This window comes from Mycobacterium sp. ABE4_509, assembly GCF_056160785.1.
In genome coordinates, this window is record NZ_JBSWXU010000022.1 from 1 (window position 1) to 54,596 (window position 54,596).

General features: G+C 69.3%; 52 protein-coding genes and 1 pseudogene. 26 read left to right on the plus strand and 27 right to left on the minus strand.

Annotation, left to right across the window (positions count from 1 at the left end):
- From ACXAID_RS07315 to ACXAID_RS07335, 5 genes are all read right to left on the minus strand, one after another.
- Positions 1-567 (minus strand): DNA-3-methyladenine glycosylase family protein (locus ACXAID_RS07315; protein WP_475021533.1); only part of this gene is annotated, 567 nt, incomplete at its 3' end.
- Between the two features lie 9 nt (positions 568-576).
- A complete protein-coding gene (locus ACXAID_RS07320; protein ID WP_475021534.1) occupies positions 577-954 on the minus strand; it encodes a DUF427 domain-containing protein in 378 nt (125 codons plus the stop codon).
- A 27-nt stretch (positions 955-981) separates the two neighbouring features.
- Complete coding sequence (locus tag ACXAID_RS07325; RefSeq protein ID WP_475021535.1) at positions 982-2,373, minus strand: NAD(P)/FAD-dependent oxidoreductase; 1,392 nt, start codon at positions 2,371-2,373, stop codon at positions 982-984.
- Between the two features lie 9 nt (positions 2,374-2,382).
- Positions 2,383-3,429 (minus strand): NAD-dependent epimerase/dehydratase family protein, encoded by a 1,047-nt coding sequence (locus tag ACXAID_RS07330; protein WP_475021536.1) that lies wholly within the window; start codon positions 3,427-3,429, stop codon positions 2,383-2,385.
- A complete protein-coding gene (locus ACXAID_RS07335) occupies positions 3,399-3,905 on the minus strand; it encodes a nuclear transport factor 2 family protein (protein ID WP_475021537.1) in 507 nt (168 codons plus the stop codon). The genes ACXAID_RS07330 and ACXAID_RS07335 overlap by 31 nt, the downstream gene beginning before the upstream one ends.
- Positions 3,906-4,000: 95 nt before the next feature.
- Here ACXAID_RS07335 and msrB point away from each other — a divergent pair, with 95 nt between their 5' ends.
- A complete protein-coding gene (gene msrB / locus ACXAID_RS07340) occupies positions 4,001-4,465 on the plus strand; it encodes a peptide-methionine (R)-S-oxide reductase MsrB (protein WP_475021538.1) in 465 nt (154 codons plus the stop codon).
- Complete coding sequence (msrA, locus tag ACXAID_RS07345; RefSeq protein WP_475021539.1) at positions 4,462-4,971, plus strand: peptide-methionine (S)-S-oxide reductase MsrA; 510 nt, start codon at positions 4,462-4,464, stop codon at positions 4,969-4,971. Before msrB ends, msrA begins: the two co-directional genes overlap by 4 nt.
- 12 nt (positions 4,972-4,983) lie before the next feature.
- Here the strand turns inward: msrA and ACXAID_RS07350 are convergent, their stop codons facing one another.
- Positions 4,984-6,324, minus strand: coding sequence for a cytochrome P450 (locus tag ACXAID_RS07350; protein ID WP_475021540.1), 1,341 nt, complete (start codon positions 6,322-6,324; stop codon positions 4,984-4,986).
- A 98-nt stretch (positions 6,325-6,422) separates the two neighbouring features.
- On the opposite strand from ACXAID_RS07350, the gene ACXAID_RS07355 reads away from it, so the two are divergent.
- Positions 6,423-7,004 carry a TetR/AcrR family transcriptional regulator gene (locus ACXAID_RS07355; protein WP_475021541.1) on the plus strand — a complete coding sequence of 194 codons (582 nt, stop codon included), beginning with the start codon at positions 6,423-6,425 and terminating at the stop codon, positions 7,002-7,004.
- Between the two features lie 2 nt (positions 7,005-7,006).
- On the opposite strand, the gene ACXAID_RS07360 is transcribed toward ACXAID_RS07355, so the two are convergent.
- Positions 7,007-7,576, minus strand: coding sequence for a TetR/AcrR family transcriptional regulator (locus tag ACXAID_RS07360; RefSeq protein ID WP_475021542.1), 570 nt, complete (start codon positions 7,574-7,576; stop codon positions 7,007-7,009).
- Positions 7,577-7,629: 53 nt separating this feature from the next.
- On the opposite strand from ACXAID_RS07360, the gene ACXAID_RS07365 reads away from it, so the two are divergent.
- Complete coding sequence (locus ACXAID_RS07365; RefSeq protein WP_475021543.1) at positions 7,630-8,295, plus strand: class I SAM-dependent methyltransferase; 666 nt, start codon at positions 7,630-7,632, stop codon at positions 8,293-8,295.
- Here the strand turns inward: ACXAID_RS07365 and ACXAID_RS07370 are convergent.
- From ACXAID_RS07370 to ACXAID_RS07385, 4 genes are all read right to left on the minus strand, one after another.
- The gene (locus ACXAID_RS07370; protein WP_475021544.1) at positions 8,292-9,356 is read right to left on the minus strand and encodes a prenyltransferase; all 1,065 of its coding nucleotides are present in this window, start codon (positions 9,354-9,356) and stop codon (positions 8,292-8,294) included. The genes ACXAID_RS07365 and ACXAID_RS07370 overlap by 4 nt on opposite strands.
- Entirely contained in the window at positions 9,356-10,072 is a 717-nt protein-coding gene (locus tag ACXAID_RS07375; protein ID WP_475021545.1) for a class I SAM-dependent methyltransferase, read from the minus strand. Before ACXAID_RS07375 ends, ACXAID_RS07370 begins: the two co-directional genes overlap by 1 nt.
- Positions 10,066-11,301, minus strand: coding sequence for a glycosyltransferase family 4 protein (locus ACXAID_RS07380; protein ID WP_475021546.1), 1,236 nt, complete (start codon positions 11,299-11,301; stop codon positions 10,066-10,068). The genes ACXAID_RS07375 and ACXAID_RS07380 overlap by 7 nt, the downstream gene beginning before the upstream one ends.
- 216 nt (positions 11,302-11,517) lie before the next feature.
- A complete protein-coding gene (locus ACXAID_RS07385) occupies positions 11,518-11,973 on the minus strand; it encodes a PPOX class F420-dependent oxidoreductase (protein ID WP_475021547.1) in 456 nt (151 codons plus the stop codon).
- Positions 11,974-12,037: 64 nt separating this feature from the next.
- Here ACXAID_RS07385 and ACXAID_RS07390 point away from each other — a divergent pair, with 64 nt between their 5' ends.
- From ACXAID_RS07390 to fabG, 7 genes and pseudogenes are all read left to right on the plus strand, one after another.
- On the plus strand, positions 12,038-13,033 hold the full coding sequence (locus tag ACXAID_RS07390; protein ID WP_475021548.1) for an MFS transporter: 996 nt from the start codon (positions 12,038-12,040) through the stop codon (positions 13,031-13,033).
- A gap of 164 nt (positions 13,034-13,197) precedes the next feature.
- A pseudogene (locus ACXAID_RS07395) lies at positions 13,198-13,497 on the plus strand (FMN-binding negative transcriptional regulator); the annotation flags it as partial.
- A 54-nt stretch (positions 13,498-13,551) separates the two neighbouring features.
- Positions 13,552-14,940 (plus strand): acyl-CoA dehydrogenase family protein, encoded by a 1,389-nt coding sequence (locus tag ACXAID_RS07400; protein WP_475021549.1) that lies wholly within the window; start codon positions 13,552-13,554, stop codon positions 14,938-14,940.
- Between the two features lie 76 nt (positions 14,941-15,016).
- Complete coding sequence (locus ACXAID_RS07405) at positions 15,017-15,694, plus strand: PAS and ANTAR domain-containing protein (protein ID WP_475021550.1); 678 nt, start codon at positions 15,017-15,019, stop codon at positions 15,692-15,694.
- Positions 15,691-16,257: an isochorismatase family protein gene (locus ACXAID_RS07410; protein ID WP_475021551.1), complete on the plus strand. Its 567-nt coding sequence runs from the start codon at positions 15,691-15,693 to the stop codon at positions 16,255-16,257. The genes ACXAID_RS07405 and ACXAID_RS07410 overlap by 4 nt, the downstream gene beginning before the upstream one ends.
- Before the next feature lie 150 nt (positions 16,258-16,407).
- Complete coding sequence (glgX, locus tag ACXAID_RS07415; protein ID WP_475021582.1) at positions 16,408-18,516, plus strand: glycogen debranching protein GlgX; 2,109 nt, start codon at positions 16,408-16,410, stop codon at positions 18,514-18,516.
- A gap of 276 nt (positions 18,517-18,792) precedes the next feature.
- A complete protein-coding gene (fabG, locus tag ACXAID_RS07420) occupies positions 18,793-19,575 on the plus strand; it encodes a 3-oxoacyl-ACP reductase FabG (RefSeq protein ID WP_475021552.1) in 783 nt (260 codons plus the stop codon).
- Position 19,576: 1 nt separating this feature from the next.
- On the opposite strand, the gene ACXAID_RS07425 is transcribed toward fabG, so the two are convergent.
- Positions 19,577-20,929: a maltokinase N-terminal cap-like domain-containing protein gene (locus tag ACXAID_RS07425; protein ID WP_475021553.1), complete on the minus strand. Its 1,353-nt coding sequence runs from the start codon at positions 20,927-20,929 to the stop codon at positions 19,577-19,579.
- Complete coding sequence (gene treS, locus ACXAID_RS07430; RefSeq protein WP_475021554.1) at positions 20,926-22,728, minus strand: maltose alpha-D-glucosyltransferase; 1,803 nt, start codon at positions 22,726-22,728, stop codon at positions 20,926-20,928. The genes ACXAID_RS07425 and treS overlap by 4 nt, the downstream gene beginning before the upstream one ends.
- Before the next feature lie 219 nt (positions 22,729-22,947).
- Between treS and ACXAID_RS07435 the strand changes: the two genes are divergently transcribed.
- The 3 genes from ACXAID_RS07435 to ACXAID_RS07445 are packed head-to-tail and all read left to right on the plus strand — an operon-like array spanning position 22,948 to position 24,797.
- Positions 22,948-23,754 carry a HugZ family pyridoxamine 5'-phosphate oxidase gene (locus ACXAID_RS07435; RefSeq protein ID WP_475021555.1) on the plus strand — a complete coding sequence of 269 codons (807 nt, stop codon included), beginning with the start codon at positions 22,948-22,950 and terminating at the stop codon, positions 23,752-23,754.
- Positions 23,755-23,770: 16 nt separating this feature from the next.
- A complete protein-coding gene (locus ACXAID_RS07440) occupies positions 23,771-24,358 on the plus strand; it encodes an orotate phosphoribosyltransferase (RefSeq protein ID WP_475021556.1) in 588 nt (195 codons plus the stop codon).
- A gap of 7 nt (positions 24,359-24,365) precedes the next feature.
- Positions 24,366-24,797, plus strand: coding sequence for a TIGR03668 family PPOX class F420-dependent oxidoreductase (locus ACXAID_RS07445; RefSeq protein ID WP_475021557.1), 432 nt, complete (start codon positions 24,366-24,368; stop codon positions 24,795-24,797).
- Here the strand turns inward: ACXAID_RS07445 and ACXAID_RS07450 are convergent.
- On the minus strand, positions 24,790-25,683 hold the full coding sequence (locus ACXAID_RS07450) for a DMT family transporter (RefSeq protein ID WP_475021558.1): 894 nt from the start codon (positions 25,681-25,683) through the stop codon (positions 24,790-24,792). The genes ACXAID_RS07445 and ACXAID_RS07450 overlap by 8 nt on opposite strands.
- A 105-nt stretch (positions 25,684-25,788) precedes the next feature.
- Between ACXAID_RS07450 and ACXAID_RS07455 the strand changes: the two genes are divergently transcribed.
- Positions 25,789-26,124, plus strand: coding sequence for an aminopeptidase (locus ACXAID_RS07455; RefSeq protein WP_475021559.1), 336 nt, complete (start codon positions 25,789-25,791; stop codon positions 26,122-26,124).
- A 17-nt stretch (positions 26,125-26,141) separates the two neighbouring features.
- Here the strand turns inward: ACXAID_RS07455 and ACXAID_RS07460 are convergent, their stop codons facing one another.
- Together ACXAID_RS07460 and ACXAID_RS07465 are read right to left on the minus strand one after the other, a co-directional pair.
- Positions 26,142-26,417: a hypothetical protein gene (locus tag ACXAID_RS07460; protein ID WP_475021560.1), complete on the minus strand. Its 276-nt coding sequence runs from the start codon at positions 26,415-26,417 to the stop codon at positions 26,142-26,144.
- Between the two features lie 47 nt (positions 26,418-26,464).
- Positions 26,465-27,739, minus strand: a complete 1,275-nt coding sequence (locus ACXAID_RS07465) for an MFS transporter (RefSeq protein WP_475021561.1) — start codon at positions 27,737-27,739, stop codon at positions 26,465-26,467.
- 186 nt (positions 27,740-27,925) lie between these two features.
- Between ACXAID_RS07465 and ACXAID_RS07470 the strand changes: the two genes are divergently transcribed.
- Positions 27,926-29,851 (plus strand): potassium transporter Kup, encoded by a 1,926-nt coding sequence (locus tag ACXAID_RS07470; protein WP_475021562.1) that lies wholly within the window; start codon positions 27,926-27,928, stop codon positions 29,849-29,851.
- On the opposite strand, the gene ACXAID_RS07475 is transcribed toward ACXAID_RS07470, so the two are convergent.
- Genes ACXAID_RS07475 through ACXAID_RS07495 form a run of 5 tightly spaced genes read right to left on the minus strand, consistent with a single transcriptional unit; the run spans position 29,826 to position 34,891 of the window.
- Positions 29,826-32,207 (minus strand): glycoside hydrolase family 65 protein, encoded by a 2,382-nt coding sequence (locus ACXAID_RS07475; protein WP_475021583.1) that lies wholly within the window; start codon positions 32,205-32,207, stop codon positions 29,826-29,828. The genes ACXAID_RS07470 and ACXAID_RS07475 overlap by 26 nt on opposite strands.
- Complete coding sequence (locus ACXAID_RS07480) at positions 32,207-32,917, minus strand: beta-phosphoglucomutase family hydrolase (RefSeq protein WP_475021563.1); 711 nt, start codon at positions 32,915-32,917, stop codon at positions 32,207-32,209. The genes ACXAID_RS07475 and ACXAID_RS07480 overlap by 1 nt, the downstream gene beginning before the upstream one ends.
- A 35-nt stretch (positions 32,918-32,952) precedes the next feature.
- Positions 32,953-33,810, minus strand: a complete 858-nt coding sequence (locus ACXAID_RS07485) for a rhomboid family intramembrane serine protease (protein ID WP_475021584.1) — start codon at positions 33,808-33,810, stop codon at positions 32,953-32,955.
- Positions 33,811-33,826: 16 nt separating this feature from the next.
- Entirely contained in the window at positions 33,827-34,234 is a 408-nt protein-coding gene (locus tag ACXAID_RS07490; protein ID WP_475021564.1) for a VOC family protein, read from the minus strand.
- Between the two features lie 9 nt (positions 34,235-34,243).
- Positions 34,244-34,891 carry a nitroreductase family protein gene (locus ACXAID_RS07495; protein WP_475021565.1) on the minus strand — a complete coding sequence of 216 codons (648 nt, stop codon included), beginning with the start codon at positions 34,889-34,891 and terminating at the stop codon, positions 34,244-34,246.
- Between the two features lie 222 nt (positions 34,892-35,113).
- Here ACXAID_RS07495 and ACXAID_RS07500 point away from each other — a divergent pair, with 222 nt between their 5' ends.
- From ACXAID_RS07500 to lipE, 3 genes are read left to right on the plus strand one after another with little or no spacing between them, the layout of a single operon-like run.
- Positions 35,114-35,518: a heme-binding protein gene (locus tag ACXAID_RS07500; protein ID WP_475021566.1), complete on the plus strand. Its 405-nt coding sequence runs from the start codon at positions 35,114-35,116 to the stop codon at positions 35,516-35,518.
- 56 nt (positions 35,519-35,574) lie between these two features.
- A complete protein-coding gene (locus ACXAID_RS07505; RefSeq protein ID WP_475021567.1) occupies positions 35,575-36,072 on the plus strand; it encodes a hypothetical protein in 498 nt (165 codons plus the stop codon).
- Positions 36,073-36,089: 17 nt separating this feature from the next.
- Complete coding sequence (gene lipE, locus ACXAID_RS07510; protein WP_475021568.1) at positions 36,090-37,301, plus strand: lipase LipE; 1,212 nt, start codon at positions 36,090-36,092, stop codon at positions 37,299-37,301.
- Here lipE and ACXAID_RS07515 read toward each other — a convergent pair.
- From ACXAID_RS07515 to ACXAID_RS07525, 3 genes are read right to left on the minus strand one after another with little or no spacing between them, the layout of a single operon-like run.
- A complete protein-coding gene (locus ACXAID_RS07515; protein ID WP_475021569.1) occupies positions 37,276-38,406 on the minus strand; it encodes an FAD-dependent oxidoreductase in 1,131 nt (376 codons plus the stop codon). The genes lipE and ACXAID_RS07515 overlap by 26 nt on opposite strands.
- Complete coding sequence (locus tag ACXAID_RS07520; RefSeq protein WP_475021570.1) at positions 38,403-39,281, minus strand: DUF1295 domain-containing protein; 879 nt, start codon at positions 39,279-39,281, stop codon at positions 38,403-38,405. The genes ACXAID_RS07515 and ACXAID_RS07520 overlap by 4 nt, the downstream gene beginning before the upstream one ends.
- A complete protein-coding gene (locus ACXAID_RS07525; protein ID WP_475021571.1) occupies positions 39,278-40,039 on the minus strand; it encodes a glutaminyl-peptide cyclotransferase in 762 nt (253 codons plus the stop codon). Before ACXAID_RS07525 ends, ACXAID_RS07520 begins: the two co-directional genes overlap by 4 nt.
- A gap of 30 nt (positions 40,040-40,069) precedes the next feature.
- On the opposite strand from ACXAID_RS07525, the gene ACXAID_RS07530 reads away from it, so the two are divergent.
- On the plus strand, positions 40,070-41,230 hold the full coding sequence (locus tag ACXAID_RS07530) for a zinc-binding dehydrogenase (protein ID WP_475021572.1): 1,161 nt from the start codon (positions 40,070-40,072) through the stop codon (positions 41,228-41,230).
- Between the two features lie 497 nt (positions 41,231-41,727).
- Positions 41,728-43,401, plus strand: coding sequence for a hypothetical protein (locus tag ACXAID_RS07535; protein ID WP_475021573.1), 1,674 nt, complete (start codon positions 41,728-41,730; stop codon positions 43,399-43,401).
- A 74-nt stretch (positions 43,402-43,475) separates the two neighbouring features.
- Here ACXAID_RS07535 and hrpA read toward each other — a convergent pair whose 3' ends face one another.
- Positions 43,476-47,414 (minus strand): ATP-dependent RNA helicase HrpA, encoded by a 3,939-nt coding sequence (hrpA, locus tag ACXAID_RS07540; protein WP_475021574.1) that lies wholly within the window; start codon positions 47,412-47,414, stop codon positions 43,476-43,478.
- Positions 47,415-47,533: 119 nt separating this feature from the next.
- Between hrpA and ACXAID_RS07545 the strand changes: the two genes are divergently transcribed.
- Both ACXAID_RS07545 and ACXAID_RS07550 read left to right on the plus strand, forming a co-directional pair.
- Positions 47,534-48,169 carry an MspA family porin gene (locus ACXAID_RS07545; RefSeq protein WP_475021575.1) on the plus strand — a complete coding sequence of 212 codons (636 nt, stop codon included), beginning with the start codon at positions 47,534-47,536 and terminating at the stop codon, positions 48,167-48,169.
- Between the two features lie 5 nt (positions 48,170-48,174).
- A complete protein-coding gene (locus tag ACXAID_RS07550) occupies positions 48,175-48,735 on the plus strand; it encodes a hypothetical protein (protein ID WP_475021576.1) in 561 nt (186 codons plus the stop codon).
- Between the two features lie 4 nt (positions 48,736-48,739).
- On the opposite strand, the gene ACXAID_RS07555 is transcribed toward ACXAID_RS07550, so the two are convergent.
- The gene (locus ACXAID_RS07555) at positions 48,740-49,630 is read right to left on the minus strand and encodes a mycobacterial-type methylenetetrahydrofolate reductase (RefSeq protein ID WP_475021577.1); all 891 of its coding nucleotides are present in this window, start codon (positions 49,628-49,630) and stop codon (positions 48,740-48,742) included.
- 162 nt (positions 49,631-49,792) lie between these two features.
- Between ACXAID_RS07555 and ACXAID_RS07560 the strand changes: the two genes are divergently transcribed.
- The 3 genes from ACXAID_RS07560 to ACXAID_RS07570 are packed head-to-tail and all read left to right on the plus strand — an operon-like array spanning position 49,793 to position 53,857.
- Complete coding sequence (locus ACXAID_RS07560; RefSeq protein ID WP_475021578.1) at positions 49,793-50,953, plus strand: hypothetical protein; 1,161 nt, start codon at positions 49,793-49,795, stop codon at positions 50,951-50,953.
- 10 nt (positions 50,954-50,963) lie between these two features.
- Positions 50,964-52,418, plus strand: a complete 1,455-nt coding sequence (locus ACXAID_RS07565) for a protein adenylyltransferase SelO (protein ID WP_475021579.1) — start codon at positions 50,964-50,966, stop codon at positions 52,416-52,418.
- A 23-nt stretch (positions 52,419-52,441) separates the two neighbouring features.
- The gene (locus ACXAID_RS07570; protein ID WP_475021580.1) at positions 52,442-53,857 is read left to right on the plus strand and encodes a WS/DGAT/MGAT family O-acyltransferase; all 1,416 of its coding nucleotides are present in this window, start codon (positions 52,442-52,444) and stop codon (positions 53,855-53,857) included.
- Between the two features lie 6 nt (positions 53,858-53,863).
- Here the strand turns inward: ACXAID_RS07570 and ACXAID_RS07575 are convergent.
- On the minus strand, positions 53,864-54,596 hold a 733-nt coding region (locus ACXAID_RS07575; protein ID WP_475021581.1), incomplete at its 5' end, for an HNH endonuclease signature motif containing protein.

Genomic DNA, 54,596 nt, shown 5'->3' on the forward strand with positions numbered 1-54,596 from the left:
GCCCACCACGGTGCGGGCCCGTCCCGGATCGACGTTGGCCCGGTGAAATCCCCAGGACGGAATCCGGCGCCAGACCTCCGGCGACGGGGGGACACGCAGGTGCGCGGGCGCGGGGCCGGGCGCGGGCTGCCCGTAGACGCTCACCAGCCGGCGCCAGGCCCGTCGTGCGTCCTTGCCCGACACGCGCTGCTCGAGCACGGCGGGAATCAGCGCCTCGACGACCCGGCCGGTGCGGCCCAGCCGCAGGTGCGGCACGCGCCGCAGCGCGGCCGCGATGGTGGGTTCGCTCGGCGCGAACCCCGACGGGTCGTCGTCGGCTCCCAGCAGGCCCGGCAACCCGTCGACGAACTCGGCGGCGCCGGGGCCCCAGGCCTCGCATTCCACCGTGTCGGGTGCGGCGTGCCGGATGCGCGCGGTGACCGGACCGGTCGTCGTCAGGCTGGTGCGCCAGATCGTTCCGTCGACCTCGTCGTGGTGGCAGGGGTCGCCGCGGCCCCGGCGCAGCGGCGCCAGCGTCAGGCCCGGGCTCGCCGGCCCGGCGAAGGCCACGCTGGCCGATCTACGCACCGGGTCAGCCTAAGCGCCGACACTGACATCGGCCTTGTCCGGATAGAACGCGACGTGGCCGGCGATCTGCGCGACCGCGGCGAAGGGCCGTTCGTAGGTCCAGAGCGCGTCGGTGACGACCGCGCCGTCCCCGGTGGCCACGTTGTAGTAGCTCGCGTCCCCCTTGAACGGACAGTAGGTGGTGGTGTCGCTGCAGGTCAGCTGCTCGGTGGCGACATCGGCGAGCGGGAGGTACTGCACGGCGGGGTAGCTGCCTTCGCGCAGCGTCAGCGCGGCGTCGCTCTCGGCGACGATCTCACCGCCGACGCGGACCACGACGTGTGCGCCGGTCGGTTCGACGGTGATCGGGTGGGTCTCGGTCGGGGTCAGCTCGGGTCGGTCGCTCATGGGTCCATTCAACGCCTGGACAGCCCGTCAGTGCGGTCGTCCGGCGATCCTGTCGGCGACGACGGCGATCGGTGAGGTGCCGGCCCGGCCCCTCTCCTCGTGCCAGTCGGCGGCCTTGTAGGCCAGGTACATGCCGCGCACCCCGATCCAGCGCAGCGGTTCGGGTTCCCAGCCGCGCGACCGGTGCCCCACCCAGGGCAGTCCGGTCAGCTCGGAGGACCGGCCCAGCGCGAGATCGGTCAGCGTGCGGGCGGCCAGGTTGGTCGCGGTGACGCCGTGCCCGACGTACCCACCGGCAGCGCCCAGCCCCGTCGACGGGTCGAAGCCGACGGTGGCCTCCCAGTCCCGCGGCACCGCCAGCACCCCGCACCAGCCGTGCGCGATCGGCACGTCGGCGACCTGGGGCAGGATCGCGTGCAGGGTCCTGCGCAAGTGGGTGACGGTGCGTTCGGGCACCTGTCCGTCGCGGTCGATGGCCGAGCCGAACCGGTACGGCACGCTGCGCCCGCCGATGGCGATCCGGTTGTCGACGGTGCGCTGGGCGTAGAAGAAGCCGTGTGCGGTGTCCCCCAGGGTTTCGCGGCGCTGCCAGCCGATCTGATCCCAGATCCGATCGGGGACGGGTTCGGTGGCGATCATCGAGCTGTTCATCGGCAGCCAGCGCCGCTTCAACCCGGGCAGCGCCGCGGTGAATCCCTCGGTGGCGCGCAGCACGATCGGCGCTCTGACCGTGCCCCACGGCGTCGTCGCGGTTCCCGCGGCGATGGCGGTCACCGGCGAACGCTCGTAGATCTCGACGCCGAGCCGTTCGACGGTGTCGGCCAGGCCCCGGGCCAGCCGCGCCGGCTGGATCCGCGCGCAGTGCGGGTTGTGGTAGGCCGCAAGCACCCCGTCGAGATGGATACGTTGCGCCGCTTGATCTTCGGTGAGCTCGACGATGCCGTTCACCTGCCAGCGGCGTTCGGCCGCGGCGGCGGCGGCGAGCCGGGCCGCCTGCGCCCGGTTGCGCGCGATCTCCAGCGTTCCGCCCTTGACGATGCCCGCGTCGATGCCTTCGGTCGCCGCCACCGCGATCACCTCGTCGACGGCGTCGTTGAGGGCACGCTGCCAGGCCAGGACGCTCTCGCGGCCGTACCGGCGGGCCATTCGTTCGCGGTCACCCGGCACCAGGCCGGAGAGCCATCCGCCGTTGCGTCCGGACGCCCCGAACCCGGCGAACCGGGCTTCGAGCACCGCGATGCGCAGCGAGGGATCCGCCCGCTTGAGGTAGTAGGCGGTCCACAGGCCGGTGTAGCCCGCACCGACGATGCAGACGTCGGCGTCGCGGCTGCCGGGCAGCGGCGCACGCGGCACCGGGGGTCCGTCGAACCAGTGCGAGACGTGGCCGTTCGACGGACCCGGGGTCAGGCGGTTGGGCACCGACGCAGCCTAGTGGGCGGCCCGCAGACCGACCCAGAACTCGGCGGCTTCGGCGATGGACTCCTCGACCGGCCTGGGTTGCCAACCCAGTTCGCTGCGGGCCTTCGCACAGTCCAGCCGGGCTTCGGCGCGCATCAGCCGCAGCGAGCCCAGCGACAGCCGCTCGTCGGTGCCTGTCAGCCGGGCCTTGGCGCTGCCCAGCGCGGCCATCGCGTATGCCACCGGCAGCGGGAGCGTCCTTGCCGGGGGCGGCACCCCGGCGGCCTGCGCGGCGATGCGCACCACCTCGGCGTTGGAGATCATCTTCTCCGAGATCAGGTATCGCTGGCCGACCCGCCCCAGGTCCGCGGCCAGCAGCATCGCCTCGGCCGCATCGTCGATCCCGACCGCCTCCAACTCGATGCCGCCCATGACGAACGGCAGCTTGCCGAACGCGGCGCCGGTGATGATGGCCCCGTGCGGGGTGCGGCCCCAGTCCCCGCCGCCGTAGGTGGTCGACACGCACATGGCCACCGCGGGCAGGCCGTGGTCGCGCACGTAGTCCATCACGAGGTTCTCGGCCAGTACCCGGGACCGGACGTAGGGGGTCAGCCCGGACAGGTCGGCGATCACGTCGTCCTCGGTGGCGACCCGGCCGCGCCGGCGCCCGACGGTGACGTAGCTGGAGGTGAACACGAACTTCTGCAGCCCGGCCGCCACCGCGGGCTCGACCGCGACGTCGAGGACGTTGCGGGTGCCCTCGACGTTGGTGCGGAACAGCGGGGCCGGGTCCCGCAGCCAGCCCCGGGTGTCGACGACGCAGTAGTAGACGGTTTCGCAGCCGGTCATCGCCTCGCGAAGCACCGCGTCGTCGAAGATGTCGCCGACGTAGCGGGTGACATCCAGGTCGTCGATGCCGGTGGTGCGGGCGCCGTCGCGCACCATCACCCGCACCGGGGCGCCGGTGTCGACCAGCCGGCGGGTGACGTGGCTGCCGAGGTAGCCGTTGGCCCCGATCACCAACACCGGGGCGGGCGAGGATCCGGTCACCGGTCGGCGCCCATCTGGGTCAGCCACGCGGCCGCCTCGTCGGGCAGTGCGCCCAGTTCCCTGGCCTTGCGGCACCACTTCACCGTGGCCTTGACGAACCGCAGCGGGTTGTAGATGTCTTCCTGGCGGCACCACCTGCCGTCCCCGGCGTAGGTGACGATCGAGATGTTGGTGGCACTGATGATCGTTCCGTCGCCGGGGTCGCGCATCGGGTTGTCCAGTTCGCAGATCACCCGCCCGGTGGCTTCGTCGAACACCGCCCACAGCGACGGAAACGACGTCATGTAGCTGCCGGGAAAGGTTTCCATGGTCTTCCAGATCCACGGCCGCACCTGTTCACGGCCGCGCATCGTGCCCGCGGCGTGCTCGATGTAGAGAACGTCGTCGGTGTACTGGTCCACCCACGGATCCCAGTCGCGGGTCCGGGCCGCGGCGTCGACCGTCTGCTCGAACCCGGCGAACGCCTCGACCAGTTCCCCGCGGGAGAAAGTGTTGCCCGTCACAACAGGAAAATAGAACACGTTCTACCCGGTCTTGTCGAGAGCGCCCGCCCACGAGCCGGATTAAAACCGCTGACCAGGCGGTTATACGCAACGCTATGACACGCCACTACAACAGGAACCCGGCGGCGGTGGACGCGCTGTCGCCCGAGCAGTACCACGTGACCCAGCGCAACGGCACCGAACGGCCCTTCACCGGCGAATACTGGGACAACCACGAGCCCGGCATCTACGTCGACGTGGTCTCCGGCGAACCGTTGTTCGCCTCCGTCGACAAGTTCGATAGCGGTTCGGGCTGGCCGAGCTTCACCCGGCCCGTCGACGCGCAGAACGTCTTCGAGAAGCGCGATTTCTCGCACCTGATGCTGCGCACCGAGGTCCGTTCGACGCACGGCGACAGCCACCTCGGGCACGTCTTCGCCGACGGACCGCGCGATCGGGGCGGGCTGCGCTACTGCATCAACTCCGCGGCCCTGCGGTTCGTCCACCTCGACGATCTCGAGGCGCAAGGATATGGGCAGTACCGTGAATTGTTCGAAGCAACCGAAAAGGAGCAAGCGTGAGCGACGACAAGCGAGCCGTGCTGGCCGGTGGCTGCTTCTGGGGCATGCAGGACCTCATCCGCAAGCAGCCGGGTGTGGTGTCGACCCGGGTCGGCTACACCGGCGGCCAGAACGACCACCCGACCTACCGCAACCATCCGGGTCATGCCGAGGCGGTCGAGATCGTCTACGACCCGGCGCAGACCGACTACCGGGCGCTGCTGGAGTTCTTCTTCCAGATCCACGACCCGACGACGAAGAACCGGCAGGGCAACGACGTCGGCACCAGCTACCGCTCGGAGATCTTCTACGTCGACGACGACCAGCGTCAGGTCGCGCTGGACACCATCGCCGATGTCGACGCGTCCGGGCTCTGGCCCGGAAAGGTCGTCACCGAGGTGAGTCCGGCTCCTGATTTCTGGGAGGCCGAGCCCGAGCATCAGGACTACCTGGTGCACTACCCGGGCGGGTACACCTGCCACTTCCCGCGGCCGGGCTGGAAGCTGCCCAAGCGCACCGAGGTCTGAGGCCGGCGGCCGCTAGCGTCGGGACAAGACCACGCGGCCGCCCCCCTTGGGGGTGAAGGCGACGCCACGGGCATGGACCTTCTCCGGCGGCGCCGTGCTGGTCTGCAGCGTGAAGTTCCGCAACACGGTCCGCAGCACGATGTCCATCTCGACGTTGGCGAACGCCGCACCGACGCAGCGCCGGGTGCCGCCGCCGAACGGGATGTGGGCGAACGTCGACGGCCGGCGGCCGACGAAACGCTGCGGGTCGAACCGGTCCGGGTCGGGGAAGTCCTGCGCCCGGCGGTGCATCTCGGCGATCGCGACGACGATCGAATAGTCCTGGGGGATCACGTATTCGCCGAGTTCGAAGGTCGGCGCGTAGACCCGCCGGCCGGCGAAGTCGATCACCGTCCGGACCCGTTGTGTCTCCAGGATGACCGCCTGGCGGTACTCGTTGTCCTCGGTGTCGGCCTCGGCGGCCAGGCGGGCGAGCACGTCGGGATGGCGGGTGATGCGCTCGAAGACCCAACCCAGTGTGGCGGCGGTGGTTTCGTGGCCGGCGGCCAGCAGTGTCAGCAGCTCGTCGCCGATGTCCTGGCGCGACATCGACGAGCCGTCTTCGTAGGTGCTTCGCAACAGCATCGCCAGGACGTCGTCGCGGGTGTCGAAGTCCGGGTCGGCCCAAACCGCGTCGATCAGCCGGCCGATCACCTCGTCGTACTGGCGCCGGTAGCCGGCCAGCCGTCCCCACGGGCTGAACCTGCCGTAGGTCCGGCTCGGGGTCGGCACCTGTGCGAGCCGCGAGCCGAGCGTCACCCAGGGCGGGATGATGCGCCGCAACTCGTCGAGGTGTGAGCCGTCTGCGCCGAACACCGCCCGCAGGATCGCGTTGAGCGTGATGCGCATCATCGGCTCCAGCACCTCGAACGGCTCACCGTCGGGCCAGCTCGCCGCCTCACGCAGGGTCTCCTCTTCGAAGATGGCCTCGTAGTTGCGGATGCTCTTGCCGTGGAACGGCGGGGTGAGCAGCCGGCGCCGGCGCCGGTGGTCGGCGCCGTCGAGCGCGAACACCGAACCGGAACCGAGTACCCGCGACAGGTTGGGCTGGATGTTGCCGACGTCGGCGATGTCGGCGGTGAACAGCTGTTTGGCCAGTGCCGGATCGGCGACGATGACGGTGTGGCCGAAGATCGGCAGATGCAGTGTGAACGCGTCGCCGTAGCGGCGGACCAGTTGTGCGACGGTCCATTTGCGCGCCGCCGAGAAGCCCAGACCCTGCAGGACCCGCGGGATTCGCGAGACCGGGGGCAGTGCCGGCTGCAGCACCGGCCGGGGTGCCCGCCCGGTGTCGGCGATCATTGTTTCGGTCATTGGCATCCCCACTCCGAGAGTTGGTACTTCGGTGTACCAGCGTCTTGTGGGGTACGGTACCGGTCAGTACCAGGGCAGCGCAAGGGTGGGAGGGCATCATGGCTGCGGCGCCCGCACCCGCGGTGGCCGACCGGCTTCTCGACGGCCTGGCCGCCTCCATCCGCGAGCGGGGCTACCGCGAGACCACCGTCGCCGACATCGTGCGCCAGGCCCGCACCTCCAAACGCACCTTCTACGAACAGTTCCCCGGCAAGGAGCAGTGCCTGATCGAGCTGCTGCGCCGCAACAACGCCGACCTGATCGTCGGCATCCTGACCGCCGTCGACGCCGAGGCGGACTGGCGGATACAGATCCGCCAGGCCGTCGACGCCTACGTCGGGCACATCCAGGCGCGCCCGGCGATCACGCTCAGCTGGATCCGGGAGGCACCCGCGCTCGGCGCGGCCGCCCAGCCGCTGCACCGCCAGGCGATGCAGCGGCTGACCGACATGCTGGTCACCCTCACCGGCAACCCCGGGTTCCGCCGGGCCGGCCTGAGCCCGACCACCGAGCCGATGGCGCTGATCCTGCTCGGCGGGCTGCGGGAATTGACGGCGCTGTTCGTCGAGGCCGGCGGCGATGTGCGCGACATCGCCGACCCCGCGGCGGCCGCTGCCACCGCGCTGCTCGGCCCCCGCTGAGGTCAGCCGAGGATCAGCCGCGCCGAGCGCTCCAGCCGCCGCGCGATCTCGGCATAGGAGACGTAACCCATTCCCGCGCGCACCAGCGCCCCCGAATAGAGCATCTCGAGCGAGTCGATCACGTCCGGGTCGGTGTCGGGCCCCAACGCACCGGCCAGCCGGTCCCGGATGTCCTGGCCGATCCGCAACCGCAGCACCTCGACGTCGGGATCCTTTCCCAGCAGCGCCGTCGTCACGGCCCCGGCGAAATCCGGTTCGTCGGCGACCAGCAGCGAGATGTGGCCGAGCACCGCCACCACCCTGGCAGGCGGGTCCGCGGTGTCGTGGACAGTGTGTGGTGAGTTCGCCAGCCGCCGCCAGAACACCTCGGCGACCAGGTGCTCCTTGGAGGAGAAGTACGTGTAGGCCGTGGCCGCACCCACGCCGGCCTCCGCGGCGACCCGGCGCACCGTCAGGGCCGCGAAACCGTCCCTGCCGAGCAACTCCACCGCGGCGCGGCCCAGCCGCTCAACCGTGTCGGCCTGTCTGGCCGTCAGACGGCGCCGAGTCGACTCCAGGGCCGGATCGGACACATGTCCGGACGCTACTACAACGACCTGGGGCCAGCAACGGTAGGTTGGGCTCGATGACTGATACCGACACCGCCCTGCCACCGGCGGCCGCCGCGCTGTTCGACCTCGCCGAGCGGGTCACCGGATTCATGCCCGCCGACGAGGGCCGCGCGCTCTACGACACCGCGGTGCGCTACCTGGGCGACGGCGTGGCCGTCGAGATCGGCACCTACTGCGGGAAGTCGACGGTGATGCTCGGTGCCGCCGCCCAGCAAACCGGCGGACTGGTCTACACGATCGACCACCATCACGGCTCCGAAGAACACCAGGCCGGCTGGGAGTACCACGACACCTCCATGGTCGACCCGGTCACCGGCTTGTTCGACACCCTGCCGACCCTGCGCCACACCTTGGACGCCGCCGGCTTGGACGACCACGTGGTCGCCGTGGTGGGGCGCTCCCCTGTCGTGGCGCGCGGATGGCGAACACCGTTGCGGCTCTTGTTCATCGACGGCGGCCACACCGAAGAGGCCGCCAGCCGGGACTTCGACGGCTGGGCACGCTGGGTGGACCTGGGCGGGGCCCTGGTGATCCACGACGTCTTCCCGGACCCGGCCGACGGGGGGCAGGCGCCCTACCACGTCTACCGGCGCGCCCTGGATACCGGAGAGTTCCGCGAGGTCGCGGTCACCGGATCGATGCGGGTGCTCGAGCGCACCCTCCGTGCCGGCAACAGCTAACGCTCGCTGGTCGCGCACTCGCAGTCGTAGTCACCCTCGAGCCCGCGCGGCAGATCAGCCCCGCGGAAGATCCCGGCGCCCGGCGTCGCCGAGGACAGCGCGTCGGCGGCCAGGATGACGGCGGCACCGGTCCAGGTGGTCCGCTCCACCGGCCAGCGCTTGCCGTCGGCGTACACCAGGCCCGTCCAGTACGAACCGTCCTCCTCGCGGAGGTGGTGCATGGCCGCGAACTGGGTATGGGCCCGGGCCCGATCACCGATCGCCTCCAGCGCCATCACCAGCTCGCAGGTTTCGGCGCCGGTCACCCACGGTCGATCGTCGACACAACGGATCCCCAGGTCGGGCACCACGAAGTCGTCCCAGCGCTCGTCGATGCGGGCCCGCGCCCGCGGACCGCGCAGCGCCCCGCACAGCACCGGGTAGTACCACTCCATCGACCAGCGATCCTTGGCCACGAACGCCTCCGGATGGTCGGCGATCGCGTGGCCAAGCCGGCCCGCCGCGACCTCCCATTCGGGTTGCGGATCGTCGACGTAGTCGGCCAGCGCCAGCGCACACCGGATGCTGTGGTGGATGCTCGCGCATCCGGTCAGCAACGCATCCTCGGTGATACCGGACGGGCTTGCTCCCCAGGCGATCTCACCGGTGGCCAGTTGCAGACCGAGGACGAAGTCGATCGCCTTGGCCACCACCGGCCACATCGTCTCGGCGAACCGCCGGTCCCCGGTCACCAGCACGTGATGCCACACACCGGTGGCGATATAGGCACAGAAGTTGCTGTCGCTGTTGGGATCCTCGATGACACCGTTGCGCAACTGGATCGGCCAGGTGCCGTCCTGGCGCTGGTTGCGCAGCGACCAGTCGAATGCAGCCCGGGCGGGCTCGAGCAGCCCGGCGACCGTGAGCGCCATCGCGTTCTCGATGTGATCCCAGGGGTCGGTGTGCCCGCCCACCGACCACGGGATGGCGCCCGACGACTCCTGGGTCGCCGCGATCGACTCCGCAGTCCGGCAACACTGCTCAGGCGTGAAAACGCCTGCAACACCTGGGATATCCGGCATCAGCCGACCGGCTTCCGGAAGTACAGCGCCACGCTCTTGCCGATCACCGGGTTGAGTACCGACTCGGCGGTGCGGGTGAGCCACGGCTGGCTCATCATGTCCCACACCAGCAGCTTGTGGTAGCCCGCAACCGCCGGATGATCTGATTTCTCTGTTCCGACAGCACATTTGAGCCACCAGAACGGCGAGTGCAACGCATGCGCATGATGGGTGTGGTTCAGGGTGAGACCGTGCGCCACGACCTTGTCGCGCAGCTCGTCGGCGCGGTAGATCCGGATGTGGCCGCCCTCGTTGGCGTGGTATTCGTCCGAGAGTGCCCAGCAGATCCGCTCCGGCAACCACCGTGGAACGGTGATCGCCAGCGCACCACCGGGTTTGAGCACACGCACCAGTTCCGAGATGGCACGGTCGTCGTTGGGGACGTGTTCGAGTATCTCGGAGGCGATCACGCAGTCGAAGGTGCCGTCTTCGTAAGGCAGGTCCAGCGCGTCGCCCTTGACCGTCTCCCCCTTGGCCGACGCCGGCACCTCCCCTTCGGCCTTCATCGCCTGCATGATCTCGTCGACGTCGTTGAGGTCGGCGGCGTTCTGGTCGAAACCGACGACATCGGCACCCCGGCGGAATGCCTCGAACGTGTGTCGCCCTGCGCCGCACCCGACGTCGATCACCTTGGAGCCTGGGCCCACCGGAAGGCGGTCGAACTCGACGGTCAGCATGCGCCGACCTGTTCGCAGGCCCGCTGGTACACCGCGACGGTCTGCGCGGCCACCGACTCCCAGCTGAACACCTCCAGCGCCCGCCGGCGCCCGTTGGCACCGAGCCTGCGCAGTTCCAGCGGTGAATCGAGCAGCTCGCCGAGGACAGCGGTCAGCTCGTCCACATCGGCCGGTGTCACCAACCTCGCGCATTCGCCGTCGGGGCCGACCACCTCTGGCAGCGCCCCGGTCCGGCTGGCCACCACCGGGGTACCGCTGGCCATGGCCTCCACAGCGGGCAGCGAGAACCCTTCGTAGAGCGAAGGGATGCAGGCGACCTCAGCCGAGGCGAGCAGACTGGCCAGCTCGGCGTCGGTCAACCCGCTCGAACTGTGCACGATGTCGGAGATACCCAGTTCGGCGATGAGCTTCTCGGTCGGACCGTTGGGCTCCAGTTTGGCGACGAGCTGCAGTTCCAGGTCGCGCTCCACACGCAGCCGGGCCACCGCGTGCAGCAGATGGCTCACGCCCTTCAACGGCACATCGGCGCTGGCGATCGCGATGATGCGGTTGCGGACCCGCTGCGCCGACGGCTGGAACAACTCGGTGTCCACACCCAGCGGCACCACCTGCAGCTGCTCGGGATCGACCGCGAAATCCTCGGCGATGTCGGCGGCCGAGGCCGACGACACCGTCAGCAGCTCCGGAATCCGGCGGGCGACCTCCTTCTGCATCTCGGCGAAGCCGTACCAGCGCCGGACCAGCGGTTTGCGCCACCAGCGAGCGGCGGCGACGTCGAGGACCCGGTCCCTGGTGATCGGGTGGTGCACCGTGGCCACCACCGGTAGACCCGATTCGGCGATGGTGAGCAGCCCGGTGCCCAGGCACTGGTTGTCGTGCACGACGTCGAAGTCGTCGCGCCGGTCGGCCAGCAGCCGCGCGACACGCATGCTGAACGTCCGCGGCTCCGGGAAGCCTGCCGTCCACGTGGTCAGCAGCTCCCGGACGTCGATGCTGGTCTTGATCTCGGTGGGAAGCGGGATCCGGAACGGGTCGGGCTCGCGGTAGAGGTCGAGGCTGGGCACCTTGGTCAGCCGCACCCGGGGGTCGAGACCGTCGGGGTAGGGCTGGCCGGAGAACAGTTCCACGTCGTGGCCGAGTTCGACCAGGCCGCGGCTGAGGTGCCGCACATAGACGCCCTGGCCACCGCAATGGGTCTTACTCCGATAGGACAGCAAGGCGATACGCATGGTCAGCTCACATATCCCATGACGGGCACCGGCGCGCCGATCCAGGTTGGAATGCCGCACTGGGCTGGCCGAATCGAGTGGTGCAAGGAATCCGAACCCTCCCTGGACATGTGTCCAGACTATAGTTTGACGTGCTAGCTGACGCAACGCGTCTGCTAGCTCTGACTACCACAACCTGCGTCGAACGTCCTGTTCACCCCTGGTTACACCCCGTCTTCACCTGGGCGGGAAACCGCCGGTGGCGACCGGGCCCCAGCGCTGCGGAGTGACTCTGATCAGGCACTTACCCTGGTCTGCCATCGCCTTGCGGTAGTCGTCCCAATCCGGATGCTCGCCGGCCACCGACCGGAAGTACTCGACCAGCGGTTCGAGAGCCTCGGGCAGGTCGATGACCTCGGCTGGTCCGTCGACCTGGACATAGGGGCCGTTGAACTCATCGGACAGCACGACGACGCTGGCGTGCGGCCGCCGCCGGATGTTGGCCGACTTCGCCCGCTGCGGATAGGAGGCGATCACCAGCCGTCCGCCGCCGTCCACACCGCCGGTGACCGGTGAGCTCTGCAGCGATCCGTCCGCGCGGAAGGTGGTCAGCACCATCCGGTGGCGGGGACCGATGAAGTCGAGCAACTCGGGCAGGGCGACGACGTCGGCGGTAGCGAATTTCCTGGCCATCGATCCAGGGTATCCAGCACGACCGTGCCGTTACAGTTGGGCGCGTCTGCGACAAGGAGTGGACATGGCGGAGTTCGACGCACTCGGCGAGTGGCGGCGCTACGGCAAGGTTCCGGTCGCCGCCGGCCTGGGCTACTCGATGGGCGTCATCCACGTGTACTCGCTCGGCGCGTTCATGGAACCGCTGCAGAACACCTTCGGCTGGAGCCGCGCCGAAACCTCGGTGGGCCTGACCATCGTCGGCATGGCCGCCGCGGCCGCGGCGCTGCCGATCGGTCTGATGGTCGACCGCCTCGGCCCCCGCCGGGTGGGGCTGACCGGCGTCATCCTGATGGCCGCGGCGTTCGCCCTGCTGGGCACCGCCACGGGAACGCTGAGCAACTGGATCCTGCTTTGGGCCGTGCTGTCGTTCGCCTCGTTCTGGGTGCAGACCACCGTCTGGACCTCGGCGGTGGCCAGCCGCTTCGAGACCTCGCGCGGGCTCGCGTTCGCGGTCACCCTGTCGGGCGGGTCGCTGGCCGCGGCGATCTTCCCGCCGCTGGCGACCGCGCTGATCGGTGCATGGGGCTGGCGGGGTGCGTTCGTCGGTCTCGCGGTGCTGTGGGGCGGACTCGTCGCCGTCGCGGTGGCACTGTTCTTCCGCGGCGCCCAGGACGACGACAAGGTCAGCACCGACACCGAGAAACCGGCGCCGGCTGCACCGCAGCCGGACGCTGCGGCTCCCGCCGAGCTACCGGGAGTCACCCTCGGTGAGGGCCTGCGCTCGGTCACCTTCTACCAATTGCTGGTGGCCGCCGGGTTGTTCGCCTTCACCACCCTGGGTGTCGTCGTGCACCTGGTGCCGATCCTGCGCGACGCCGGCACCGAACCGCTGGCCGCGGCAGGCGCCGCGTCACTGGTGGGGGTGTTCTCGATCGTCGGCAGGCTGGGCATCGGGGTGCTGCTGGACCGCTTCCCCAGCCGGGTGGGCTGGTCGCCGCGCTGTCCCTGGGGACCGCGTTCGGTCCGCTGGCAGCCGGGGCGACCTCCGACCACTTCGGCGGCTACGACCGCTTCCTGATCCTGACGATGATCCTGATGGGTGTGAGCAGCCTGGCGCTGGCAACGATGAAGGCGCCCCCGGATTTCAGCGTCCGCACCCCGGCCCCGCCTCCGGTCCAGCGCACCGACGCCGGCGAGTCGTCCCCGGGCTGAGCTCGCGATGTACCTCCCGCCCAGCCTGTACGCCACCAAGGCCGAGACCGGCCGTGGCAGATCACCGACGCCCCGGCGCCGTTCATCGAGGGCCAGCTGCGCGGGATCGTCGGGGTGGAACTGGTGATCACCGCGGTGCACGGGAAAGCCAAGATGTCGCAGAACCAGCCCGAGCGAAACCGCGCCGGCGTCGTCAGCGGCCTCGGTTCCTCGGCCGATCCGAACGATCAGGCGGTGGCCGAGCGGGTCGCGGCGCTGGGCAGCGAAACTCGTGCGCCGCGCTCCTTCCGCGGTGGAATCACCGACGGCCCTCGGTACCCGCCACCCTAGGCACAACGAGGTGGGGCGGGGCCGCATGTCCAGACCGTCGAGGGTGGGTCACCGATGAGCTTCGACGTCACGCCGACCGCCGCGCAGCACGATCTGTCCCGGCGTACCCATGAGTTCGCCGAACAGGTGATCCGGCCGGTGGCCGCGGACTACGACGAACGCCAGGAGTTCCCCTGGCCGGTGCTCGAAGAGGCCGCTGCCCAGGGCTTCTACAGTCCGCTGTTCTACCGGGACCTCATCGGCGACCCGACGGGCCTGTCGCTGCCGGTGTTCATGGAGGAGCTGTTCTGGGGTTGCGCGGGCATCGGTCTGGCGGTGGTGATGCCGGCGCTGGCGCTCTCGGCCATCGGGCAGGCCGCCACGCCGGAACAGATGCTGCAGTGGGCTCCCGAGTGTTTCGGCACCCCCGGTGATCTGAAGTTGGCCGCGCTGGCCATCTCTGAGCCCGAAGGCGGCAGCGACGTCCGCAACCTGCGCACCCGGGCGCGCCGCGACGGCTCCGGGTCCGACGCCGACTGGATCATCGACGGGCACAAGATGTGGATCGGCAACGGCGGCATCGCCGATGTCCATGTCGTCAACGCCGTCGTCGACGAAGAGCTCGGCCACCGGGGCCAGGCGTTGTTCATCGTCCCCGGCGGCACACCGGGGCTGGAGATGGTGCGCAAGCTCGACAAACTGGGCTGCCGGGCATCGCACACCGCCGAACTTGAGTTCAACGGGGTGCGGGTGCCCGCCGATCACCTGCTCGGCGGGCCGGACAAGCTCGAGCGCCGACTGGCCCGGGTCCGGGAGAGCGGCGGTGCCCGGTCCGGCTCGGCCACCCTGGGCACCTTCGAACAGACCCGGCCGATGGTCGCCGCCCAGGCGCTCGGAATCGCCAGGGCGGCTTTGGAGTACGTCACCGAGTACGCCAACCGCCGGGAAGCCTTCGGCGCACCCATCATCGACAACCAGGGGATCGCATTCCCGCTGGCCGACCTGGCCACCGGCCTGGACGCCGCGCGACTGCTCACCTGGCGGGCCTCGTGGATGGCCGCGACCGGGGTGCCCTTCGAGCGCGGCGAGGGCTCGATGTCCAAACTCGCCGCCAGTGAGCTGGCAGTGCGGGCCACCGAACGCGCCATCCAGACCATGGGTGGCTGGGGCTACATCAAGGATCATCCGGTCAAGAAGTGGTACCGGGATGCCAAGCTTTACACCATCTTCGAGGGCACCAGCGAGATCCAGCGGATCGTCGTGGCCAACGCGCTGGGCGCCGCGGACGGCAAACCGCCGCTGCACGTCGACCTGGAACCCACCGGCGGGCCGCTGAACCGCGTTTTCGGCCGCGGAACCCCGGTGCGCACCCAGATGGCCGAAACCGCCCTGGGGATGAAGGACCGGATCCCGGCACCGGTCATGCAGCTGGCCATGAAAGTGCTGCGCCCACCGGGTAGGTGACCGGGCCCGGCGCCGCGCACCCGTTCAGACGGGGTTTCGCAGGTCAGCGATCCGGTGCTCAGGCTAATCTGCTGCTGTGACCGGCGAATACTCCGTGGAACAGGCCTTGGCCGGTGGCACACCCGAGCGGGTCGGCTGGTTCCGGTTCCATTTCGCCGACGAACGCTGGGAGTGGTCCGACGAGGTGCAGCTGTTGCACGGGTACCAGCCGGGCACCGTCGCCCCCACCACCGAGCTGGTGCTGTCCCACAAGCACCCCGACGACTACCGGCAGGTCGCGGCGACGCTCGAGGAGATGCGCCGCGAGCACCGCCCGTTCTCCACCCGGCACCGCATCATCGACACCCTCGGCGAGGTGCACGAGGTCGTGGTGATCGGTGACCAGCTCAAAGACGACGCCGGACGGCTGATCGGCACCCACGGGTTCTATGTCGACGTCACCCCCAACGAGGCCGTGACCAAGGCCATGGTCAGCGCCGCGCTGACCGAGATCACCGAGAACCGGGCGGCGATCGAGCAGGCCAAGGGCATGCTGATGCTGGTCTACCGGGTCGACGCCGACACCGCGTTCGAGCTGCTGCGGTGGCGCTCGCAGGAGAACAACATCAAGTTGCGGGTGCTCGCCGAACAGCTGCTGTCCGACTTCGGTGCGCTGGACTACGAGGAGACCCTGCCTCCACGGGCGGCGTTCGATCACCTGCTTTTGACAGCACACCAGCGGGTGGCCCGCCGCGGCGATACCGTGGAAATGTGACCGCCCCGAAAACCGCGCTGATCATCGTCGACGTACAGAACGACTTCTGTGAGGGCGGCTCGCTGGCGGTTGCCGGGGGCTCGGCGGTGGCCCGCGGCATCAACGAGCTGCTGGCCGGCCACCCCGGATACGACCACGTGGTGGCCAGCCAGGACTTCCACATCGACCCGGGCGGTCACTTCTCGGAGCACCCCGACTTCGTGAACACCTGGCCGCCACACTGCGTCGCGGCCACCGGCGGGGCCGACTTCCACCCCGAGCTCGACACCGCGGCGATCGAAGCGGTGTTCAAGAAGGGCCACCACACCGCCGCCTACAGCGGGTTCGAGGGAACGACCGACGACGGCACCGGTCTGGCGGACTGGTTGCGGGCGCGCGGCGTGCAGTCGGTGGACGTGGTCGGCATCGCGACCGATCACTGCGTCAGGGCGACGGCGGCCGACGCCGTGGCGGCCGGTTTCACCACCCGGGTGTTCCTCGGCCTGACCGCCGGGGTTTCGCCCCCGACGACCGCCGACGCGGTGAAATCGCTGCAGGCCGCCGGGGTGGAGATCGCCTCCTGACCTTGTGACCCACCCAACGGTTGCGCCACCCATCGCGGTGGGCATCCCATATCGTCGCCACACGCCGGCTCGACCATCTGTCGCTTCGGCACCACCGCGCAAGTCAGGAGAAGTCCCTTGACCGAGATCGCCAGCTCACCGGGCAATGTGATGGCTCTGGAGTTGTGGCCCGGCAAGGCCTATCCCCTCGGCGCCACCTACGACGGCTCCGGCACGAACTTCGCGCTGTTCAGTGAGGCCGCCGAGACGGTCGAACTGTGTCTGTTCGACGCCGAGGGCGTGGAGACCCGGATCACGCTGCCCGAGGTGGACGGCTTCGTCTGGCACGGCTTCATCCCGAACATCGAGCCGGGCCAGCGCTACGGCTACCGCGTGCACGGCCCCTACGACCCCGGTGCCGGGGTGCGCTGCAACCCGAACAAGCTGCTGCTCGATCCCTACGCCAAGGCCATCGACGGCACCTTCGACTGGAATCAGTCGCTGTTCAGCTACAACTTCGGCGATCCGGACAGCCGCAACGACGACGACTCGGCGGCCAGCATGCCCAAGTGTGTGGTGATCAACCCCTACTTCGACTGGGGAGTGGACCGCCCGCCCGGACACGAGTACGCCGATTCGGTCATCTACGAGGCCCACATCAAGGGCCTGACCCAGACCCATCCCGACATTCCCGACCAGATCCGCGGCACCTACGCCGCCGTCGCCCACCCCGCCATCCTCGATCACCTCACCGCGCTGGGGGTGACGGCGATCGAGCTGATGCCGGTGCACCACTTCGCCAACGACTCGACGCTGATCGAGAAGGGCCTGTCCAACTACTGGGGTTACAACACGATCGGGTTCCTGGCGCCCGACTCCAAGTACAGCTCCAACCCCAATCCCGGGGGGCAGGTGCAGGAGTTCAAGGCGATGGTGCGGGCACTGCACGAGGCCGGTATCGAGGTCATCCTCGACGTCGTCTACAACCACACCGCCGAGGGCAACCATCTGGGCCCGACACTGTCGATGCGCGGGATCGACAACGCCGCCTACTACCGCCTGGTCGACGACGACAAGCGGTACTACATGGACTACACCGGTACCGGCAACAGCCTCAACGTCGGCCACCCGCACGCGCTGCAGCTGATCATGGATTCGCTGCGGTACTGGGTGACCGAGATGCACGTGGACGGTTTCCGGTTCGACCTGGCGTCCACGCTGGCCCGCGAGTTCTACGACGTGGACCGGCTGGCGACCTTCTTCGAACTCGTCCAGCAGGATCCGACGGTCAGCCAGGTCAAGCTGATCGCCGAACCCTGGGATGTCGGGCCCGGCGGTTATCAGGTCGGCAACTTCCCGCCGCAGTGGACCGAATGGAACGGCAAGTACCGCGACACCGTCCGAGACTACTGGCGCGGCGAACCGGCGACGCTCGACGAGTTCGCCTTCCGGTTGACCGGATCGGCGGATCTCTACGAGAACACCGCCCGGCGCCCGGTCGCCTCGATCAACTTCATCACCGCCCATGACGGGTTCACGTTGCGGGATCTCGTCTCGTACAACGAGAAACACAACGAGGCCAACGGCGAGGACAACAACGACGGCGAGAGCCACAACAGATCCTGGAACTGCGGCGCCGAGGGCCCCAGCGACGACGCCGAGATCAACGCGCTGCGCAGCCGCCAGCAGCGCAACTTCCTGGCCACGCTGTTGTTGTCCCAGGGTGTGCCGATGATCTCGCACGGCGACGAGCTGGGCCGCACCCAGCAGGGCAACAACAACGTGTACTGCCAGGACAACGAGTTGTCCTGGATCGACTGGTCGGCCGCCGACACCGAGCTGATGGAGTTCGCGCGCTCGGTGTCGCAGCTGCGCACCGCGCATCCGGTGTTCCGCCGGCGGCGCTTCTTCACCGGCCAGCCGATCGCCGCCGGCGGGCTGCCCGACATCCTGTGGCTGAACCCCGACGGCACAACGATGTCCGGTGAGGACTGGGGCAGCGGGTTCGCCAAGTCGATCGCGGTGTATCTCAACGGCGAAGCCATCCCCTACATGGACGTCCGCGGCAACCGGGTCACCGACACGTCGTTCCTGATGTGTTTCAACGCCCACCACGAACCGATCGTGTTCACGTTGCCCAAGAAGAAGTTCGCGCCGGCCTGGCAGGTGGTGGTCGACACCACCGCACCGGCCGGCGAGGAGGCCAGGCAGAAGTCCCCCGCCACGAAGCTGAAAGTCGGTGCCCGCGGCCTGATCATCCTCGAGGCGGTACCGAAGTAACCGCTAGGACACCTCGCACTCAGCTGTGCGTCGGTGAAAGACCTTGCGCGACACTACGCTTAGCCGCCGATTGCACGGTTCAGCACTGTCGCTGTGTTAGCTTGAAAACGCTGTTGCAGCCGTGGCCGCCGAGTCGGCATCGGGTGTTCCCGATCGCCGCCGGCCGGGCGGGCCGGGCGTAAGAGCCGAAGAGCGGCGGTGACTGCCCGGCGGCCACGGTTGCCAGCCCGCGGCGACCGGCATGCAGCCCCGGCGCCGATGCCCGACACTGGATCCATGTTCTCAGTTGCGGATCGGGCTGTCCTCGTCACCGGCGGAACCAAGGGAATCGGACTGGGCATCGCCTCGGTGTTCGCCTCGGCCGACGCGCACGTGGCCGTCGCCGCCCGCTCGGCCGCCGACCTCGACTCCGCGGTGACAGCTCTCGACGAACTGGGAGCCGGGAAGGTCCTCGGAGTGCGGGCCGATGTGTCCGACCCGGATTCCTGTGCGGCCATGGCCGCGTCGGTGGTGGAGGCGTTCGGCGGGCTCGACGTGTTGTGCGCGAACGCCGGAATCTTCCCCGAGGCGCCGCTGCAGACGATGACACCGGCGCAGCTGTCGGCGGTGCTCGACGTCAACGTGAAGGGCAACGTCTACAGCGTCCAGGCCTGTCTGGACGCGCTGATCGCCTCGGGGCGGGGCCGTATCGTGCTCACCTCCTCGATCACGGGCCCGATCACCGGTTTTCCCGGCTGGACCCACTACGGTGCCTCGAAGGCCGCGCAGCTGGGTTTCATGCGGACCGCCGCGATCGAGTTGGCGCCGCACAAGATCACCGTCAACGCGGTGCTGCCGGGCAACATCCTCACCGAGGGCCTGCAGGAGATGGGCGAGGAGTACCTGGCCGGCATGGCCAAGGCCATCCCGGCCGGCACCCTGGGCACCCCCGCCGACATCGGCCATGTCGCGGCGTTCCTGGCCAGCACCGAGGCCGGGTACATCACCGGCCAGTCGATCGCCGTCGACGGCGGCCAGGTGCTGCCCGAATCACCGGACGCGGTCACCCCGTCCTGGTGAGTCAGCCCAGGATGCGGTCGATCGACCGGAGCGGGATCGGCAGCCAGGACGGGCGGAACCGCGCTTCGTAGGCGGCCTCGTACACCGCCTTGTCCAGCTCGTAGGCCGCCAGCACCTGCGCCGAGTCGCGCGGATCGGCACCGGCCACCGAGCCGTACCCCTCGCAGAACGAGGTGCGGTTGCGTTCCACCCATTCCCTCGCCCGTGCCGCGACCTGGCGGTCCCGGTCGTGGTCGGCCGACAGATCCACCAGCCGCTGGTAGGCGGCGTATTCGTAGGAGCGCAACACCCCGGCGACATCACGCAGCGGCGAATCCGGGCGGCGCCGTTCGTCGAGTGGCTGCCCCGGCTCGCCTTCGAAGTCGATGAGCAGCCAGCGCTCCGGTGTGCGCAGCACCTGCCCCAGATGCAGATCGCCGTGCACCCGCTGGACGGTGAGCGGCTCGCCGGCCAGCTTGCGGTAGCGCTCTTCGATCAGCGGCGCGTGGGCGGCCAACTCGGGCACCGTGGCGGCCGCCGACTCCAGCCGCTCGAGCACCGTGTCGACCGGGAATTCGACCGCGGAGGTGCCGAGTTCGCCGGCCAGCGTGGCGTGTACCGAAGCCACCGCCTCACCGAGCCGGAACGATTCGCCGGCGAAATCGCCGCCGACCTCGTCGGCGTAGAGGTCGCCCTCGGCGAACAGGTCGCGGGTGCTGGCGGTGGCCATGTCCCAGCCCTCGGCGCTGTTGGCGGCGAACTCGGTGACCATCCCCAGCGCGCAAGGGTCGGATCCGCCGGGATCCCAAGCGGTTTCGTAGGAACCCAGCAGCCGGGCGATGTGCGGGTTGCCGGCCCGCGCGAGGACCCGGTTCAGTTCGATGTCGGGGTTGATGCCGGGGGTCAGCCGGCGGAACGCCTTCAGCACGGCCCGGTCTTCGAAGATCACGCTGGTGTTGCTCTGCTCGGCGGCGGACACCCGCGGCGCGGCGTTGCGCGGCAGGTCGGCGTCGGGTTCGCGGACGAAGCGCAGATCACCGATGGTGGCCGAGGAGTCGATCAGGGACAGCAGCTGGTGGGCCGTCTCGGGGTCGTACAGCGCGTCGTAGGCGGTGCGCTCCCCGTCCGGGCCCTCCTGGGTGCCGATCGTGGCGATGTCGCTGTACTCGTCGATGGGCGCCGACCCCCACCGGACCAGCACCTGGTAGCGCTCGGGGGAGCCGTCGGCGTAGGCCACATCCAGCAGCACCAACTCGACCCCGTCGGACAGGGCGGTGACCGCCGAGGGTTGCGCCGACACCAGCTCGCGGCTGCGGCCGGCATACCAGCGCCGGTGCACGATCCAGTCGGCGAACGGCAGGCTTGCCACGGTCATGACTGCTCACCCGCCTCGGTGGGGTCCGGTCGGAGCGAGAACCAGTAGAACCCGTGGCCCGGCAGCGTGAGCAGGTAGGGCAGGTGCCCGATGCGGGGGAACTCCACGTGTCCGGTCATCTCCACCGGGGTGTGGCCGGCCCAGGCCTGCAGGTTCAGTTCGATCGGCTGCGGGAACCGGGACAGGTTGTTCACACACAGCACGACGTCGCTGTACCCGTCGGGCCGGTCGGTGTCCGCGAGTTCGCGCACGTAGGTCAGCACCGACGGATTGCTGCCGCCCAGTTCCCGGAAGCTGCCGACGGCGAACGCGTCGTGGCGCCGGCGCACCGACAGCATGGTGCGTGTCCAGTTCAGCAGCGACGTCGAGGTGTCTCGCTGGGCCTCGATGTTGACGGACTGATAGCCGTAGATCGCGTCCTGGTTGGGCGGCAGGTAGAGCCGGCCCGGCGTGGCGGTGGAGAACCCGGCGTTGCGATCCGGGGTCCACTGCATCGGGGTGCGCACCGCGTCGCGGTCGCCGAGCCAGATGATGTCCCCCATACCGATCTCGTCACCGTAGTACAGCACCGGCGATCCCGGCAGCGACAACAGCAGCGCGGTGAACAACTCCATCTGGTTGCGGTCGTTGTCGAGCAGCGGCGCCAGCCGCCGGCGGATCCCGACGTTGGCCTTCATCCGCGGATCCTTGGCGTACTCGGCGTACATGTAGTCGCGCTCTTCGTCGGTGACCATCTCCAACGTGAGCTCATCGTGGTTGCGCAGGAAGATGCCCCACTGCGCCATCTCCGGGATGTCGGGTGTCTGGGCCAGGATCTCCGAGATCGGGAACCGGGACTCGCGGCGCACCGCCATGAAGATGCGCGGCATCAGCGGGAAATGGAACGCCATGTGGCATTCGTCGCCGCCGGTCTCGGGGTCGCCGAAGTACTCCACGACGTCGGCCGGCCACTGGTTGGCTTCGGCGAGCAGCACCCGGCCGGGGAACTCGTCGTCGATGACCTTGCGGCAGTGTTTGAGGAAGGCGTGCGTCTCGGGCAGGTTCTCGCAGTTGGTGCCCTCACGTTCGAACAGGTAGGGCACCGCGTCGAGGCGGAAGCCGTCGATACCGAGGTCCAGCCAGAACCTCAGCACGTCGATCATCGCTTCCTGCACCGCGGGGTTGTCGTAGTTCAGATCGGGCTGATGCGAGAAGAACCGGTGCCAGTAGAACTGCCGGCGCACCGGGTCGAAGGTCCAGTTGGACTCCTCGGTGTCGACGAAGATGATCCGGGCGTCGCTGTAGGGCTCGCTGGTGTCGCTCCAGACGAAGAAGTCGCCGTACGGCCCGTCCGGGTCGCGGCGCGACTCCTGGAACCACGGGTGCTGATCGGAGGTGTGGTTCATCACCAGGTCGGTAATGACCCGGATGCCGCGGCGATGTGCCGCGTCCAACAGTTCGACGAAATCCTCCACGGTGCCGAACTCGGGCAGCACCTTGTAGAAGTCGCGGATGTCGTAGCCGCCGTCGCGCAGCGGGGAATCGTAGAACGGCGGCAGCCACAGGCAGTCGACGCCCAACCACTTCATGTAGTCCATGCGTTCGGTCAACCCGCGAAGGTCACCGATTCCGTCTGAGTTGGAGTCGTAGAACGCCCGGACCAGTACTTCGTAGAAGACCGCCTTCTTGAACCAGACACGATCCTCGGGAAGCGCGCGTGCGTGGCCGAAATCCTCAGCTGTCGGATGTTCCACCACCCCGTCTTCGACGTGGCTGCCCTCCGCCGGGCCTGATGAGCGGGTGCGAGTGCTGTCGTCCATAGGTGTCTTCAAACCTACCCAGGTCTGTCGGAAATGAATCCCCGAGCGGAGCGAGAAATCGGATCCAGTGCGGAGCGAGAATCGGAGCCCCGAGCGGAGCGAGAATCGAAACCCGAGCGGGGCGGCCCGCGACACTGCGGGACTCGGGAGGGGAGTCGGGAGGGACCACTCGACGGTAGCCGATCACACCGCCGCCGGCCGCGCGCTATCGTGCGCACCGTGACCTCCGCCCCGCGTGATCACGGTGACCCGGGTGATGCCCCCACCGTGCCGCCACCCCTGACCGAGCCCGTCAACACCGCCCGGCCCAGCGCCGCCGAGGAGGCGCGCACCATCGCGGCGTCGACCAACACCGGCACGCTGGCCTCGCTGACCGCCGACGGGGACCCCTGGGCGTCGTTCGTGACCTATGGGCTGCTCGACGGCGCACCGGTGTTGTGTGTGTCCAACCTCGCCGAGCACGGCCGCAACCTCGCCGGTGACCCCCGCGCGAGCATCGCGATCGTCGCCCCGGGCACCGGGTCCGATCCGCTGGCCAGTGGCCGGGTGACGCTTGCCGGGCACGTCGAGCGGCCGGACGGGCCCGAACGCGGCGCCGCCCGGGAGGCGCACCTGGGCGCCGTCGCGGCGGCGAAGTACTACATCGACTACACCGACTTCAGCCTGTGGGTGTTGCGGGTGGACCGGGTCCGCTGGGTGGGCGGGTACGGGCGGATGGACTCGACCACCGGGCGGGACTACGCCGCCGCGGCGCCGGACCCGGTGACACCCCACTCGGCGGGCGCGGTGGCCCACCTCAACGCCGACCACGCCGGGAGCCTGGTGGCGATGGCGCAGGCGCTGGGCGGATACCCCGACACCCTCGCGGCGACCTGTACCGGCGCCGACCGGTATGGCCTGGATCTGCGGCTGGACACCCCGCGGGGCCTGGCCTACACGCGGATCGGGTACCCGACAGCGATCAATGCGATCGACGAATTACGTTCGGCCACCGTTGAGTTGGCGCAACGGGCGCGTCGCGGCTGAACTAGGATCTCTCGACATGGCCGAGCACACCGCACCGTCCGGACGCCCACCGACCTGGCAGGCGGCATTCGACCTGATCCGGACCCGCGGCCACGAATACCGCGCCGAACCGTTCCGACTGGCCAGCGGCCAGCTCAGCCACGACTACATCGACGGTAAGTACGCCGTCGACACCGGCGAGCGGCTCAGCGTCGTCAGCCGCGCGGTCGCCGATCTGGCGGAGGCCAACGGCATCTCCTACGACGCGGTCGGGGGGCTGACGATGGGCGCCGACCCGCTGGCGCACGGTGTGGCGATGGTGACCGGCAAGGCGTGGTTCTCGGTGCGCAAGGAGCAGAAGACCCGCGGCCGCGAGCAGTGGGTCGAAGGAACCCGGCTGCAGCCGGGGACCCGGGTGCTGCTGGTCGACGACGTGATCAGCACCGGCGGGTCGACCGAGCTCGCACTGGAGCGCATCGCCCCACTCGAGGTCGTCGTGACGGGGGTGATCCCGATGGTCGACCGCGGCGACATCGCGGCGGCGCGGTTCGCCAAGCGAAACGTGCCCTTCCATGCGCTCGTGACCTACCGCGACCTCGGGATCGAGCCTGTCAAGGACGTGTGACCAGCACATGCCGGACTTCGATGCCGTCGAGATGTTCTCGTCGTCGCCGGTCGCGGTGTTGGGAACCGCCGGGGCCGACGGGGCGCCGCACCTGGTGCCGGTGGTCTTCGCGCTGCCCGCAGACCGCACCGACGTGCTCTACACGGCCGTCGACGCGAAGCCGAAGTCGACCCATCGGCTCCGCCGGCTGGCCAACATCGAGGCCAACCCGGCGGTGAGCCTGCTGGTGGAGCACTACGACGACGACTGGACCCGACTGTGGTGGGTGCGTGCCGACGGGACGGCGTCGATCCATCTGCGCGGCGAAGCGCTCGCCACCGGCCGCGCACTGCTGCGGCGGAAATACCCCCAGTACGGCCGGGTCCGACTCGACGGTCCGGTGGTGGAGGTGTCGCTGCGCCGCTGGTCGTCCTGGCATGGGGCCGGCAAGACTAGGTGACGGATTTGGTGAGGCCGGCCTCGAGTTCCTCCTCGTAGGCCCCCTCGTCGCGGCCCAGCGCGATGGTGCCGGCCAGCATCGCCGCGGTGGCCACCGCGATCGCGACGGCGTCCCAACCGCTGACGTCGAGATGCTCGCCGAGCACCACGGCGCCGAGCAGAACCGCCACCATCGGCTCGAGCACCAGCATCGTCGGCACCGATGTCTGCAGGGAACCGGCGTGGAATGCCGACTGCTGCAGCAGGGTGGACACCACCCCCAGCAGTGCCAGCAGATAGAGCACCGGCGTCGTCAGGACCGCCAGCACCCCCTGGTGGGTCAGCACATGCATGACGAGCTTGGTCAGCACGGCGACGACACCGAACAGCACCCCGACCGCGACGGCCAACAGCACCGCCCGTCGCCACCCGACGCTGCGGACAGCGACGATCACGCACGCCGACACCGCCACGGTGCACACCACGGCCACCACCGCGGAGGTGGACAGCGACGCGGCGTAGTCACCCGGGCTGGCCTTGGCCAGCACCACGAAGACGGCCAGCGCGGTGGTCAGCAGCACCGCCCAACCCCACTCGGCGCGGGTCACCCGGCGATGCGCCAGCCGCGCGCTCAGCGGCAGCGCGAACAGCAGCGCCGACACCAGGATCGGCTGCACCAACAGCAGCGAACCGGTGGCCAGCGCCAGCGCCTGGAACACGTAGCCGGCGACGGCGGCCGCGGTGCCCGCCCACCACAACGGGCGCCGGATCAGGGTCTGGAACATCACCGGGCTGACCCCGTGCTCGGCGGGCACGTCGATGGTGGCGCGTTGACGCACCACGATGCCGACCGCGAGGAACACCGCGGCCAGGAGCGCCAGAAGCACGGTCAGACCTTGCCCGATCACCCGACAAGGACAGCACACTCCGCCCGGCGCCGCCCAGTCCGGTCGCGTGTCGGAATTGCGACGATTCGGGTTTCGCCTGGACGGGGACCGGGCACTAGAGGCGGCATGAACGTGCGACGGTTGTTGATGGTGGTTTCGGTTGCGGTGCTGGCGGTCGGCGTCATCGCGTTACTCGTACCGGTGTCGGTCACCGGTCCCGAATCGAGCATCGGCTGCGGCAACGCCATCGCCGCCGACCTGTCGCAGGCCCGCGATGTCGACGACAGCAACCCGGCCAACCTGCCGGTGATCAATGAGCTCGTCCCGCACACCGACTACGTGGCCGAGTGCGAGTCGGCATTGTCGTCGCGGCGGATGTGGGCGATCCCGGTGGCTGTCGTGGGCCTGGTGCTGCTCGCCGGCTCGTTCCTGGTGGGCGGCCGGGTCTCGTCGTCGCGCTAGCCGGCTGGGCGGGACGACTAGCCGGCCTCCCGGCCGCCGTCGACCACCCGCAGGGTCACCGGCTCCGGCTCGGGGGCGATCCTGTCGGTGACCGAGGCGACCACCGAATCCACCCGGTCCACGGCCCGGTCACACATCCCGTGCACCCGGTGACCAGCGGTGTCGACATCGTCAGCCGCACTGCGCAGGTGTGCCCGCAGGTCTGTTCGCAGACGTTCTCCGGCCCGCCGCACCCGGCGACGGAGCCGATCGTCGATCTCGACGGTGACGTAGGGCAAAACCCGCAGCTTCATCTGGCCGTCTCCCCTTCGTGGACTGCTGGGCCCAGCCTAGCCCCGACCTATCCCACCCGGGCCAGCGATCGGCCGGCGGTCTCCCGCAGCGTCAGCACCGTCGCCAGCGACATCACCGCCGCGATCACCAGGTAGTAGGCGGGTGCGATGGAGTTGCCGGTGGTCGCGGTCAGCCAGGTGACGATGTAGGGCGTGGTGCCGCCGAACACCGCGACGCAGACGTTGTAGCCGATCGAGAAGCCGCTGAAGCGCACCCGGGTGGCGAACAGTTCGACAGCCGCCGACACCGCGGTGGAGACATATATCGACTCGATCGCCGCCAGCGCGCAGTGCGCGGCGATGGCCGCGACCAGCGATCCCGTGTTCAGCAGCAGGAACAGCGGGTAGCCGAGCACCGCGAAGGCCACCGCACCGGCGATCAGCAGCGGCCGGCGGCCGACCCGGTCCGAGAGCACGGCCAACGGCAGGATCAGCACCAGCGCGACCACACACGCCAACGTGATCGACAGGAACGCATCGGTGGCCGAGAAGTTCAGCGTCTTGATGAAGTACGACGGCATGAACGCGAACACCACGTAGTAGCCGATGTTGAACACGATCATCACGCCGATCACCTGCAGGATCTTGCGCCAGGACGTCGAGACCGCCTCCCGCAGAGGCGATTCGGACGTCTCCTTGGCCTCGGAGAGTTCGGCGAACTGCGGAGTGTCCGACAGCCGCAGCCGGATGTAGAGCCCGACCAGGCCCAGCGGACCCGCGATCAGGAACGGGATGCGCCAGCCGTAGCTCTCCATCGCCTCCGCAGGCAGCATCGCCTGCAGCAGGGTGACGGTGATCGACCCGAGCAGAAACCCGAGCACCCCCGACCACACCATGAAGGTGACGGTGACGCCGCGCCGGGCGTCGGTGGCGAACTCGGCGAGGTAGACCGCCCCGCCGCCGTACTCACCGCCGGCCGAGAAACCCTGCAGGCAACGGAGTACCAGCAGCAGCAGCGGCGCCAGCACCCCGATGGTCTGGTAGGTGGGCAGCAGCCCGATGCCCAGCGTCGCCGCCGACATCAGCAGGATCACCAGCGCCAGCACCCGCTGCCGTCCGATCCGGTCACCCAGCGGCCCGAACACGAAGCCACCGAGCGGCCGCATGAAGAACGCGGCGGCGAAGATGGCGAACGTGTTGAGCAGCGCGGCGGTCTCATTGCCCGCCGGGAAGAACTGGCCCGCGATGAACGTCGCCAGGAAACCGTAGATCGCGAAGTCGAACCATTCGACGGCATTGCCGATCGACGCTCCGGTCACCGCCCTGCGGATGTCGGACTGCATGAAATCTCCCGAGATTAAGCGTCGCGCTGAACATTTCGCTTAGCCGGCGCCCTGTCCGTCGCCCCGAGGGCAACATATCGTGTCGCGCCGCGACCGTGTCCAGCCCTCGGCCGCTTCCCCCTCGGACCCGGTGCGGCTGGCCGGTTCCGGCGCAGCGGCCCGTCCCATCGGCCACAATGACCGCTGATGACCGCCACCGACACCCCGACAGCGCACCCGAGCGGCTCGCTGCGGCCGGCCATCGTGGTCGGGGCGCTCGGCGTGGTGTTCGGCGACATCGGCACCAGCCCGATCTACACGCTGGCCACCGTGTTCAGCCCACACGACCCCCATCCGGTGCCGGTGTCCCCGACCCACGTGTACGGCATCGTGTCGCTGATCTTCTGGTCGGTGATGACCATCGTGACGTTCACCTACATCACGCTGGTGATGCGCGCCGACAACCACGGCGAGGGCGGCATCATGGCGTTGATCACGCTGGTCCGCCGGTTCTCCCGGCCGGGGAACCGCCGGCGGACGATGGCGCTTGCGGCGGTGGGGGTGTTCGGCGCCGCGCTGTTCTTCGGCGACAGCATGATCACCCCCGCGATCTCGGTGCTCTCGGCGGTCGAGGGCCTCGAGGTCGTCGACTCCGACCTGGCCGACGCGGTCATCCCGCTCACCGCGGTGATCATCGTGGGGCTGTTCGCCGTTCAACGGCGCGGCACCGCCACGGTCGGCCGGTTCTTCGGCCCGGTGATGATCGCGTGGTTCGTCGCGATCGGCGCGTGCGGGGTCAACGGCATCGCGGGACATCCCGACATCCTGCGGGCGCTGTCCCCCACGTTCGCGCTGACCTTCGTCACCGGGCACCTCGGCATCGCGTTCTTCGCGCTCGCCGCGATCGTGCTCGCCGTCACCGGAGCCGAGGCGCTCTACGCCGACATGGGGCACTTCGGCCGCAGGGCGATCACCGTCGGCTGGCTGGGGTTGGTGCTGCCGGCGTGCACACTGAACTACTTCGGCCAGGGCGCACTGGTGCTCGGCGACGAAAGCTCGGTTCACGCGCCGTTTTTCCTTCTCGTCCCGGAGTGGGGCCGGATCCCGATGGTGCTGCTGGCCACCGCCGCCACCGTGATCGCCTCGCAGGCGGTGATCACCGGGGCGTTCTCGCTCACCTCCCAGGCCGTCCAACTGGGCTACCTGCCCCGGCTGCGGATCCGGCACACCTCGGCGTCGGCGATCGGGCAGATCTACGTCCCGTGGATCAACGGCGCCCTGATGGTCGCCGTTCTGGTCCTGGTCTTCGGGTTCCGCAGCTCCACGGCGCTGGGCTACGCGTACGGCATGGGGGTGACGGGTACCATCACCATCACCACGCTGCTGTTCCTGTACCTCGCGCACACCCGGGCCGGGGTTCCGCTGTGGCTGGTGATCGGCGGGGGCGGGGCACTGCTGTTCGTCGACGCGATGTTCTTCGCCGCCAACCTGACCAAGCTGGTCCACGGGGCCTGGCTGCCGTTGCTGATCGCGATCTGCGCGTTCACGGTGATGACCACCTGGCAGCGCGGACGCCAGATCGTCGCCGTGGAGCGCAACCGGGCCGAGGGGCCGCTGGGCGACTTCATCGAGAGTCTGGGCACCCGTGAGCCGCCGCTGGTCCGCACGCCGGGCACATCGGTGTTCCTCAACCGGGGCACCGACACGGCTCCGCTGGCATTGCGGGCCAACGTCGAACACAACCGGGTACTGACCGAGCACGTGGTGATCATGTCGCTGAACACCGATCCGGTGCCCCGGATTCCGGAGTCCCAGCGTGTCACGGTCGACGGACTGGGCTGCGATGACGACGGAATCATCAGCGTCGTAGCCCATTTCGGCTACATGGACTCACCCGACGTGCCCGCGGCCCTGCGCCTGATCGACACCTCAGAATCCGAAGGTCCGCTCGACCCCGACCGGGCCACCTTTTTCCTGTCCAAAATCGAACTCTTCCAAGGGGATTCCCGAACAATGGCGCCGTGGCGGAAACGTCTGTTCATCGCCATCTCGCACATGACCGCCGATGCGGCCGGCTACTTCCGCCTGCCCCAGGACCGGACAGTGATCATCGGTTCGCGCCTACAGGTCTGACCGCCGAGCGGCTGCGCCGGAACGGGGCGCGGCCGGGGGGTTGTTGCGGCTGCGGCAGCAGCGTCTCCCGCGGCCGCACGCCGACCGTGGTCGGCGACGCGGTGTCGATCTCCAGTTCCTCCCCCGCGTGCCGGATGGTGAGCACCCCCTCGGGGCCGTCCCGCAGCGTGTAGGTCACCGAGTCGTGGTCGGTGTCGACGATCACGCCGAAATTGCGCCACCGCAACCGGAAACGCATCCGGGAGATCCCGGCCGGCAGGTGCGGGTCCAGCGACAGCATCTTCTCGTCGTCGCGCAACCCGCCGAAGCCCTGGACCAGCGCCGTCCAGCTGCCCGCCAGCGACGCCACGTGCACGCCGTCTCCGGTGTTGCGGTGCAGGTCCCGCAGGTCGATCAGGGCGGCTTCGTAGGCGTAGTCGTGCGCCAGTTCGAGATGGCCGACCTCGGCGCACATCACCGCCTGGGTGCACGCCGACAGCGACGAGTCGCGCGTCGTGCGCCGCTCGTAGTAGTCGACGTTGCGCGCCTTCTGCTCGTCGGTGAACGCGTGACTCTGCCACTGCATCGCCAGCACCAGGTCGGCCTGCTTGATCACCTGGCTGGGGTAGAGCCGCACGTAGGGTTCGTGCAGCAGCAGCGGATAGTCGTGACTGACCTCGAAATCCCATTCGCGCAGCGTGGTGAACCCCTCACACTGCGGATGCACCCCCAGTTCCTCGTCGTAGGGGATGTGCACCGCGTCGGCGGCGTCGCGCCACGCGGCGGTCTCCTCGTTGTCCACCCCCAGGTCCGCCGCGGCGTCGGGATGCCGGGCACAGGCGTCGACGGCGATCCTGAGGTTCTCCGCGGCCATCAGGTTGGTGAACACGTTGTCCCGCACGATCGCGGTGTACTCGTCCGGACCGGTCACCCCGTCGATGCGCCACGCGCCGTGCCGGTCGTGATGGCCCAACGACAGCCACATCCGGGCGGTCTCGACGAGCACCTCCACACCGCACTCGGCCTCCAGCGTGTCATCCCCGGTCACCACCCGGTACCGCTCGAAGGCCAGCGCGATGTCGGCGTTGACGTGGAACGCCGCGGTGCCCGCGGGCCAGTACCCCGAACACTCCTCGCCGTGGATCGTGCGCCACGGGAAGCAGGCGCCCCGCAGCCCGAGTTCGGCGGCGCGGTCCCGGGCCATGTCGAGTGTGGTGGCCCGCCACCGCAGCGCATCGGCCGCCGAGCCGGGTGCGGTGTAGGTCAGCACCGGCAGCACGAAACCCTCGGTGTCCCAGAAGGCGTGGCCGTCGTAGCCGGTGCCGGTGAGTCCCTTCCCCGGGATCGCCCGGCGTTCGGCCCGCGCACTGGCCTGCAGGACGTGGAACAGCCCGAACCGCACCGCCTGCTGGCAGTCCGGGTCGCCGTCGACCTCGACGTCGGCGCAGTCCCAGAAGTCGTCGAGGTACCCGCGCTGCTCGTCCAGCAGTCCCTGCCACCGGGTGTAGCGGGCCGACGCGATCGCCGCGGCGACCTGATCGCCCAGCGCCGGGCGGGACCGCAGGCTCGACCAGCCGTAGGCGATGAACTTCACGACCCGCAGCCGCTGGCCGCGCTCGAGCTCGCACACCACGGTGGTGCGGGCCCAGTCGTCCCCGGCGTCCCCGCTGACCTCGACGCGTCCGGGCGCCTCGACGTGGTGGTCCATCGCTGCGGCCATCATCAGCCCGCTGGCGCGGGTGCGGTGCATGAGCAGCGCCCCGCGCTCGCTGACCTCGTGGTCGACCGGCTCGAGGGGCTTGTTCAGGACCGCGGCCACCCGTGGATCGTCCGACGGCGAAGGCTGGTCCTCGTTGGCGACCAGTTCGGACTGCAGGGTGATGCGGGTGTGGTCGCCGACCGCTTCGACGGTGTACTCGACGGCGGCCAGACCGCGTTGAGCCAGTGACACCATCCGAGTCGACTCGATGCGGATGTGCTTGCCCGCCGGTGAGCGCCACTCCGCGGTGCGGTTGAGGGTGCCGGCCCGCAGGTCGAGTGTTCGTTCGTGGGTGATCAGATCGCCGTACCGGACGTCGAACGGCTCATCCTCGACCAGCAGCCGGATCAGCTTGCCGTTGGTGACGTCGACCACCGACTGGCCGTCCTCGGGATAGCCGAACCCCGCTTCGGCGTAGGGCAGCGGACGGATCTCGTAGAACCCGTTGAGGTAGGTCCCGGGAAGCCCGTAGGGCTCACCTTCGTCGAGATTGCCGCGCATGCCGATGTGGCCGTTGGAGAGCGCGAACAGCGATTCGCTCTGCGGCAGCAGGTCGAGGCACAGCTGTGTCTCCCGGATCTGCCACGGCTCGACGGGGAACGCCTCGTCGGCGATCATCATGACAGCAGCTCCCCGAGATCGGTGACGACGACGTCGGCGCCGTTGTCACGCAGGGCATCTGCCTGACCGACCCGATCCACCCCGACCACCACGCCGAAGTCACCGGCCCGCCCGGCCGCCACCCCCGACAGTGCGTCTTCGAACACGGCGGCCTCGGCAGGTGCGACGTCGAGCAGTTGCGCGGCGCGCAGGAAGGAATCCGGCGCAGGCTTCCCGGGGATGTCCTCCTCGCGCAGCGTCACCCCGTCGACTCGGGCTTCGACGAAGGCGTCCAGGCCGGTCAGTTCGAGAACCTCGCGGGTGTTGGCGCTCGACGACACCACCGCGCGCCGCAACCCCGCCTCGGCCGCGGCCTCCAGGTAGCGCCGCGATCCCTCGAACACCTTGACCCCGTCGGAGTGCAGCACGTGGGTGAACATGTCGTTCTTGCGCTGCCCCAACTCGGTGACCGCGTCGTCGTCGAGCGTGATCCCGCGGCTCTGCAGAAACGACCGCACGCCGTCGAGGCGTGGCTTGCCGTCGACGTATTCGTCGTAGTCGGCGCTCTCGTCGAACGGCACGAACTCGTCTCCGGTGTCGTCGCTGCGGGAACGCAGAAAGTCGTCGAACATCGACTTCCACGCCCGCCGGTGCACACTGGCGGTATCGGTGAGGACCCCGTCGAGGTCGAACAGGCAGGCGCGGATCTGATCGGGTAAGCCCAGCATCCCCTTCTTCATACCCTGTCAGGGGTCCGGTGCGCTCAGCCCAGGCCGAACATCGCCCGCAGTTCGGCGGTTCGCCACCAGATCAGCGCCAGGAACACCGCGAGGATCGCGACACCGGCGCCCGCCTGAACCAGATTGCGACGGGTACGCGGCGCATGGGCGAAGGCGGCGGCGACGACGGCACCGGTGACCAGTCCGCCGAGATGTCCCTGCCAGCTGATGTTCTGCGAGCTGATCAACGGGATCACGAAGGTGAACGCCAGGTTCAGGCCGATGATCGCGATCACCCACCGCACATCCATCCTGAGTTTGCGTCCCACCACGAACGTCGCACCGAACAGGCCGAACACCGCACCCGAGGCTCCGGCGGTAGCCGAGGTCAGCGGCGAGGCCAGGTAGACCAGCACCGAGCCGCCCAGGGCGCTGAGCAGGTAGAGCGCACTGAACCGCAACCGCCCCAGCGCCATCTCCAGCGGCGGCCCGACGATGTAGAGCGCCCACATGTTGAACAGGATGTGGGTCAGGCCGTAGTGCAGGAACGCCGAGGTGAGCAGCCGGTAGACCTCGCCGTCGGCCACCCCGGGCGGCCACAGCACGAATTCGCGCTCCAGCCCCGACGACGTGCTCTGCAACAGGAACATCAGCAGGTTGAGGCCGATCAGCGTGTACGTGACGACCGGCGCCGCCGACCCGCCGGGACGGGCGCCGAACTGGGTCCGCACCGGGCGCACCGTGCGGGCGGCCTCCCCGACGCAGTCCGCGCACTGGTGCCCCACCGCGGCGCTGCGCATGCAGTCGGCGCAGATGAACCGGTTGCAGCGGGTGCAGCGCACGTAGGTCTGGCGGTCCGGGTGCCGGTAACAGGTGGGGACCTGAGGTGCCGCACCGGGCATGTTCTGGTAGCTCACGTCACAGCGTCCCGAAGAGTTCGATCCAGTTGCCGTCCGGGTCGGCGACGAACATCCAGCCCATCCCCGGGACGGGGGCGAACTCGGTCAGCGGTTCGACGACCTGGTGGTCGGAGGCCTCGAACGCCTCGGCGACGCTACGCAGCCCGTTGACGCCGATGGTGAAGTAGCGCAGCCCGGCCTGCATCCGGCCGCCGCCGGGAGCGACCGGTTCGGCCGGCGGCGTGGTGTAGGTGACCAGCTTGAGCACGTTGGCTCCCAGCGAGTAGCGGCGCTGGGAGCCGCCGTCGAAGTCGATGTCACCCTGGGGTTCGAGTTCCAGGAAACCTTCGTAGAACGCGACCATCGGCTCCAGGTCGGTGGTGACCAGGCCCACCTCTATCCCCGGCGAGAGCAGATCCAGCTTCACACCACCACGTTATCGGTCCAGTAGTTCGGTCGCCGGGGCATCCCACCGGTCCAGGTTGACGGCCTGTTCCAGCGGGCGCCGCCGCAACGGCCCGTGCCGGCCTCTCGGCCAGCCGACCACGATGTGCCCGGCCAGCAGCCAGTCCTCGGGCACCCCGACCGCGGCGCGCAGCAACGTCTCACCTTCGTAGGACGCCCAGCTGGTCAGGCACGCGCCCAGGCCCTGAGCGCGCGCGGCCAGCAGGAAGTTCTGCATGGCCGGGAAGATCGATCCGCCGAGCAGCAGTTCGGAGGCGGTCGGGAAGTGTTTCTGGGTGAACAGCACCGAGGTGAATTCGCCGGCCCGGTCGTGCAGCTCGTAGGTCGCCCGGTTGTTGCGTGCCCGGGGGCTGTGGTCGTCGGCATCCGGGCGGGTCATGCCGTAGACCGGCTCGATGACGCTCAGCGCGCGCTCGGCGGCTTGGGCCACGACGGCGCGCATCTGCGGTGAGCGGAGCACCACGAAGCGCCAGGCTTGCGCGTTGGCGCCGGACGGTGCCCAGGTGGCCGCCTCCAGGCAGCGGCGCAGTTCGGCGTCACCGACGGGTTCGTCGGTGAAACGCCGGATCGTGCGGGCGGTGGACATGGCTTCCCACACATCGCGGGTTTCGGCGTGCATAGGTGCAACCTAGCGACCCGGCGGTGGTGACGAAATCATGACGTCTGCGGGCCTCCGGAGGCCCTGTTCGCAGCCGGTTTGGCCGGAATTGAGGCGAGAATCACCGCGCCGGACTGTAACGCGGGCGGTGTTCGCTCCTGGCGGATCACGAGACTGGTTTGGGCACTGTGGATTTCGGCTACCTTGAATTCGGGCGGGGAAGTAACGACAAGAAGGACCATCATGAAATCCAGTGGAACCGTAATGCGCCGGGCAATCGCCGGCATCGGGGCGGGCGCACTGTTCGGCGGTCTCGCCGCCGCCACCGTGGCCGCGCCGACGGCTGTCGCCGCACCGGGTGAGCAGTGCAGTGCCAGCGGCCTGGCCAACACCGTCAGCTCGGTCACCGGCGAAGCCCAGCGGTACCTCGACGGGCACCCGGAGGCCAACCAGGTGGTCAGCGCGGCGATGAATCAGCCGTACGACCAGGCCGAGGCCAACCTGCGCGGCTACTTCACGGCCAACCCCGCGCAGTACTACGAGCTGCGCGGCATCCTGGCACCGATCGGCGACGCGCAGCGCAGCTGCGGTGTGACGGTGCTGCCCGGCCAGCTGGCCACCGCCTACGACATGTTCATGGCCGGCTGAACCCAGCCGCGGCGGCGGGTTCTTTCCCGCCGCCGCGGCACTTAGACTGGCTTGCCATGAGGCCCACATCCACAGCCGCGGCGGTGCTGGCCGGCTGGTGCGCCGTCGCGATGGCATCCGTCGTGGTGACGGTGCCGACAGCACTGGCTCAACCGGCACCCCCGCCACCGCCACCTCCGCCGGCGCCCGCCGAGGAGACGCTTGCCGCCGAGGCGCCGGCGCCCGCCGACGGCGCGTCCACCTCGATCGACGAGGACGGCACCTACGCGGTCGGCGCCGACATCGCGCCCGGCGTCTACCAGTCCGCGGGACCCATCGATGACGGCGCCTGCTACTGGAAGCGCACCGCCGGCGACGAACTGGTGGACAACTCGCTGACCAAGAAGCCGGCGGTGGTGCACATCCAGCCGACCGACACGTCGTTCACCACCAGCGAGTGCCAGTCCTGGCAGCTGACCAACCTGCCACCGCCGCCCCAGCCGGCACCCGGTGACCTGATGGGCCAGTTGACCGCACTGATCGGCCGCGGGATGTTCGCCGGAGGAACCCCCTGACCGACGGCAGAATCGCCGTGCCGGCCGACCTCGATGCCGTGACCGCGGTCGGCGCCGAGGACCACACCGGGGTCGACGAGGCCTCACTCGAGCGGATCTGGCAGACCGCCACGCACTGGTATGCCGCCGGCATGCAGCCCGCCATCCAGGTGTGCGTGCGCCGCGACGGCCGGGTGGTCCTCGACCGCGCCATCGGGCACGCCTGGGGTAACGGGCCCGGCGACACCCCGGATGCGGAGAAGATCCCGGTCGGGATCCAGACACCGTTCTGCGTCTACTCGGCCGCCAAGGCCATCACCACCACCGTCGCGCACCTGCTGGTCGAACGCGGCGCCTTCGGCCTCGACGACCGGGTGTGCGACTACCTGCCCGGCTACACCAGCCACGGCAAGGACCGCACCACCATCCGGCACGTGCTGACCCACAGCGCCGGCGTGCCGTTCGCCACCGGCCCGCGGCCCGACCTGAAGCGGATGGACGACAGCGACTACGCGCGCGACATGCTGGGCCGGATGAAGACGGTGTATCCGCCCGGGATGGTGCACATGTACCACGGCGTGACGTGGGGTCCGTTGATGCGTGAGATCGTCTCCGCGGCAACGGGACGCAACATCCGCGACATCCTGCACGACGAGATCCTCGGCCCGCTCGGTTTCCGCTGGACCAACTACGGGGTGGCGCCCGAAGACGTCCCCCTGGTCGCGCCCAGCCATGTCACCGGAACACCGCTGCCCGCGCCGATCGCAAAGGCGTTCAAGGCCGCCGTCGGCGGAACCCCGCAGCAGATCATCCCGTTCTCGAACACGCCGGCGTTCCTGACCGGCGTCGTGCCGTCGTCCAACACCGTGTCCAACGCCCACGAGCTGTCCCGGTTCGCCGAAATCCTCTGCCGTGGCGGAGAACTCGACGGTGTGCGGGTGCTGTCACCGGAGACGCTGCGCGCGGCCACCCGGCAGGTCCGGCGGCTGCGTCCCGATATCGCCACCGGGCTGGCGCCGATGCGGTGGGGCACCGGTTACATGCTGGGCTCCAAGCGGTTCGGGCCGTTCGGGCGGGACGCGGCCGGCGCATTCGGCCACACCGGGTTGACCGACATCGCGGTGTGGGCCGACCCGCAGCGCGCGCTGTCGGTGGCCGTGGTCAGCAGCGGCAAGCCGGGCCGGCACCGCGAAGCGGACCGTTACCCGAGACTGCTGGACCGGATCAACGCCGAGATGCCGCGGATCTAGGGTCGCGAATCCCCCGGTAGATGCCCCAGCGCACCAGCCCCGGCATCAGCACCCGGTCGAAGGTCCAGGCCGGGAAGCGGAACGCCCGCCCGTTGGGCGCGAACACCTCCAGCCCGTCGGGCTGGATCCCCAGCACCGACCCCCAGCGCCGGGCCGGCGGCCGGAAACTGCGCATCGGCTTGCCCTCGAATGCCGCCATCACGTTGTGGGCGAGCATTCCGTCGGCCCGGTTGCGCGCCGAGCTGCGCAGCGGATCGGTCGCGGCGACGTCACCGATCGCGAACACCTCGGGGTACCCCGGCACCTGCAGCTGCGGGGTGACCCGGACGAAGCCGGCCTCGTCGAGCAACTCGGGTGGCAGCCATCCGGTGTTGGGCCGCACCCGTCCGATCGCCCACAGCACCGCGTCCGCCGATGCCGGCGGCTGCCCGGTGCTCCACCGCACCGGATCGGAGGTCAGCGTGTCACCGCTGAATCCGGCAGGCAGCTCCGCGCGGTGTCCGGGGTGCAGGACGACTCCCGCCTCGGTGAGCCGGCGACGTACCCGTTGCCAGGTCCGCGGGTGGTGGCCGACCAGTGCGCGCTCCCCCGGGAAGAAGAGGTCGACGCGGGTCCCCGGCCAGGTGAGCGCGATGTTGACGGCACTGCTCACCGCTGCCGCGCCGCCGCCGACGACGATCACCGAGCGGGCCGCCGCGAGGCGGTCGTGCGGAGCCCGGACGTCCTCGTCGACCTCGCTGAGCCCCTGCAGAGTCGGTCGGCGCCAGAACCCGTTGGTGACACCGGTGGCGATGACCAGCGCGTCGTAGGCCACCGGCGTGCTGGTTCCGTCGGCGCGGCCGACCGTGACGGTGCGCGAGGCGAGGTCGAGCCCGGTCAGGGTGCCGTGCACGGTGCGGACCCGGTCCAGCCCGCGGAACCGGTCGAACGGGATCCAGTTGTACCGGGCCCAATGCTCGGGGCGGGCCAACCGCCAGCCCAGTTCCTGGCCGCTGACCAGCCCGGGTTTGGTCGATATCCCGACGACGTCGGCGTGCTTGGCCAGTTTGATCGCGGTCAGCACGCCCGTGTCGCCGAGGCCGGCGATGACGACGCGGGGCGTCATGTCCGGACCCGCGCCGGCGGGCGGGGCACGAACCTCGCCACCCGGTCGATCACGCTCTGATAGCCGGGCCGGCGCTCGAGGCTGCGGGTCTCCATCATCGGGATGCTGGCACCGAGGAACATGGCCAGCATCGCCGCGGCCCCCGCGAAGAGCCACCACGAACCCGGTGCCGCTGCCAGCCCGAACAGCGCCAGCGCGAACCAGAAGCCGAACTCACCGAAGTAGTTCGGATGCCGCGACCAGCTCCACAGGCCGCGATCCATCACCTCACCGGGCCGCGCGGCCGCGACGAAGCGGTGCATCTGCACGTCGGCGACGCCCTCGAGCGTCACCGCTGCCAGTCCGACCACGAACGCGACGACGGTCAGCCAGGCAAGCCCCGATCCGGGGGTGGTCACCGCGACGTAGACGGGCAGCATGCCGAGGAACACCTGCAGGGTGGGGATGAGGTGGATGGCGATCAGGTCTGCGGCGAATTCGAAGCGCCCGGCCCGCTCCCGGAACATCGGGTAGCGCCAGTCTTCGTGGTGCAGGCCGGGAAACGCGTACACCCAGTTGGCGGTCAGCCGCACCGCCCAGATGACGACGAGCACCGCGATCAGCCAGGTGCGCAACGCATCACCGTCGCCGTGGGCCCACCAGTAGAACAGCAGCAGCGGCGGGATGACGCTCCAGTAGGCGTCATAGAAGCTGGAGTTGCGGTACGCCCGGCTGAAGGCGAACACGACGAGCGTCGCCAGCACGTCGGCGATCAGCGTGTCCAGCCACAGCCTTCCGGTGGCGGGGCCCAGGGCCAGCCAGGCGTAGCCGACCGCGACGGCCAGCACGTAGGCGGCGGTGACGATCGCCAGCGAACGTCGCTTGGTCCGGTTCACCCGAGTCGCACCCGGAACATCTTCGGCCAGTCCTTGCCGGTCAGCAGGTACTCGTCGCCGGAGACGTGGGCGATGCCGTTGAGCACCTGCGCGCTGGCCGGGATACCCAGATCACGCAGCCCGGCCGCGTCGACGACCAGGTCGACCGCTCCGGTGCCGGGGTCGATGCGCACGATGTTGTCGGTGGGCCACAGGTTGGCCCAAACCTTGCCGCCGACGCATTCGAGTTCGTTGAGGCCGTTGATGGGGCGCCCGGACCGGGTGACGTCCACGCCGCCGAGCTCGGTCATGTCGTCGGGGTCCTGGAAGTGCAGCCGGTCGGTGCCGTCGCTGCGGATCAGCCGCTGGCCGTCGTAGCACAATCCCCAGCCCTCGCCCGTCAACGGCACTTCCCGGGTCGGTGTCATCGTGGTCCTGTCCCACTGCACCGCCACCCCGTCGCGCCAGGTGAGCTGCCACACGCGGTCGCCCACCACGGTGATCCCCTCGCCGAAGTAACCGGCGGGCATCGGCACCGCGCTGCCGACGTCCCCGGTGGCCGGATCGAGTGTGCGCAGCTGGGATTCGCCGGCCAGCCCGGTGCCCTCGTAGAGCACCGGGCCGTGCAGCTCCAGTCCCTGGGTGAACGCCTCCGGGTCGTGCGGGATCTCGGCGATCACCACCGGTTCGATCTCGGGGACGGGGTCGGCCTGCGCCGGTGGAGCTCCGGCCGGCGCGATCAACGCCACCAGGGCGGCCGACACCCATGCTTTCTTCATAGGCACGTTCTACCGTGCCACTATGGCGGAATGAAAGCGGTCAGCTGCCTGCACGGCGCGCTGGATGTGGTGGACGTCCCCGAGCCGAGCCCGGCCGACAACCAACTGGTGCTCGAGGTGCTGCGCTGCGGCATCTGCGGATCGGATCTGCACGCCAAGGATCACGCCGACGAACTGACCGAGGTGATGGCCGAGGGCGGCTATCACGATTTCGTGCGCAGCGACACCGCGGTGGTGATGGGGCACGAGTTCTGTGGGGTGGTGGCCGAGCGGGGCCGCAAGGTGGGCAAGCGGTTCGCGCCGGGCACGCTGGTGGTGGCGTTCCCGCTGCTGCGGGCCCACGGCGGAGTTCACCTGACCGGGCTCTCGCCGAAGGCTCCCGGAGCTTTCGCCGAGCGGGTGCTGACCGAGGCGGCGATGACGTTCGCGGTCCCCAACGGGCTCGACCCGGCGACCGCGGCGCTCACCGAGCCGATGGCGGTCGCCCTGCACGCGGTCAACCGCAGCGAGATCACCGGTCGCGACGTCGCGATCGTGGTGGGCTGCGGGCCGGTGGGGCTGGCGGTGATCTGCCACCTCAAGGCCCGCGGTGTCCGCACCATCGTGGCCAGCGACTTCTCCCCCGGGCGGCGGGCTCTGGCGAGCCGCTGCGGCGCCGACATCGTCGTCGATCCCGCCGAGGAGTCGCCGTATGCGGCGGTGCCCGCCCGGCAACGCGGCATGACCACGCTGCCCGAGCTCTACGAGCTGGGTGTCACCGCGATGGAGCGGCTGCGCCGGCTACCCGGGTGGTCGCACGTCTACCGGGTCGCCGACCGGCTCGGCGGCACCGCGCCGAAACGGCCCGTGGTGTTCGAGTGCGTCGGTGTTCCGGGGATGATCGACGGCATCATCGGCGCGGCGCCGCTGGCTTCCCGGGTGGTGGTCGCCGGGGTGTGCATGGGTGCTGACACGCTGCGGCCGGCGATGGCGATCGGCAAGGAGATCGACCTGCGCTTCGTGTTCGGATACACGCCGCTGGAGTTCCGCGACACGCTGCACATGCTCGCCGACGGGAAGCTGGATGCGTCCGCGCTGGTGTCCGGCACGGTCGGACTGGGTGGGGTGGCGGCGGCCTTCGAGGCGCTCGGAGACCCTGAGGCGCACGCGAAAATCCTCATCGACCCCACCAGCACCGTGACGAGTTTGTGACGCGCACCGGCCCTGCCGGCGTTGCCCGGGAGTGGAGTTCGGGCCCCCGAACTGCGTGTCCCGTGTCGCTCGATATTTGCAACTGTGATGTAACGCAAGTTATGCCAATGTTACTCCGCTAACGCATTTCGACCTGCGGTGATGTCACTCAACCCGCAGATTCAGCAACCTTCATGTAGCTCGCCTATCGCTCGGCTTTTTTGCGGCGCCGTTCGTTTGCTGGAGGCCAGGTGGAGTCCATCTACACAGCCTTGTGACACCGATGTGAGAAGTCTTCAGAACTTCTTAAACAGGGATTTTCCTCGTTTCCTTAACGGAACCTGAGACGTGGCTTACGATCTCTCAGACAGCCCATCCGTAACCCAAGGGGGATCCACACCATGGAAATCTCAGCCCGGTCTTACCTCGCAGCAGGTGTTTCGCTAACTGCAGCTAGCGCCATCGCGCTCACGCCTCTCGCGATCCCTGCAAACGAGCGTGCCGTAGCCATCCCGAACGTGACCGTCTCGGAAATCCAGCTGACCGTCACTCCCGCTGAGGTCGTGGCGTTCTTCGACAACCTGGAGACCGAGCTCGAGGCGTTCAACGCTCAGGTCGCCGCCGCCATCGCGATTCCCGGCCAGACCCTCGCCGAGGGCATTCAGGTCGCGATCGACCTGAACGAACAGCTGTTCACCACGCTGGAGGGGCTGACCACCAACCCCACGCTGCTCGGGGTGCTCGAAGCGCTGGACCTCAGCTCCAACTACGCGCTGGTCTCGCTGCAGACAGCCGTCGAAGAGGCGAACCTGACCCTGGAGCTGAGCACCGAGGACCTGGCGAACCTGCTGACCAGCTCGGTGACCGGTTCACTGTCCAACGTGCTGTCGACGTTCGTCGGCGTGCTCAACGATCCCTTCTCGGTCGCGAACTACGCCGCGGTGCTGAGCACCGGACTGGTGGGCACCGGTCAGTTGCTCGCCACCAACGGTCTGCTGGGCATCCAGACGGCGGGCAACGCGGGCTTCGACTACGCGTTCGAGGGGCTCACCCTGGTCGAGGACCTGATCTGGAACAAGATCGACACGGTCTACGATCTGACCGACGTCCTCGCCGCCGCCACCGGCAGCGCGGTCATCGAGTCGATCAACGAGGTCATCCAGAGCGTCACCCTGGCCCCCATCCAGGCCATGGTCGACCTCGGCTTCGGCATCACCGAGGACGTGCTCGCCGGCCACTATGCGGCCTTCAACGAGGTCCTCTTCGGCGCCGAGACCCTGGTCGCCGTCGTCGGCGGTTCGCTGCAGTACGCCATCAACGCGATCGGTGCGGCTCCGCTGAACCCGGAGGCCTACCTGCAGGCCGGCGGTGCACTGCTGGCGGGCGGCTTCACCAGCTTCAACACCACTGTGGGGACCATCGGCAACGTCGCGCAGATTCCTTACGACGTCGGCGCGAGCGTGGCCGAGGGCACCGCGGGTGTCTACACCGATCTGAACCTGCAGTTCGCCGGCGCGATCTCGAGCGTGCTCACCGCACTGGGCGCCACCCCCGAGGTCGCCGATCTGCCGCTCGACCTGGCTGCCCAGATCAATGCCATCATCGACGACAACGCGGCGGCCGCGGTGGCGGGGATGGAGATCGCGGCGGGTCTGATCCAGGACACCACCGACTTCATCATCCAGGTGTCCAACGACATCGAGGACGCCATCTTCGGGCTGGTGCCCACCCCGCCGATGGCGGTCGCTCCGGAAGCGCCGGTGGCGGCACTGGCCGCGTCGGCGCCGTCCGGTGAACCGACGGAGGCCGCGGCCGCGGTGACCGACGAGGAGGACGCGACCGACGAGGGCACCACCGAGGACGCGACCGAGGAGGCCACTGACGAGGCCACCGAGGATGTCGTCGAGGATGTCGTCGAGGAGGAGGCCCCGGCTGAGGACGTCGTCGAGGAGGACGCGACCGACGAGGACGAGGACGCCGCGGACGACGAGGCAGCTGTGGAAGAGGTCTCCGACGAGGACGACTCCGACGACAGCGGCAGCTACTCGTCGGACAACGACGACAGGAAGTCCGCGAAGGAGGCCAAGAAGCCGACCAGCTCGGCCGACGACAGCGCCGACGACTCGGACTCCGACAGCGACTCGGACTCCGACGGCGGCTCGGATTCCGACAGCGGTTCCGACTCCGAGTAATCAGTAACCCGACCGGATGGGCCCACTCGAAAGAGTGGGCCCATTCGTGTTGTGCGGCAGGCCTACCCGGCGGTCTAGCCGTTGACGGCGTCGATCGCCCGGAAGATGCGCTGCTCGCTGACCGGGCGCGGGGTGCCCAGTTGCTGGGCCCACAGGCTGACCCGCAACTCCTCGATCATGGTGGCGATGTCGCGGACATCGGGTGCGGCCGCGCGCATCGGGGACAGCGCGACACACAGCTCGTCGTAGGCGTCCTGCACTGCGGCGATGCGCGCCATCCGCTCCCGGTCGGCGACCGGAGCCTGCGGCAACCGGTCCAGCCGGCGACGGATCGCGATCAGATAGCGGGTCAGATCGGCGAGCCGGTGCGCCCCGGTCGCGACGACGAACCCGGCCGGCAGCAGCCGGGCCAGCTGGGCACGGATGTCGGCCACCGCCTCGGCCTGCGCAGCGGTAGGAGTGTCCGGCAACGCCAGCGCCACGTCGCGCCACGCCGTGATCACCTTCTCCGTGCGGCGCACCACCTCAGCCGCCGTCGGCGCCAACCGGGTCGCCAACCGTTGCCGGGCCGCCGTGAACTCGGCCCTGGTCCACACCGGGGCGCTCACCATGGCCCGTACCGCCGCATCGGCGCAGTCGTCGAGCAGCGCGGCCAGCGATCCGTCCGGGTTGTTGGCCAACACCAGTCTGGTACGCGGGTCGAGGCCCTTCTCAACGGTTTTCGATACCGACGGTCCGGCCAGCCGGAGCAGCCGCGCGCTGCCAGCCGACATCGCGGCGTCCTGTTCGGCCTTGGTCGCGAACACCCGGATGTCCACCGCTGCTCCGCTGTCCACCAGCGCGGGATAGCCGCGCACCGCATGACCGGCCCCGCCGACCTGCTCCACCACACGGGGAAGTTCGTCGAGGTCATCGGGCCAACTGCGCAGGCCCTTGCGCTCCAGGCCGCCGGCCACGGTGTCGGCCACCGCCTGGCGGGCCGGGGCGGACAGCTGCTGCTGCAGCTCGTCGAGATTCTTCCCGCGTGACACCACGGTGCCGTCCGGGCCTTCGACGGCGAAGGTGACCCGAAGATGCGGCGGCAGCTTGGCCAGGTCGAAAGCATCGATCGGAACCAGGATTCCACTGCGGCGGTGCAGTTCGCGCTGCACCGCATCGAGCAGCGGGCCACTGTCCGGGGAGATCGATGCCAGCAGTGCCCGTGCCGTGTCGGGCGCCGGCACGAAGTTGCGGCGCAGGTCTTTGGGCAGGGACCGGATCAACGCGGTGAGCAACTCCTCGCGGAGCGCGGGCACCTGCCAGGCGAAGTCGTCCCCACCGAGGCGGGCCAACACGTCGACCGGCACGTGCACGGTGACCCCGTCATCGGCTGCGCCCGGGTCGAATCGGTAGGACAGCGGCAACGACAGGTCATCGGCGCTCCACGCATCGGGCTGGTCGGCGCCCGCGTCGGCGCGCAGCAGGTCCGCACGGGTCATCGTGAGCAGGTCGGGGGTCTGGTGGCGCTGCTTGCGCCACCAGCCGTCGAAGTGCCGGGCCGAGACCACCTCGGCCGGGACGCGGGCGTCGTAGAACGCGAAGATCTCGTCGTCGCCGGCCAGCAGGTCCCGGCGTCGCGCGCGGTCCTCGAGTTCGGCCAGTTCTGCACGCAGCCGGGCATTGTCGGCGAAGAAGTGGTGTTTGGTCTGCCAGTCCCCCTCCACGAGGGCGTGCCGGATGAACAGGTCACGAGACACCTCGGGGTCCACCTGCGCGTAGCCGACACGCCGCCGGGCCACCAGTGGCAGCCCGTAGAGCGTGACCCGCTCGAAGGCCATCACCGCACCCCGCTTGGCGTCCCAGTGCGGCTCACTGTGCCTGCGCTGCACCAGATGTCCGGCCATCCGTTCGACGGCCTCGGGGTCGATCCGAGCCGCGATACGGCCGTAGAGCCTGCTGGTCTCCACCAGGTCGGCGACCACCACCCACCGGGGCGGGCGCCGGGTCAGCACCGACCCGGGCGCCACCACGAACCTGGTGTTGCGGGCACCGGTGTACTCACGTCCGTCGCCCCCGCGCAGCCCGATATGCGACAGCAGACCCGCGACCAGCGCCTGGTGGATCCGGGCCGGTTCGGCTGGTTCGGTCTGCTCGGTGATGCCCAGCTCACGGCAGATGCCGCGCAGCTGCCCGACCAGGTCCTGCCACTCCCGGATGCGTAGGTAGTGCAGGAACTCGTCGCGGCACATGCGCCGAAACGAGCTGCCGGACCGTTCTTTTCGCTGCTCACCCAGGTATGCCCACAGGTTCAGGTAGGACAGGAAGTCCGAGTGCTCGTCGGCGAAGCGGGCATGCTTCTGGCGCGCCGCGTCCTCCCGGTCGACCGGCCGTTCGCGGGGATCGGGGATCGACAGGGCCGCCGTCAGCACCAGCATCTCCCGGACGCAGCCCTGCGCGTCGGCCGCCAGGATCATCCGGCCCAGCCGCGGGTCCACCGGGAGCTGGGCGAGCCGGCGACCCACGTCGGTGAGCTGCCGGCCCTCGAAGGCACCCAGTTCCTGCAGCAGCGCCACCCCGTCGCGGATGCTGCGTGCGTCGGGCGGATCGAGAAAGCCGAACCCTTCGATGTCACCGAATCCCAGCGCCGCCATCTGCAGGATCACCGCGGCCAGGTTGGTGCGTAGGATCTCCGGCTCGGTGTAGCGGGGGCGGGAGGTGAAATCCTGCTCGGAGTACAACCGGATGCACACGCCCGGCGCGGTGCGTCCGGAGCGCCCGGCCCGTTGCGCGGCCGAGGCCTGCGAGATCGGTTCGATCGGCAGCCGCTGCACCTTGGTGCGCCTGCTGTATCGCGATATCCGGGCGGTGCCCGGGTCGACGACGTAGCGGATGCCCGGCACCGTCAGCGAGGTCTCGGCCACGTTGGTGGCCAGTACCACCCGCCGCCCGGTGTGCGCGGCGAACACCTTCTGCTGTTCGGCGGTGGGGAGCCGGGCATACAGCGGCAGCACCTCCAGGTCGGAGCCGGCCACCGCGCGCAACGCCTCGGCGGTGTCGCGGATCTCACGCTCCCCGGACAGGAACACCAGCACGTCGCCGGCCGGTTCGGCCTCCAGTTCCGCGACTGCGTCGACGATCGCCTCGGTCTGGTCGCGCAACTCGGTGCGCACCACCTCGTGGTCGGGATCATCGGGGTCCTCTGTGTCGGAGTCACCGGAACCGGTTGCCGGAACGACCACCTCCAACGGCCGGTACCTGACCTCGACCGGGTAGGTGCGTCCGGACACCTCGACGATGGGTGCCAGGCCGGTGTCGTTGCCGAAGTGGGCGGCGAAGCGCTCCGGCTCGATCGTCGCCGAGGTGACGATCACCTTCAGGTCGGGGCGCCTGGGCAGCAGCTCACGCAGATACCCGAGCAGGAAGTCGATGTTGAGGCTGCGCTCGTGGGCCTCGTCGATGATCAGCGTGTCGTAGCGCAGCAGCCGGCGATCACGCTGGATGTCGGCCAGCAGGATGCCGTCGGTCATCAGCCTGACCAGGGTCCGGTCGCCGGCCTGATCGGTGAACCGCACGGTGTAGCCGACCGTCTCCCCCAGCGGGGTCCCCAGTTCGTCGGCGATCCGGGCGGCCACCGTGCGCGCGGCCAGCCGGCGGGGCTGGGTGTGTCCGATGGTGCCCCGGACACCGCGGCCCAGCTCCAGGCAGATCTTCGGCAGCTGGGTGGTCTTGCCCGATCCGGTCTCACCGGCCACGATCACCACCTGGTTGGCCGCGATGGCCGCGGCGATCGCCTCGCGGCGCTCACTGACCGGCAGGTCGGGATAGGCGCCCGGACCCGACAGGTCGGGCACCGCGGCGAGCCGTGTCGCAACCAGCCCCTCGGCCGCGGCGAGGTGCTCGGTGAACTGAGCGAGCTTGCCCGGGTCCGAGCCGAGTTTCTTCAGTCGCCGGCCCAGCCGGGCGGCGTCGCGGATGCTCACGGCGTCCAGCCGGGCGCGAAGTTCGCGCAGGCTTTCGCGGGACTGTCCGGACACCCGGGCAAGGATAGGCGCAGCTTTCCTGAACTCGCGGCGCGCAAGTTGGGAAGTTGTGTTTACAATTTTGCCGCCGACGTCAGCGGCGTGGCATCCCAGCTATCAGGAGAACCTCATATATGCGGTGGCGCATCCGAGCAAGCATCGCCCTAGCGACGGTCCTTGCGTGCGCAAGTACCTGGCTTGCCCCGGCGAACGCCGAACCCATCGCCATGCGCCCGCTGAACTACGACAAGGTGTCCCGGGACGGCTGGCACCTCAACATTCGGGTCGACAACGAGATGGTCAACCCGGTTCCCAACCTGGCCAACTCCGACAACTCCAAGGAGGCGTTCGTCACCGCCTCGGCAACCGCGACCGCGGTCGGTGGTTCCGCCCCGATCACCGACAGCATCTTCATCCTGGGCTACCAGCTCGGCTGCCAGGCTGACGTGTCGGCGGGTTTGCAGTACGGCGGCACGGGCGGTGCAGCCCCGGAAGCCGGCATCGGCGGCGGTGATCTCTCAGTGGGTATCTCCGCCGGTGGGGCCGGGTTCGTGCAGACCGTCCTGCAGCCCGGCGTGATTGTGGACCTGCCGTTGTCCAACATGACCCTCAACACCGACGGCGTCGCGATGATCGACATCGACAACATCCACGTCAAGGCCGACGCCTGTTGGGGAGAAGTCACCATCCGGTCCTACGCGTACTTCCGGATCTCCACCGACGCCGCGCACACCCAGTTCGCCATTTACGGCGACCCGATCAAGATCTGATGCTGATGACTCCCCGAATCGCCCTGGGCCTGATCTTTCCGGCCACCTTCGCAACGCTGGCAGCGATGTCCACCGTGTTCGCCGCCGCTGCGGGTGCCCAGGACCTTCCCGACCCACCGCCCTATGTCCCCGACGACGGTGTGTACGCGGCGAACCCGGGCAGCTTCGACTACACCTACAACGTCATCGCCGTCGGCCCACCGCCGTCCACCGACTCCCGCGGAACCAACATCGCCGCGACCGTCGACTCGGCGATGAGCGCCGTCGGGTTGCCCGGCAGCAAGCTGGGCAACGGCGGCCCGAACGACCAGGGGTGGGTGTCATCGAACGCCATGTACGGCATATCCGCCGGGATGGCGCCCTCGGGTCAGCCTGTCGGGGGCGTCAACATCGCAGCCGGTGTCTCGGGCCTGGCCGGCGAGAGCGCGACGGGCGCTCCACCACAATCCCCGACACCGGTCGAGTCGGTCATGCCGACCGACACCGGCGGCGTCCCGTCACCGGTCCTGGAGACTCCGGGTAACCCCCGGCTGGGTGTCGAAGGTGTGGACGTCCCGCTGGCCTGACGCCCTACTGGTCCGGCGACCAGAAGGACAGCATCTCGGCCAGCGTCTCGAACGCGGCGGTGTTGACCCCGTAGGTCGCTTCGAAGTGCACGGACAGCGGGAAGCCGAGCTCACCGACCCCGTCGATGACGCGCTTGTACAGATCCAGCATCATCGCCCGCCGGCCTGCCGGGTCGGTCTCGGCCAACGTGCGGACGCACTGCTGCTCCTTGGCGACCGCCTCGTTGCCCGGATCCTGGATCAGCCAGTCGATCAACCCGACGCGACTTTCCACCTTCGGAACGAACCCGAAGGACAGCAGAATCTCCGGGCGGTGCTCGGTGGTGGCGGCGAACTCACGCAGGAATCCGACGATGGCGTCGGAGTACAGCAGCTGGGTCATGCCGTAGGTGGCGCCGCGGTCGCATTTGAAGTTGAACCGGCCGTGTTCCCCCTCGCGGGTGGGGATCAGGATCGCGCCGCGGTGTTCGACCACCCCTTTGAAGAGTGACAGCGCATCGGTCGGGGCCACTCCGGACCCCTCACCGTCGTTGAGGGTCCGGGGCACGCCGACAAAGGCGATCCCCTCGAATCCGCTGTCGCGCAGTTCGCTGAGCCTGGCGCGTAGCGTGGGCTCGTCCATGAACGCGGTCACCTGAGTGCACAGGCCTTTGACGCCGGGCAGTTCGGGTTCGATCATCGACCAGAAATCGAGCACGTCGAGCTTCGGTTTCATCTCGACGGGGCGGTCGTCGTCCTCTTCGATCATCCCCGGGATCATCACGTGCCGGATCCGGTCCTCGAGACCGACTTCCTTGGAACACCGCAGGACCTTCTGGGCGTCCTCCATGGCGTGCTCACGGCCACGTTCGACGTTCGGGGGCACCAATTCGAGAGCGATGGTGTTCAAGCTCACAGCATTTGCTCCACATCTGACGTACTCCGGGCGGGCAGGTCATCCGGTTGCCCCACGTTACAGACCGCGGTTGGTCACCGCGCCCGGGTGTCGGGGGGACGGGACCTGACACACATCACACCGGCAGCCGCGCTTTCGTTGACATAATCGATGCAGACGCTCATGAACATCGCCCCCAACACCACGTACCGCGGTATCCGCTCCCTGCTGGTCGCCGCCTTCGCTCTCCTCGTCACCGCGCTGGCGGCCTGCACCGTTGTGGAGCCGTCGCCCGGCTCCACAACGAGCAGCAGCCCGCTGCCCAGCTCCCCGTTCGACCCCACCAACACACCTATGCCCGAACCGACCGGTCCGTTACTGGCATACCGCGCCGCCGACGAGATCGGGCTCGTCGACGGCACGAAGGTGATCGCCACCGCCTCCGGCAGCTTCACCCCGTCCAACGACCTCATCGTCACCGAGGACGGACACTTCGTGTTCGCCCGGACCAGTGACGGTCAGCTGGTCACGCTCGAGGTGTCCAGCCGTGAGACCGCCACCCGGTCGGTCGCGGTGGGCCCGGCGCTGGGGATCGGCGACGGGAGCACCGTCGTGTGGTGGGAGCAGCCGAACCGCCTGATGCAGCTCGACCTCGCCGACCCCGACTCGCAACCCGTCCTCGCCCAGACCGTCGAGCTGCCGGCGGCCGGCGGAGCCCAGGTCGGCAAGCCACGGTTGATCGTGGCGCGCGGCGGCACCGCCGTGATCGCCCGGACCGAGACTCCGCCGTCGCCGTTCGGCGGCCCCGACACGCTGTACGCCGTGCACGGCCCCGGGGCGCCGACCTCGCTGGGGCAGGTCGAGGCGAACAGCCCGGTGTCGGTGGCCCGCCTCAGCGGGGACGGGTCCCGCCTCGCCTACGGGATCTACCGCGCCACCGACAACGACTGCGGCACCGCCGCGGTGGTGCTCACCGCCGCCGACGGCTCCCAACAGACCTACGACGTCGCCAGCTCGGACGCCCAGCGCGGATCCCGGGTGTCCAGGCTGTGGTGGCCGCCGGAGGGACTGCCGCAGCTGAGCCTGATGAGCTGGCGCTGCGACCGCTCGGAGGCCTACCCTCCGTTGGCCTGGCAGCTCTCCGACGACGGCATGACCCAGGTCGAGCCGCGGGCAGCGGCGATCGAGGTCGCCGACGTGGCTCCCGCGCAACGCGCGTTGATACTCCCCGCGGACGGCCAGTACGGCGACCTGGCCGGCACGCTGGTGCTCGAGGAGAGCGACCGCAGGATCCCGATCAAGTCCGACGTCGACGCCATCGCCCTCATCCAGCCGTCTCCGTAGGCTGGGTGCGGTGAGTATCGCGCTGGCGGACAGCTTCGTCCGCGACCTTCCCGAGTTGGCGGTGCGCTGGCAGGCCGAGTCGGCGCCCGAACCGCGGCTGCTCGTGCTCAACGCACCGCTGGCCGCAGAGTTGGGCCTCGACCCGGACTGGCTGCGCGGCCCCGGTCTGGGGCTGCTGCTGGGCTCCGCCGTTCCCGAGGGCGCCGCCCCCGCCGCCCAGGCCTACGCCGGTCACCAGTTCGGCGGGTTCGTGCCCAGGCTGGGCGACGGCCGCGCACTGCTGCTCGGCGAACTCACCGACGCCGACGACCGGGTGCGTGACCTGCACCTGAAGGGATCTGGGCGCACCCCGTTCGCGCGCGGCGGGGACGGGCTGGCCGCTGTCGGACCGATGCTGCGCGAATACCTGATCAGCGAGGCGATGCACGCGCTCGGGATCCCCACCACCCGCGCACTCGCGGTGGTCGCCACCGGACGCGAGGTGTACCGGGAATCCGTGCTGCCCGGGGCCGTGCTGGCCCGGGTCGCCGCCAGCCACCTACGGGTCGGCACCTTCCAATACGCGTCGCTGCTCGCCCAGTCGAACGAGGACTCCGACCTGCTCCGCCGGCTCGCCGACCACGCGATCGCGCGGCACCACCCGGCGATCGCGGACGCCGAACACCGCTATCTGGCCCTGTTCGACGCCGTCATCGCAGCGCAGGCCGAACTGGTCGCGCAATGGATGCTGGTCGGCTTCGTGCACGGAGTGATGAACACCGACAACATGACGATCTCGGGCGAAACCATCGACTACGGCCCGTGCGCGTTCATGGAGGCTTTCGATCCGGAGACGGTGTACAGCTCGATCGACAGCTGGGGCCGCTACGCCTACGGCAACCAGCCCGCCATCGCGATGTGGAACCTCGCGCGCTTCGCCGAAGCGCTGCTGCCGCTGCTCGACGACGACACCGAGCAGGCCATCAAGCTGGCCGAGGCTTCGTTGCACACCTTCCAGAGCCGCTACGACGAGCACTGGTCGGCAGGCATCTCGGCCAAGCTGGGGCTGCCCGACGTCCCGCGCGACGTGGTCGGCGGCCTGGCCGGCGAACTACTGACTCAACTGCAGCAGAGCCAGGTCGACTACACGTCGTTCTTCCGCCGGCTGGCCTCGGCGGCCCGCGGGGACGCCGAGCCCGTCCGCGGGGAATTCGTCGACCTGGCCACCTTCGACGGCTGGCTGGACCGCTGGCGTGCCCTCGTTCCCGACGCCGCGCTGATGGACCGGGTCAACCCCATCTACATTCCCCGAAACCATCTGGTCGAGGAGGCGCTGGCGGCGGCCACCGACGGTGACCTCGCCCCCTTCGAGGGCCTGATGAACGCCGTCGGCTCGCCGTTCACCGAACGGCCGGGGCTGGAGCGCTACGCCGAGCCCGGACAGCAGGAGTTCACCGCCTCGTTCCGAACTTTCTGTGGAACCTGAATGTCGGGCGTAGCGTTTCGGGAGTGAGCGCCAGCACTCGACTCGGTCTGCAGGACCTGCTGTTCATCTACGGCGAGACGTCGAGTTCGAAGATGCATGTAGGTGGCCTGCTTCCGTTCACCCCGCCTGCTGACGCGCCGCGCGACTATCTGCGCCGGGCAGTCGACGAGGCGCGCCGCCTGGAGGTGGTGCCCCCGTGGAACCGAAAGCTGGCGCACCCGCGGCTGCAGTTCAGCCCGGTGCACAGCTGGGTGGTCGACGAGGATTTCGACTTCGACTATCACGTGCGCCGGTCGGCGCTGGCCAGTCCGGGCGACGAACGGGAGCTGGGAATCCTGGTGTCCCGGTTGCACAGCAACCACCTCGACCTGACCCGTCCGCCGTGGGAGCTGCACGTCATCGAGGGCCTCGAGGGTGGCCGGTTCGCGCTGTATCTGAAGATCCACCACGCGCTGGTCGACGGTTACAGCGGGATGCGAATGCTCGGCCGCAGCATGTCCAAGTCTGCCGACTCCGACGACCCGCGCATGTTCTTCAACGTGCCGTCGCCGTCGCGTCCCCCGCGTGACACTGAGCCGGCCAACCCGGTGACCGCATCGCTGCGGGCGCTCGGCGGCATCGGTTCGGCGGTCACCGGCGCCGTCGGCTCGGCGGTCGACCTCACCACGGCGCTGGTCAACACCCAGCTCCGGCGCGACGGCGAGCACGCGCGGATCCCTGGTTCGGCATCGGCGCCGCACAGCATCCTCAATGCGCGGATCAGCCGCAACCGCCGCTTCGCCACCCAGCAGTACGAATTCGACCGGCTCAAGGCGCTGAGTGCACAGCACGGTGTGACGATCAACGACGTCGCGCTGGCGATCATCGGCGGCGGGTTGCGCACCTTCCTTGCCGATATGGACGAACTCCCCGAGCGTTCGCTGATCGCCTTCCTTCCGGTGAACGTGCGACCGAAGGGCGATGAGGGCGGCGGCAACGCGGTCGGGGCGATCCTGGCGCCGATGGGTACCGACATCGAGGATCCCGTCCAGCGTCTGGCCTCGATCAGTGCAGCGACCCGCGCGTCCAAGGCCCAGCTGCAGACGATGTCGCCCACCGCGATCATGGCCTACAGCGCCGCCCTGCTGGCACCGGCGGGTGGGCAGATCGCCGGGGCGCTGACCGGGGTGGCGCCACCGTGGCCGTACACCTTCAACCTGTGCGTCTCCAACGTGCCCGGCCCGCCGGAGCCGTTGTATTTCAAGGGATCCCGGCTGGAGGCGACCTATCCGGTGTCCATCCCGATCCACGGGATGGCGCTGAACATCACCCTGCAGAGCTACGCCGAGACCATGAACCTCGGATTCGTGGGCTGCCGAGACCGGCTGCCCAGCCAGCAGCGTCTCGCCGTCTACACCGGCGACGCGCTGGCCGACCTGGAGAAGGGCTCACTTCACTAGACCCCGTCAGAACGGTGGTGGGTCGTCGCCGTAGTCGGGTTGGTAGCCGGTGGGGCGGTCGACGGATTGGCGGAGTCGGTCGGCGGCCGGTGCGGTGGTGGTGTGTGGGGTGCGGCGTCGCGTTTGTTGTTGTTCGGCAGCTTTGGCGGCGGCGGCTTGGTCGAGTTCCCTGTGGGCGGCGTTGAGTTCGCGTTCGCGGGTGATGTAGGCCGCTTTGGCTTGGGTGCGAGTGTGGCGGCGTAGCGGCATGTTCAGCTCCCGCCCCGGGGTGCGCGGCGGTGTGGGGCTTGGTGTTGGTCGGCCCGGTGTTGGTGGGTCTGGTGGGGCGCTGGTGGTGGTGGTCCAGGTGGGGAACAGCAGCGCCGAGAGGGGTTTGGTGGTGTAGGTGTGTCCGGTGGGGGTGCTCAGGTGCAGGGTTCCGTCGGGTAGCTGGACGTCGTGCCAGTCTTCCCAGAATGTTTTGAGCAGGTGGTGCAGCCGGCAGTAGGCCTTGAGGTTGGCTGCGGTGGTGGGTCCGGCGGGCCAGGGGCGGGTGTGGTCGAGGTCGGCGTGGACGGCGGGGCGGTCGCAGCCGGGGTGGCGGCAGGTCAGGTCGCGGGCGCGGACGAATGCGTCGAGGGCGGCACCGGGCCGGTATCCGGGGTTGGCGGGCAACTCATCGGGGCCGGTGAGGTGGCGCACGGTGGCGCCGTGGGCGAGCAGCTCGGCCAGCAGCGCGGCGGGCACCACGGTGCCGGGC

Coding starts and splice junctions, on each gene's coding strand:
- ACXAID_RS07320 (WP_475021534.1), bottom strand. CDS start 954: ATGAGCGACCGACCCGAGCTGACCCCGACCGAGACCCACCCGATCACC.
- msrB (WP_475021538.1), top strand. CDS start 4,001: ATGACACGCCACTACAACAGGAACCCGGCGGCGGTGGACGCGCTGTCG.
- ACXAID_RS07350 (WP_475021540.1), bottom strand. CDS start 6,324: ATGACCGAAACAATGATCGCCGACACCGGGCGGGCACCCCGGCCGGTG.
- ACXAID_RS07355 (WP_475021541.1), top strand. CDS start 6,423: ATGGCTGCGGCGCCCGCACCCGCGGTGGCCGACCGGCTTCTCGACGGC.
- ACXAID_RS07365 (WP_475021543.1), top strand. CDS start 7,630: ATGACTGATACCGACACCGCCCTGCCACCGGCGGCCGCCGCGCTGTTC.
- ACXAID_RS07370 (WP_475021544.1), bottom strand. CDS start 9,356: ATGCCGGATATCCCAGGTGTTGCAGGCGTTTTCACGCCTGAGCAGTGT.
- ACXAID_RS07375 (WP_475021545.1), bottom strand. CDS start 10,072: ATGCTGACCGTCGAGTTCGACCGCCTTCCGGTGGGCCCAGGCTCCAAG.
- ACXAID_RS07380 (WP_475021546.1), bottom strand. CDS start 11,301: ATGCGTATCGCCTTGCTGTCCTATCGGAGTAAGACCCATTGCGGTGGC.
- ACXAID_RS07385 (WP_475021547.1), bottom strand. CDS start 11,973: ATGGCCAGGAAATTCGCTACCGCCGACGTCGTCGCCCTGCCCGAGTTG.
- ACXAID_RS07390 (WP_475021548.1), top strand. CDS start 12,038: ATGGCGGAGTTCGACGCACTCGGCGAGTGGCGGCGCTACGGCAAGGTT.
- ACXAID_RS07400 (WP_475021549.1), top strand. CDS start 13,552: ATGAGCTTCGACGTCACGCCGACCGCCGCGCAGCACGATCTGTCCCGG.
- glgX (WP_475021582.1), top strand. CDS start 16,408: ATGGCTCTGGAGTTGTGGCCCGGCAAGGCCTATCCCCTCGGCGCCACC.
- fabG (WP_475021552.1), top strand. CDS start 18,793: ATGTTCTCAGTTGCGGATCGGGCTGTCCTCGTCACCGGCGGAACCAAG.
- ACXAID_RS07425 (WP_475021553.1), bottom strand. CDS start 20,929: ATGACCGTGGCAAGCCTGCCGTTCGCCGACTGGATCGTGCACCGGCGC.
- treS (WP_475021554.1), bottom strand. CDS start 22,728: ATGGACGACAGCACTCGCACCCGCTCATCAGGCCCGGCGGAGGGCAGC.
- ACXAID_RS07440 (WP_475021556.1), top strand. CDS start 23,771: ATGGCCGAGCACACCGCACCGTCCGGACGCCCACCGACCTGGCAGGCG.
- ACXAID_RS07445 (WP_475021557.1), top strand. CDS start 24,366: ATGCCGGACTTCGATGCCGTCGAGATGTTCTCGTCGTCGCCGGTCGCG.
- ACXAID_RS07455 (WP_475021559.1), top strand. CDS start 25,789: ATGAACGTGCGACGGTTGTTGATGGTGGTTTCGGTTGCGGTGCTGGCG.
- ACXAID_RS07460 (WP_475021560.1), bottom strand. CDS start 26,417: ATGAAGCTGCGGGTTTTGCCCTACGTCACCGTCGAGATCGACGATCGG.
- ACXAID_RS07465 (WP_475021561.1), bottom strand. CDS start 27,739: ATGCAGTCCGACATCCGCAGGGCGGTGACCGGAGCGTCGATCGGCAAT.
- ACXAID_RS07470 (WP_475021562.1), top strand. CDS start 27,926: ATGACCGCCACCGACACCCCGACAGCGCACCCGAGCGGCTCGCTGCGG.
- ACXAID_RS07475 (WP_475021583.1), bottom strand. CDS start 32,207: ATGATCGCCGACGAGGCGTTCCCCGTCGAGCCGTGGCAGATCCGGGAG.
- ACXAID_RS07480 (WP_475021563.1), bottom strand. CDS start 32,917: ATGCTGGGCTTACCCGATCAGATCCGCGCCTGCCTGTTCGACCTCGAC.
- ACXAID_RS07485 (WP_475021584.1), bottom strand. CDS start 33,810: ATGCCCGGTGCGGCACCTCAGGTCCCCACCTGTTACCGGCACCCGGAC.
- ACXAID_RS07495 (WP_475021565.1), bottom strand. CDS start 34,891: ATGCACGCCGAAACCCGCGATGTGTGGGAAGCCATGTCCACCGCCCGC.
- ACXAID_RS07500 (WP_475021566.1), top strand. CDS start 35,114: ATGAAATCCAGTGGAACCGTAATGCGCCGGGCAATCGCCGGCATCGGG.
- ACXAID_RS07505 (WP_475021567.1), top strand. CDS start 35,575: ATGAGGCCCACATCCACAGCCGCGGCGGTGCTGGCCGGCTGGTGCGCC.
- ACXAID_RS07515 (WP_475021569.1), bottom strand. CDS start 38,406: ATGACGCCCCGCGTCGTCATCGCCGGCCTCGGCGACACGGGCGTGCTG.
- ACXAID_RS07525 (WP_475021571.1), bottom strand. CDS start 40,039: ATGAAGAAAGCATGGGTGTCGGCCGCCCTGGTGGCGTTGATCGCGCCG.
- ACXAID_RS07530 (WP_475021572.1), top strand. CDS start 40,070: ATGAAAGCGGTCAGCTGCCTGCACGGCGCGCTGGATGTGGTGGACGTC.
- ACXAID_RS07545 (WP_475021575.1), top strand. CDS start 47,534: ATGCGGTGGCGCATCCGAGCAAGCATCGCCCTAGCGACGGTCCTTGCG.
- ACXAID_RS07550 (WP_475021576.1), top strand. CDS start 48,175: ATGACTCCCCGAATCGCCCTGGGCCTGATCTTTCCGGCCACCTTCGCA.
- ACXAID_RS07560 (WP_475021578.1), top strand. CDS start 49,793: ATGAACATCGCCCCCAACACCACGTACCGCGGTATCCGCTCCCTGCTG.